Source organism: Rhodococcus sp. IEGM 1307 (assembly GCF_030056915.1).
Classification (GTDB): Bacteria; Actinomycetota; Actinomycetes; order Mycobacteriales; family Mycobacteriaceae; genus Rhodococcus_F; species Rhodococcus_F opacus_D.
On record NZ_JASHKW010000001.1, the window covers coordinates 1 to 55,349 of the forward strand.

Annotated in this window: 57 protein-coding genes (1 of these 57 running past the window's edge); 26 read left to right on the top strand and 31 right to left on the bottom strand. The window is 67.8% G+C overall.

Annotated elements, in window-relative coordinates; genetic code table 11:
- Positions 1-123 precede the first annotated feature (123 nt).
- Positions 124-1,005 (bottom strand): aldo/keto reductase, encoded by an 882-nt coding sequence (locus QM841_RS00005; RefSeq protein WP_025431798.1) that lies wholly within the window; start codon positions 1,003-1,005, stop codon positions 124-126.
- A gap of 66 nt (positions 1,006-1,071) precedes the next feature.
- Between QM841_RS00005 and QM841_RS00010 the strand changes: the two genes are divergently transcribed.
- Positions 1,072-1,884, top strand: a complete 813-nt coding sequence (locus QM841_RS00010; RefSeq protein ID WP_280778953.1) for an HAD family hydrolase — start codon at positions 1,072-1,074, stop codon at positions 1,882-1,884.
- Positions 1,885-1,935: 51 nt separating this feature from the next.
- Here the strand turns inward: QM841_RS00010 and QM841_RS00015 are convergent, their stop codons facing one another.
- From QM841_RS00015 to fadD3, 5 genes are read right to left on the bottom strand one after another with little or no spacing between them, the layout of a single operon-like run.
- Entirely contained in the window at positions 1,936-2,985 is a 1,050-nt protein-coding gene (locus QM841_RS00015) for an acyl-CoA dehydrogenase family protein (protein ID WP_283330469.1), read from the bottom strand.
- Positions 2,982-3,950 carry an acyl-CoA dehydrogenase family protein gene (locus tag QM841_RS00020; RefSeq protein ID WP_283330470.1) on the bottom strand — a complete coding sequence of 323 codons (969 nt, stop codon included), beginning with the start codon at positions 3,948-3,950 and terminating at the stop codon, positions 2,982-2,984. Before QM841_RS00020 ends, QM841_RS00015 begins: the two co-directional genes overlap by 4 nt.
- Complete coding sequence (locus tag QM841_RS00025; RefSeq protein ID WP_283330471.1) at positions 3,947-5,107, bottom strand: acyl-CoA dehydrogenase family protein; 1,161 nt, start codon at positions 5,105-5,107, stop codon at positions 3,947-3,949. Before QM841_RS00025 ends, QM841_RS00020 begins: the two co-directional genes overlap by 4 nt.
- Positions 5,108-5,980 carry an enoyl-CoA hydratase gene (locus QM841_RS00030; protein WP_283330472.1) on the bottom strand — a complete coding sequence of 291 codons (873 nt, stop codon included), beginning with the start codon at positions 5,978-5,980 and terminating at the stop codon, positions 5,108-5,110. It abuts the gene before it with no gap.
- Entirely contained in the window at positions 5,977-7,524 is a 1,548-nt protein-coding gene (fadD3, locus tag QM841_RS00035) for a 3-[(3aS,4S,7aS)-7a-methyl-1,5-dioxo-octahydro-1H-inden-4-yl]propanoyl:CoA ligase (protein WP_283330473.1), read from the bottom strand. The genes QM841_RS00030 and fadD3 overlap by 4 nt, the downstream gene beginning before the upstream one ends.
- Before the next feature lie 48 nt (positions 7,525-7,572).
- On the opposite strand from fadD3, the gene QM841_RS00040 reads away from it, so the two are divergent.
- From QM841_RS00040 to QM841_RS00055, 4 genes are all read left to right on the top strand, one after another.
- Positions 7,573-8,793: an acyl-CoA dehydrogenase family protein gene (locus QM841_RS00040; RefSeq protein ID WP_283330474.1), complete on the top strand. Its 1,221-nt coding sequence runs from the start codon at positions 7,573-7,575 to the stop codon at positions 8,791-8,793.
- Entirely contained in the window at positions 8,790-9,590 is an 801-nt protein-coding gene (locus QM841_RS00045) for an SDR family oxidoreductase (RefSeq protein ID WP_283330475.1), read from the top strand. Before QM841_RS00040 ends, QM841_RS00045 begins: the two co-directional genes overlap by 4 nt.
- Positions 9,591-9,681: 91 nt before the next feature.
- The gene (locus QM841_RS00050) at positions 9,682-10,296 is read left to right on the top strand and encodes a TetR/AcrR family transcriptional regulator (protein WP_283330476.1); all 615 of its coding nucleotides are present in this window, start codon (positions 9,682-9,684) and stop codon (positions 10,294-10,296) included.
- Positions 10,297-10,309: 13 nt separating this feature from the next.
- On the top strand, positions 10,310-11,458 hold the full coding sequence (locus tag QM841_RS00055; protein WP_280778942.1) for an acetyl-CoA C-acetyltransferase: 1,149 nt from the start codon (positions 10,310-10,312) through the stop codon (positions 11,456-11,458).
- Between the two features lie 39 nt (positions 11,459-11,497).
- On the opposite strand, the gene QM841_RS00060 is transcribed toward QM841_RS00055, so the two are convergent.
- Positions 11,498-12,760 (bottom strand): ATP-binding protein, encoded by a 1,263-nt coding sequence (locus QM841_RS00060; protein WP_283330477.1) that lies wholly within the window; start codon positions 12,758-12,760, stop codon positions 11,498-11,500.
- 140 nt (positions 12,761-12,900) lie between these two features.
- Here QM841_RS00060 and hypA point away from each other — a divergent pair, with 140 nt between their 5' ends.
- From hypA to QM841_RS00110, 11 genes are all read left to right on the top strand, one after another.
- On the top strand, positions 12,901-13,230 hold the full coding sequence (gene hypA, locus QM841_RS00065; RefSeq protein ID WP_005244680.1) for a hydrogenase maturation nickel metallochaperone HypA: 330 nt from the start codon (positions 12,901-12,903) through the stop codon (positions 13,228-13,230).
- 5 nt (positions 13,231-13,235) lie between these two features.
- On the top strand, positions 13,236-14,057 hold the full coding sequence (gene hypB / locus QM841_RS00070) for a hydrogenase nickel incorporation protein HypB (RefSeq protein WP_283330478.1): 822 nt from the start codon (positions 13,236-13,238) through the stop codon (positions 14,055-14,057).
- A gap of 160 nt (positions 14,058-14,217) precedes the next feature.
- A complete protein-coding gene (locus QM841_RS00075) occupies positions 14,218-15,273 on the top strand; it encodes an NADH-quinone oxidoreductase subunit B family protein (RefSeq protein ID WP_005244678.1) in 1,056 nt (351 codons plus the stop codon).
- Between the two features lie 57 nt (positions 15,274-15,330).
- Complete coding sequence (locus QM841_RS00080) at positions 15,331-17,124, top strand: nickel-dependent hydrogenase large subunit (protein ID WP_005258616.1); 1,794 nt, start codon at positions 15,331-15,333, stop codon at positions 17,122-17,124.
- A gap of 10 nt (positions 17,125-17,134) precedes the next feature.
- Entirely contained in the window at positions 17,135-18,091 is a 957-nt protein-coding gene (locus QM841_RS00085; protein ID WP_283330479.1) for a NifU-related iron-sulfur-binding protein, read from the top strand.
- On the top strand, positions 18,091-18,735 hold the full coding sequence (locus tag QM841_RS00090) for a DUF5947 family protein (RefSeq protein WP_283330480.1): 645 nt from the start codon (positions 18,091-18,093) through the stop codon (positions 18,733-18,735). Before QM841_RS00085 ends, QM841_RS00090 begins: the two co-directional genes overlap by 1 nt.
- Positions 18,732-19,379: a DUF6084 family protein gene (locus tag QM841_RS00095; protein ID WP_280778937.1), complete on the top strand. Its 648-nt coding sequence runs from the start codon at positions 18,732-18,734 to the stop codon at positions 19,377-19,379. Before QM841_RS00090 ends, QM841_RS00095 begins: the two co-directional genes overlap by 4 nt.
- Positions 19,376-20,818: a hypothetical protein gene (locus tag QM841_RS00100; RefSeq protein ID WP_283330481.1), complete on the top strand. Its 1,443-nt coding sequence runs from the start codon at positions 19,376-19,378 to the stop codon at positions 20,816-20,818. The genes QM841_RS00095 and QM841_RS00100 overlap by 4 nt, the downstream gene beginning before the upstream one ends.
- Positions 20,815-20,934 carry a DUF6893 family small protein gene (locus tag QM841_RS43330; RefSeq protein WP_397517833.1) on the top strand — a complete coding sequence of 40 codons (120 nt, stop codon included), beginning with the start codon at positions 20,815-20,817 and terminating at the stop codon, positions 20,932-20,934. The genes QM841_RS00100 and QM841_RS43330 overlap by 4 nt, the downstream gene beginning before the upstream one ends.
- A gap of 7 nt (positions 20,935-20,941) precedes the next feature.
- A complete protein-coding gene (locus tag QM841_RS00105; RefSeq protein WP_280778935.1) occupies positions 20,942-21,454 on the top strand; it encodes a hydrogenase maturation protease in 513 nt (170 codons plus the stop codon).
- 3 nt (positions 21,455-21,457) lie between these two features.
- A complete protein-coding gene (locus tag QM841_RS00110; RefSeq protein WP_283330482.1) occupies positions 21,458-21,712 on the top strand; it encodes a HypC/HybG/HupF family hydrogenase formation chaperone in 255 nt (84 codons plus the stop codon).
- Between the two features lie 9 nt (positions 21,713-21,721).
- On the opposite strand, the gene QM841_RS00115 is transcribed toward QM841_RS00110, so the two are convergent.
- Positions 21,722-22,513: a hypothetical protein gene (locus QM841_RS00115; protein ID WP_283330483.1), complete on the bottom strand. Its 792-nt coding sequence runs from the start codon at positions 22,511-22,513 to the stop codon at positions 21,722-21,724.
- Between the two features lie 107 nt (positions 22,514-22,620).
- Positions 22,621-23,598 (bottom strand): NAD-dependent epimerase/dehydratase family protein, encoded by a 978-nt coding sequence (locus QM841_RS00120; RefSeq protein ID WP_283330484.1) that lies wholly within the window; start codon positions 23,596-23,598, stop codon positions 22,621-22,623.
- A gap of 35 nt (positions 23,599-23,633) precedes the next feature.
- Here QM841_RS00120 and QM841_RS00125 point away from each other — a divergent pair, with 35 nt between their 5' ends.
- Positions 23,634-24,281 (top strand): ScbR family autoregulator-binding transcription factor, encoded by a 648-nt coding sequence (locus QM841_RS00125; RefSeq protein ID WP_283330485.1) that lies wholly within the window; start codon positions 23,634-23,636, stop codon positions 24,279-24,281.
- On the opposite strand, the gene QM841_RS00130 is transcribed toward QM841_RS00125, so the two are convergent.
- From QM841_RS00130 to QM841_RS00165, 8 genes are all read right to left on the bottom strand, one after another.
- On the bottom strand, positions 24,278-25,225 hold the full coding sequence (locus QM841_RS00130; RefSeq protein ID WP_283330486.1) for a ScbA/BarX family gamma-butyrolactone biosynthesis protein: 948 nt from the start codon (positions 25,223-25,225) through the stop codon (positions 24,278-24,280). The genes QM841_RS00125 and QM841_RS00130 overlap by 4 nt on opposite strands.
- A 96-nt stretch (positions 25,226-25,321) precedes the next feature.
- A complete protein-coding gene (locus QM841_RS00135) occupies positions 25,322-25,894 on the bottom strand; it encodes a hemerythrin domain-containing protein (RefSeq protein WP_283330487.1) in 573 nt (190 codons plus the stop codon).
- 121 nt (positions 25,895-26,015) lie between these two features.
- The gene (locus QM841_RS00140) at positions 26,016-26,780 is read right to left on the bottom strand and encodes an HpcH/HpaI aldolase family protein (protein WP_283330488.1); all 765 of its coding nucleotides are present in this window, start codon (positions 26,778-26,780) and stop codon (positions 26,016-26,018) included.
- A gap of 13 nt (positions 26,781-26,793) precedes the next feature.
- Positions 26,794-27,750, bottom strand: a complete 957-nt coding sequence (locus QM841_RS00145) for an aldo/keto reductase (protein ID WP_283330489.1) — start codon at positions 27,748-27,750, stop codon at positions 26,794-26,796.
- The gene (locus tag QM841_RS00150) at positions 27,750-28,607 is read right to left on the bottom strand and encodes an ATP-binding cassette domain-containing protein (RefSeq protein WP_283330490.1); all 858 of its coding nucleotides are present in this window, start codon (positions 28,605-28,607) and stop codon (positions 27,750-27,752) included. The genes QM841_RS00145 and QM841_RS00150 overlap by 1 nt, the downstream gene beginning before the upstream one ends.
- Positions 28,604-29,419 carry an ABC transporter ATP-binding protein gene (locus tag QM841_RS00155; RefSeq protein WP_283330491.1) on the bottom strand — a complete coding sequence of 272 codons (816 nt, stop codon included), beginning with the start codon at positions 29,417-29,419 and terminating at the stop codon, positions 28,604-28,606. Before QM841_RS00155 ends, QM841_RS00150 begins: the two co-directional genes overlap by 4 nt.
- A gap of 1 nt (position 29,420) precedes the next feature.
- Positions 29,421-30,368 carry an ABC transporter permease gene (locus QM841_RS00160; protein ID WP_283330492.1) on the bottom strand — a complete coding sequence of 316 codons (948 nt, stop codon included), beginning with the start codon at positions 30,366-30,368 and terminating at the stop codon, positions 29,421-29,423.
- The gene (locus QM841_RS00165) at positions 30,365-31,411 is read right to left on the bottom strand and encodes an ABC transporter permease (protein ID WP_283330493.1); all 1,047 of its coding nucleotides are present in this window, start codon (positions 31,409-31,411) and stop codon (positions 30,365-30,367) included. The genes QM841_RS00160 and QM841_RS00165 overlap by 4 nt, the downstream gene beginning before the upstream one ends.
- 289 nt (positions 31,412-31,700) lie before the next feature.
- Between QM841_RS00165 and QM841_RS00170 the strand changes: the two genes are divergently transcribed.
- The 5 genes from QM841_RS00170 (at position 31,701) to QM841_RS00190 (ending at position 38,333) form a co-directional block, all read left to right on the top strand.
- Positions 31,701-33,275, top strand: a complete 1,575-nt coding sequence (locus QM841_RS00170; RefSeq protein WP_283330494.1) for an ABC transporter substrate-binding protein — start codon at positions 31,701-31,703, stop codon at positions 33,273-33,275.
- A gap of 58 nt (positions 33,276-33,333) precedes the next feature.
- Complete coding sequence (locus QM841_RS00175; protein WP_283330495.1) at positions 33,334-34,563, top strand: sialidase family protein; 1,230 nt, start codon at positions 33,334-33,336, stop codon at positions 34,561-34,563.
- Positions 34,560-35,249: an SDR family NAD(P)-dependent oxidoreductase gene (locus QM841_RS00180; protein ID WP_283330496.1), complete on the top strand. Its 690-nt coding sequence runs from the start codon at positions 34,560-34,562 to the stop codon at positions 35,247-35,249. Before QM841_RS00175 ends, QM841_RS00180 begins: the two co-directional genes overlap by 4 nt.
- A gap of 76 nt (positions 35,250-35,325) precedes the next feature.
- Complete coding sequence (gene pdxA / locus QM841_RS00185) at positions 35,326-37,554, top strand: 4-hydroxythreonine-4-phosphate dehydrogenase PdxA (RefSeq protein WP_283330497.1); 2,229 nt, start codon at positions 35,326-35,328, stop codon at positions 37,552-37,554.
- 11 nt (positions 37,555-37,565) lie between these two features.
- Entirely contained in the window at positions 37,566-38,333 is a 768-nt protein-coding gene (locus QM841_RS00190) for a DeoR/GlpR family DNA-binding transcription regulator (RefSeq protein ID WP_283330498.1), read from the top strand.
- Between the two features lie 16 nt (positions 38,334-38,349).
- Here QM841_RS00190 and QM841_RS00195 read toward each other — a convergent pair whose 3' ends face one another.
- The 10 genes from QM841_RS00195 to QM841_RS00240 form a co-directional block, all read right to left on the bottom strand.
- The gene (locus QM841_RS00195; protein ID WP_283330499.1) at positions 38,350-38,850 is read right to left on the bottom strand and encodes a hypothetical protein; all 501 of its coding nucleotides are present in this window, start codon (positions 38,848-38,850) and stop codon (positions 38,350-38,352) included.
- Between the two features lie 36 nt (positions 38,851-38,886).
- Positions 38,887-39,678, bottom strand: a complete 792-nt coding sequence (locus QM841_RS00200) for a DUF6390 family protein (RefSeq protein ID WP_283330950.1) — start codon at positions 39,676-39,678, stop codon at positions 38,887-38,889.
- Between the two features lie 24 nt (positions 39,679-39,702).
- Positions 39,703-40,830, bottom strand: a complete 1,128-nt coding sequence (hypD, locus tag QM841_RS00205) for a hydrogenase formation protein HypD (RefSeq protein ID WP_005258643.1) — start codon at positions 40,828-40,830, stop codon at positions 39,703-39,705.
- A gap of 25 nt (positions 40,831-40,855) precedes the next feature.
- Positions 40,856-41,128, bottom strand: coding sequence for a HypC/HybG/HupF family hydrogenase formation chaperone (locus QM841_RS00210; protein ID WP_005244643.1), 273 nt, complete (start codon positions 41,126-41,128; stop codon positions 40,856-40,858).
- A 26-nt stretch (positions 41,129-41,154) separates the two neighbouring features.
- Positions 41,155-42,255, bottom strand: a complete 1,101-nt coding sequence (hypE, locus tag QM841_RS00215; RefSeq protein WP_105416728.1) for a hydrogenase expression/formation protein HypE — start codon at positions 42,253-42,255, stop codon at positions 41,155-41,157.
- Positions 42,252-42,944, bottom strand: coding sequence for a D-sedoheptulose-7-phosphate isomerase (locus QM841_RS00220; protein WP_005258645.1), 693 nt, complete (start codon positions 42,942-42,944; stop codon positions 42,252-42,254). The genes hypE and QM841_RS00220 overlap by 4 nt, the downstream gene beginning before the upstream one ends.
- On the bottom strand, positions 42,941-43,690 hold the full coding sequence (locus QM841_RS00225; protein ID WP_016884043.1) for a HypC/HybG/HupF family hydrogenase formation chaperone: 750 nt from the start codon (positions 43,688-43,690) through the stop codon (positions 42,941-42,943). Before QM841_RS00225 ends, QM841_RS00220 begins: the two co-directional genes overlap by 4 nt.
- A gap of 44 nt (positions 43,691-43,734) precedes the next feature.
- The gene (hypF, locus tag QM841_RS00230; RefSeq protein ID WP_283330500.1) at positions 43,735-46,041 is read right to left on the bottom strand and encodes a carbamoyltransferase HypF; all 2,307 of its coding nucleotides are present in this window, start codon (positions 46,039-46,041) and stop codon (positions 43,735-43,737) included.
- Positions 46,042-46,187: 146 nt separating this feature from the next.
- Complete coding sequence (locus QM841_RS00235) at positions 46,188-46,763, bottom strand: ATP-dependent Clp protease proteolytic subunit (protein ID WP_283330951.1); 576 nt, start codon at positions 46,761-46,763, stop codon at positions 46,188-46,190.
- An 80-nt stretch (positions 46,764-46,843) separates the two neighbouring features.
- Positions 46,844-47,116, bottom strand: coding sequence for a helix-turn-helix domain-containing protein (locus QM841_RS00240; RefSeq protein WP_061042299.1), 273 nt, complete (start codon positions 47,114-47,116; stop codon positions 46,844-46,846).
- A 44-nt stretch (positions 47,117-47,160) separates the two neighbouring features.
- Here QM841_RS00240 and lhgD point away from each other — a divergent pair, with 44 nt between their 5' ends.
- Complete coding sequence (lhgD, locus tag QM841_RS00245) at positions 47,161-48,363, top strand: L-2-hydroxyglutarate dehydrogenase (protein ID WP_283330501.1); 1,203 nt, start codon at positions 47,161-47,163, stop codon at positions 48,361-48,363.
- On the opposite strand, the gene QM841_RS00250 is transcribed toward lhgD, so the two are convergent.
- Entirely contained in the window at positions 48,360-49,757 is a 1,398-nt protein-coding gene (locus QM841_RS00250) for a cytochrome P450 (RefSeq protein ID WP_283330502.1), read from the bottom strand. The two genes, lhgD and QM841_RS00250, sit on opposite strands and share 4 nt — an antisense overlap.
- Before the next feature lie 97 nt (positions 49,758-49,854).
- Here QM841_RS00250 and QM841_RS00255 point away from each other — a divergent pair, with 97 nt between their 5' ends.
- A complete protein-coding gene (locus QM841_RS00255; protein ID WP_128640024.1) occupies positions 49,855-50,439 on the top strand; it encodes a TetR/AcrR family transcriptional regulator in 585 nt (194 codons plus the stop codon).
- Between the two features lie 75 nt (positions 50,440-50,514).
- Positions 50,515-51,297 (top strand): class II aldolase/adducin family protein, encoded by a 783-nt coding sequence (locus QM841_RS00260; RefSeq protein WP_283330503.1) that lies wholly within the window; start codon positions 50,515-50,517, stop codon positions 51,295-51,297.
- 28 nt (positions 51,298-51,325) lie between these two features.
- On the opposite strand, the gene QM841_RS00265 is transcribed toward QM841_RS00260, so the two are convergent.
- The 3 genes from QM841_RS00265 to QM841_RS00275 are packed head-to-tail and all read right to left on the bottom strand — an operon-like array spanning position 51,326 to position 54,435.
- The gene (locus QM841_RS00265) at positions 51,326-52,285 is read right to left on the bottom strand and encodes a C-terminal binding protein (protein WP_283330504.1); all 960 of its coding nucleotides are present in this window, start codon (positions 52,283-52,285) and stop codon (positions 51,326-51,328) included.
- On the bottom strand, positions 52,282-52,917 hold the full coding sequence (locus QM841_RS00270; RefSeq protein WP_283330505.1) for a TetR/AcrR family transcriptional regulator: 636 nt from the start codon (positions 52,915-52,917) through the stop codon (positions 52,282-52,284). Before QM841_RS00270 ends, QM841_RS00265 begins: the two co-directional genes overlap by 4 nt.
- A 42-nt stretch (positions 52,918-52,959) precedes the next feature.
- Positions 52,960-54,435 (bottom strand): sodium:solute symporter family protein, encoded by a 1,476-nt coding sequence (locus QM841_RS00275; protein ID WP_283330506.1) that lies wholly within the window; start codon positions 54,433-54,435, stop codon positions 52,960-52,962.
- Between the two features lie 205 nt (positions 54,436-54,640).
- Between QM841_RS00275 and QM841_RS00280 the strand changes: the two genes are divergently transcribed.
- On the top strand, positions 54,641-55,349 hold the 5' portion of the coding sequence (locus QM841_RS00280; protein ID WP_005244617.1) for a LysR family transcriptional regulator. It continues 182 nt past the right edge of the window; only the first 709 of its 891 coding nucleotides appear in the window; the start codon lies at positions 54,641-54,643; its stop codon lies beyond the right edge, outside the window.

Here is a 55,349-nt window from a genome sequence, read left to right on the forward strand (position 1 = left end):
GATCCTCGACTCCATCGCACACTACTGCGCCAGAATTAAAGACTCAGGACACTAGGCGCTCCGCGCCCGTGCGCCTTTTTGGTTGCTGGAACAGCCAAAAAGGCGCACGGGTGGCGGAGCCGCCTACTCCGGTGCGCCGATGTTCAACTCGTCCGGGTGGGCTCCGACGCGGACGCCGTCGTCCATCGTCTCGATCTCGCTGAGGTCCTGCTCGCTGAGCTCGAAATCGAACACGTCGATGTTCTCGCGGATCCGCGACTCGTGGACCGACTTGGGGATGACGATCAGCCCGCTCTGCAGATGCCAGCGGATCAGCACCTGGGCCGGGCTCTTGCTGTGCCGGTCGCCGATGCGGGTGATGATCGGGTCGGTGAGCAGCGTGTTCGGCTTCGAGTTGTCGCCCCACCCCGAATTGCTGGTGCCGCCGAGCGGGCTCCACGATTCGACGGCGATGCCGTGGTCGACGGCGAACGTCCGGATCTCCTGCTGCGCCAGATGCGGATGCAACTCCACCTGATCGACCGCCGGAACGACGCCGCCCCGGTCGATCAGCAACTGCAGGTGACGCGGTTCGAAATTGCACACACCGATCGCCTTCGCGCGACCCGACTCGGCGATCTTCTCCAGCGCATCCCACGTGCGGAGGATGCGGTCGTCGTCCTGCAGCGGCCAATGGATCAGGTACAGGTCGACATAGTCGACGCCGAGACGTCCGAGGCTGGCGTCGAACGCCTTCAACGCCGGCTCGTAACCCTGATCGGCGTTCCACAACTTGGTGGTGAGAAAAATGTCTTCGCGGGCGACACCCGAGTTCGCGATGCCACGGCCCACCCCTTCCTCATTGCCGTATGCGGCGGCGGTGTCGATGTGCCGGTAGCCCGCCTCGTCCAGGGCGAACCCGACGGCGTGTTCGGTCTCGTCGTTGTCCGCCTGCCAGACTCCCAGGCCGAGCTGCGGGAGGATGGTTCCGGAATTCAGCACGATGCTGGGTACTCGAGGACTCATGCTGTCCAGGCTATCGACTGTGGTGGGGTCGTGAGGGGTACATGCGCTGCCTGGCATCATGCGGAGGTGACGCAAATTCGGCTGTTGGCGACGGACCTCGACGGCACCCTGCTGCGGTCGGACCGCACGATCTCCCCTCGCACCGCGCAGGCCATGGAAGATGCGCGACTGTCGGGGGTCGAGGTGGTGTGGGCAACGGCCCGCGCCCGGCACTCGGTGCACGAGCTGGCGCAGTCGTGCGGATTCCGGGGCAAGGCGATCTGCGCGAACGGGGCGGTGGTCCTCGACCTGGCCGACGGAACCCCGGTGATCACGGCGACGACGACCATCGCGATGGCGTCGGCTGCGGCGGCGATGGACCGGGTGCGGACGTTGATGCCCGGTGTCGTGTTCGCGAACATCGGCCCGACGCGCTTCGTCGCCGAACCGGCGTACGCGGCGTTGTGCGAGTTCGCCGACCACCACCGGCACCCGCACGAGATGGCGCTGTCGGAACTGCTGCCCGACATCGACGAGCCGATGGTGAAGATCGTCGCCCGGCACCCCGAGGTTCCCAGCGCGGAGCTGTACCGGGCGGCGGTGGCGGCCGGCGTCGACGGCGTCGAACTGACGCACTCCGGCGCGCCGTACGTCGAGATGGCGGCGTCCGGCGTGTCCAAGGCGAGCGCGCTCGCCGAGCTGTGCGCGGTCGACGGGATCTCGACGGAGGAGGTCGCCGTGGCCGGGGACGCCATCAACGACGTCCCGATGCTGACATGGGCGGGCACGGCTCTCTGCCCGTCCAACGCGCTGCCGGAAGTCCTCGCCCTCGCCGACCACGTCCTGCCCAGCAACGACGAAGACGGGGTCGCCAGCTACCTGGAGGGGCTGCGCCCGTGAGCCTTTTTGGTTGTTCCAGCTACCAGAAAGGCGCACGGGCGGCGAAGCCGCCTACAGTCCCGCCGCCGAGGCGAGTTCGGGCAGGTACTCCCGCGGCTGCCCGAACAGCTGTGCACTCCCGTGTGCACGTTTGAAGTACAGCTGCGCGTCGTGTTCCCACGTGATCGCGATGCCGCCGTGCAACTGGATGGCCTCCGCCGCGACGTGCTGCAGTGCCTCCGAGCAGTACACCTTCGCGATGACGGCGTCCTCGTGCGTCCCCGACAGCGCCGCGGCGTACGACATGGAGCGGGCCGTCTCGACGAGGGCGTACATGTCGGCCATGCGGTGTTTGAGGGCCTGGAACGATCCGATCGCCCGGCCGAACTGCTTGCGTGACTTCGCGTACTCGACCGTCTGCTCCAGCGCCGCGGACGCCGCACCCACCTGTTCCGCCGACAACGCGACCAGTGCGACCGTGCGCACCTGGTCGACGAGGTCGGTGGGGGAGACGAGCCTCCGCGCCGCGACCCCGTCGAAGGTCACCTCCGACAGCGTGCGCGTCGGGTCCATCGCCGGGACGCGACGACGCGTCACGCCGTCCGCCGACGGGTCCACCTCGAACAGGCCTTCGGACGTGAGAACCAGCAGCACGTCCGCGACGTCACCGCCGAGCACGTACGACGCCGTCCCCGACAGCGTCTCGCCCGACGCGGTGACCCCGAAACCGGACCAGCCGCCCGCACCCGCCCAGCACAGCGCGGCCACCGAACCCGCCGCGATGCCGGGCAGCAGTCGGGCGCACGCATCGTCGTCCCCCGACAGCACCAGCGCCTGCGCGGCCAGCACGGCGCTGCCCAGCATCGGCGACGGCGTCAGCGTGCGGCCCAGTTCTTCTTGCACCACATGCACTTCCAGCAGCGAGGCCCCCACTCCGTCGTATTTCTCCGGAACGGCCAACGCGGCGACGCCGATCTGCTCGCACAGCTTCGACCACAGGGCGTCGTCGAAACCGTGGTCGGTGGTGATCGCCCGGCGGACGGCGGCCGAGTCGGAATGCTTACCCAGCAGATCCCGGACCGACGACCGGAGCGCCGCCCGCTCCTCGTTGTCGAAACTCATGACGCCTCCACGAGCGAGTCGACGACGCGGCCGCGGTGGAACGCCGGCGTGCCCCAGGCGGTGACCAGTGCCCGGACCTTGGTGAGCCACAGCGACAGGTCGTGTTCCTGGGTGTAGCCGATGGCGCCGTGCACCTGCAGCGCCACCCGCGCCGCCCGGTACGCGGCATCCCCGCACGCGACCTTCGCCGCCGAGACGTCCCGGGAACTGTCGACGGACCCGTCCCGCACCGACATGGCCGCACCGTGCAGCAGCGGCCGCGACATCTCCAGCCCGACCGCGACCTCGGCCAGGTGATGTTTGATGGCCTGGAACTGTCCGATCACCTTGCCGAACTGCTTGCGCTGCTTGGCGTAGTCGGTGGTCACGTCCAGCAGGGTCTGTCCGAGTCCCTGCAGTTGGGCGGCGGTGGCCAGGGCGCCGAGATCGAACGCGGGCGCGAAGTCGGCGTCGCCGAGGGCGTCGCCGGCGGTCAGTGGGAACAGCCGTCGCGACTGATCCACCGAGGTCTGCACCGCCCCGGCCTTTCCGAGGCGCACCGTGGCACCGTCGACGAGCAGGACGAGGTCGGCCGAGTCGGCATCGACGGCGAACGGGACGTGCGGCGCGGCCGCGACCGTGGCGAGTGAACCGGAAGCCAACGCCGCCAACCGGTCCGGGGTCACCTGCGCGAGCAGGGCGGGCGCGACCGCGACGGTTTCGGCCACCGGACCGGGAACGGCATGACGTCCGAGTTGTTCGACGGCCACGACGAGGTCGACGGCGTCGGCGCCCAGGCCGTCGTGCTCATCCGCGATGAGCAGTCCGTTGACGCCGGTCTCGGCGAGGCGCTGCCACACCTTCAGACCCGGACCCGTGTCGCCGGTGTTCCACGACCGGATCACCGCCGGCATGTCCGCCTTCGACAGCAGGGCGTCGATGCTGGACGCGAAGTCCTGATGGGAGGAGTCGAGTGTGAATCTCATCGATCCGCCTTCGGTAGGCCGAGCAGCCGCTCGGCGATCACGTTCTTCTGAATCTCGTTGGTGCCGGCGTAGATCGGGCCGGACAGGGAGAACAGGTAACCGTCCATCCAGTTGTCCGCGAGCTCCGCCGAGGCGCCCTGCAGTTCGAGCGCGGTCTCGTGGGTGGCGATGTCCCATTCCGACCAGAACACCTTGTTGATCGACGATTCGGCGCCCAGCTGCCCGCCATCGGCGAGCCGGGTGACGGTGCCGAACGTGTTCAGCTGGTAGGCGCGGGCGCCGATCCAGGCGTCGGCGACCTCGTTCCGCAGGGCCGCGTCGTCGGTACGTCCGCTGTCCCGGAACAGTTCGACCAGCCGATCGACCGTCGCGAGGAAACGGCCCGGGCTGCGCAGCGACAGTCCGCGTTCGTTGGACGCGGTGCTCATCGCCACGCGCCAGCCCTCGTTCACGCCGCCGATCACTCCGGACTCGCCGGGGTTCGCGGGGTCGTCCGGGACGAAGACGTCCTCGAGGAAGATTTCCGCGAAACCGGGTTCACCGTCCAGCTGATCGATCGGGCGCACGGTGACACCCTTCGAGCGCAGGTCGAACATGAAGTAGGTGATGCCCTTGTGTCGCTGGGCGTCCGGGTCGGACCGGAACAGCCCGAAACCCCAGTCCGCGAAGCTCGCCCGCGAACTCCACGTCTTCTGCCCGTTCAGCACCCAGCCGCCGTCGACGCGCCGCGCGGTGGAACGGAGCGACGCGAGGTCGCTACCCGACTCCGGCTCCGACCAGGCCTGCGCCCAGATGTCGTCGGCGCGGGCCATCCGCGGCATGATGCGGGCCAACTGCTCGGCGTTCGCGTGCTCGAACAGTGTCGGGGCGAGCAGGAAGATGCCGTTCTGGCTGACGCGTCCGGGCGCACCCGAGCGGTAGTACTCCTCCTCGAACACCACCCATTCCAGCAGCGACGCGTCCCGTCCGCCCAGTTCCTCCGGCCACGACACCACTGACAGCCGGGCGTCGGCGAGAGTCCGTTCCCACTCGCGGTGCGCTTCGAAACCCTCGGCGGTGTCCATCGACGGCAGCGGTTCGGCGGGAACGTTGTCGCGCAGGAATGTTCGCACCTCCTCGCGGAAGGCGACGGTGGCGGCGTCGAACTCGAGATCCACTTACTTCGCCCCTTCGTTCGAGTTGCGCGCACTGGCCGCCATCGACTTGGCATCCATGCCGCCGAGCGGATCGGTGTCGATCTCGGCGTTGTGCGCGTGCGCGAAGTGGTGGAGGCCGAAGACGGAGTCCATGCCGTTCCGCATGCCCATCTGGTCCTCGCACTGGTTGACGGCCTTCTTGGTGAGCGCGAGCCCGAACCGGGGCATGGCGGCGATGCGTCCGGCGATGGCGAGGGTCTCCTGCTCCAGGTCCTCGCGGGGCACGACGCGGTTGACCATGCCCACCTCGTACGCGCGCTGCGCGGTGAACCGGTCGCCGGTGAAGAGGATTTCCTTCGCGAACCGCGGTCCGAGCATCCACGGGTGCGCGAAGTACTCGACCCCCGGAATGCCCATACGTACGACCGGATCGGAGAAGAACGCGTCGTCCGAAGCCACGATGAGGTCGCACACCCACGCCAGCATCAGGCCGCCGGCGATGCACGCGCCCTGGATCATCGCGATGGTCGGCTTCGGGATCTCGCGCCAGCGACGGCACATCCCGAGGTAGACCTCCATCTCGCGGGCGAACCGCTGGTCCCCACCCGGCTTGTCGACGTGGTCCCACCACATGACGGCCTTGTTGTCGTAGTGCACGTGATGGTCCCGGCCCGGGGTCCCGATGTCGTGCCCGGCGCTGAAGTGCTTCCCGTTGCCTGCGAGGACGATCACCTTCACGTCGTCGTCCTCGACGGCCCGCTCGAACGCGGCGTCGAGGGCGTACGTCATCACCGAGTTCTGGGCGTTGCGGTAGTCGGGGCGGTTGAGCGTCACGACTGCGACACCGTCACGTACCTCGTAGGTGACGACGTCACCCTCGTCCGGAACCGTCATTTCTTCTCCTCACGCAGAACGTTTTTCATGACCTTCCCGGAGGGGTTCCGGGGGAGGGAGTCGACGAAGCGCACCGATCGGGGCACCTTGAAGTTGGCGAGTCGCTCCTTGCAGAACGCGACCACGTCGTCCTCGGCGAGCGTGACGCCCGGCTTGGCGACCACGTAGGCCCGCCCGACCTCGCCCATCCGCTGGTCGGGTACGCCGATGACGGCAGACTCCGCGACGCCGTCGAGTCGGGCAAGAGCGTTCTCCACCTCAGCGGGATACACGTTGAAACCGCCGGAAATGTACATGTCCTTGAGGCGGTCGGTGATGTCGACGTAACCGCGGTCGTCCAGGGTGCCGACGTCGCCGGTGTGCAGCCAGCCGTCCGCATCGATGGTCTTGGCGGTCGATTCGGGGTCGTCGAGGTAGCCGAGCATCACGTTCTCGCCGCGCACCAGGATCTCGCCCTGGTCGCCGATCCGGACCTCCATCCCGGGGATGGCGCGACCCGACGTCGTCGACACGGTCACCGGGTCGTCGTCGGTCCGGCACATCGTGACCACCACCGCCTCCGTCTGGCCGTAGGCGGTGAGGACGGTGTCGAAGCTCAGCTCCGACTGCATCCGTTCGACCAGTGCGACCGGAACCGCGGCCGCGCCCGTGATCGCGACCCGCAGGCTGGACAGGTCGTACTTCGGGCGGTCGGGGTGGTCGAGGATCGACTGGAAGATCGTGGGGGCGCCGGGGAGCACGGTGATCTGCTCGTCGTGCACGGTCGCCATCACCTTCGGCACGTCGAACACCGCCATCGGCACTACCGTCGCCCCGTTCAGCAGGCACACCAGGAACCCCGCCTTGTACCCGAAGGTGTGGAAGAACGGATTGATGATCAGGTAGTTGTCGTCGGAGGTCACCTCGGCGCACTCGCCCCACGCCTGCGCGATGCCCACCGACTGCCGGTGTGCACTCATCACGCCCTTGCTGCGGCCCGTCGTGCCCGACGTGAACATGACGTCGGAGACGTCGTCGGGGGAGACGGCGGCCGCGCGGGCGTCGGCCTCGGCGCGCGTGTCCTCGTCGGCGAGGGCGAGGAAGTCGTCGAAGTCGAAGACTCCGGGAACCTCGGCGTCGCCGCCGTCGACCGGAACCCGGACGACGGTCGGCAGGTCGAGGGTGCTCGACTCGTCGCGCAGCGCCGCGTACCGGTCGGCGCCGAGGAATTTGCCCGCGACCACCAGTGCGGTGGTCTTGGTGCGCTCGAGAATGTCGAGGGCCTCGGTGGCCGTGTACCGGGTGTTGATCGGGACGAGAGTCGCGCCGGCGTAGTGGATGCCGAGCGCCGCGACCACCCAGTGATACGTGTTGGGCGACCACACGGCGACGTGATCGCCGGGTCGTACGTCCTGTGAGCTGAGTGCGGCGGCGAAATCGCGGACACGGTCGTGCAGTTGTGTGAAGGTCAGACGGACGTCGCCGTCCGCCACGGCTGTGAGCTCGCCGAATTCGCGTGCGGCCCGATTCAGGGCGGACGGGGTGGTTGTCGGTTGTTCGGTCACTGGGCTCCCTACCTACCTAGCAAGTGCTTGGTAGGTTATCTTACAGACGTGGACCAGAGCGAGAGCCCGGACGGGCTGATCACCGACGACGACTTTGCGCAGACCGTCAGGACGTGGCTGAACGACAACCTCACCGGCGAGTTCGCCCGGCTGAAAGGCAAGGGCGGCCCCGGCAGCGAGCACGAGTTCTTCGAGGAACGGCTCGCGTGGGACCGTCATCTCGCCGCGGCGGGATGGACGTGCCTCGGCTGGCCGAAGGAGCAGGGCGGGCGCGGAGCCACTCTGGCGCAGCAGGTGGTGTTCCATCAGGAGTACGCGAAGTCGGGGGCGCCGGCGCGGGTCAGCCACGTCGGCGAGGAACTGCTCGGCCCGACGCTCATCGCGTTCGGCACCGAGGAACAGAAGCGTCGCTTCCTTCCCGGCATCAACACCGTGACCGAACTGTGGGCGCAGGGCTATTCCGAGCCGGGCGCAGGTTCCGACCTCGCGAACGTATCCACGACTGCGCGCCGCGACGGCGACAAGTGGGTGATCAACGGGCAGAAGGTGTGGACGTCCCTCGCGCACGTCGCCCAGTGGGCGTTCGTCGTCTGCCGTACCGAACCGGGATCCAAGCGGCACCAGGGTCTGAGCTTCCTGCTCGTCCCGCTCGACCAGCCCGGCGTCACGGTCCGGCCCATCCAGCAGTTGACCGGCACGTCCGAGTTCAACGAGGTGTTCTTCGACGACGCCGTCACCGACGCGGATCTGGTGGTCGGGGAGCCCGGCGACGGCTGGCGGGTCGCGATGGGTCTGCTCACCTTCGAGCGCGGCGTGTCCACGCTCGGGCAGCAGATCGGTTTCGCCCGCGAACTGCAGGGCGTCGTCGACCTCGCGAAAGCCAACGGCGCGGCGACCGACCCCAGCATCCGCGAGAAGATCGCCCGCGCGTGGGTCGGGCTGCGGGTGATGCGGGCACACGCCCTGCGCACCGTGGAAGCGGTCGACGCCGGGACCTCCGGCGCGGAGGCGTCCGTCGCGAAGCTGCTCTGGGCCAACTGGCACCGCGACCTCGGACAGCTGGCCATGGAAGTGCAGGGCCCGGCGTCGCTGCTCGCCCCGGCCGATCCGTCGTCCGTCGTCACGGACCCCGAACATCTGGAACTGGGCGACTGGCAGAGGCTCTTCCTCTTCACCCGCGCCGACACGATCTACGGCGGATCCAACGAGATCCAGCGCAACATCATCTCCGAGCGCGTGCTCGGACTTCCCCGAGAGGCCCGTTCATGACTACTGCTCCGCTCGCCACCGCGCCCGTCGAGACTCCGGGCCACGACCTGCTAAAAGGCAAGAAGGTCGTCGTCACCGCCGCGGCGGGCACCGGCATCGGATTCGCGTCCGCGCGACGCGCCCTGCTCGAGGGCGCCGACGTGCTGGTGTCCGACTGGCACGAGCGTCGCCTCCTCGAGACCAAGGAGAAACTCGCCGCCGAGTTCCCTGGGCAGGCGGTCGAGGCGCTGACGTGTGACGTGTCCAGTACGGAACAGGTGGACGCCTTGATCGCCGGCGCCGCCGAACGACTCGGCAGGATCGACGTGCTCGTCAACAACGCCGGACTCGGCGGCGAGACCCCGCTCGTCGACATGACGGACGAGGAGTGGGACCGCGTCCTCGACATCACGCTGAACGGAACGTTCCGGGCCACCCGCGCCGCACTGCGCTACTTCAAGGAGGCCCCGCACAACGGCGTACTGGTCAACAACGCGTCCGTCCTCGGGTGGCGGGCGCAGCACTCGCAGGCGCACTACGCGGCGGCGAAGGCCGGAGTCATGGCGCTGACCCGGTGCAGCGCGATCGAGGCCGCCGAGTACGGCGTCCGGATCAACGCCGTCGCGCCCTCCATCGCGAGGCACGCGTTTCTCGCGAAGGTGACCAGCGAGGAACTCCTCGACAAGCTGGCGTCCGACGAGGCGTTCGGCCGCGCCGCCGAGGTGTGGGAAATCGCCGCCACCATCGCCATGCTCGCCAGCGACTACACCACCTACCTCACCGGCGAGGTCGTGTCGATCTCGTCGCAGAGGGCGTAGCCGCCCTGTGCGCCTTTTTGGTAGCTCCAGCAACCAGAAAGGCGCACGGGGCCGAAGGCCCTAACAAGCGCTTGGTTGATAGGATGTGACGATGACGCCACCCCCCGCCGACGACACGTCCGGCAAGTCCGGACGCCGGACCGAACTCCTCGACATCGCGGCCACCCTGTTCGCCGAACGCGGCCTGCGGGCCACCACCGTGCGCGACATCGCCGACGCCGCGGGCATCCTGTCGGGCAGCCTGTACCACCACTTCGACTCGAAGGAGTCGATGGTCGACGAGATTCTACGGGGCTTCCTCGACGACCTGTTCGGCAAGTACCGCGAGATCGTCGCGTCCGGACTCGACAGTCGCGCGACCCTCGAAGCACTGGTCACCACGTCGTACGAGGCGATCGACGCGTCGCATTCCGCGGTCGCGATCTATCAGGACGAGGTGAAGCACCTCGTCGCCAACGAGCGTTTCGGGTACCTGTCCGAACTGAACACCGAATTCCGCGAGCTGTGGATGGGTGTGCTCGAGGCGGGTGTGAAGGACGGCAGCTTCCGGTCCGACATCGACGTAGAGCTCGCCTTCCGATTCCTCCGCGACACCGCCTGGGTCGCCGTCCGCTGGTACCGGCCCGGTGGCTCCGTCACGGTCGACACCGTGGCCAAGCAATACCTTTCGATCGTCCTCGACGGACTTGCGAGTCCCCACCACTGACTAGGAGTTTCACATGACCGAGGCCTACATCGTCGACGCCGTCCGCACACCGATCGGCAAGAAGAACGGCGGCCTGTCCGGCGTGCATCCCGCCGACCTGGGTGCGCACGTCATCAAGGCCCTCGTCGAGCGCACGGGCATCGACCCGGCCGGTGTCGACGACGTCGTCTTCGGTTGCGTCGACGCGATCGGCGGGCAGGCGGGCAACATCGCCCGCACCGCGTGGCTGGCCGCCGGTTACCCGGAAGAGGTCCCGGGCGTCACGGTGGACCGGCAGTGCGGGTCGAGTCAGCAGGCCGTGCACTTCGGTGCGCAGGCGATCCTGAGCGGCACCGCCGACCTGATCGTCGCAGGCGGTGTGCAGAACATGAGCCAGATCCCGATCGCCTCGGCGATGATGGTCGGTCAGCAGTACGGATTCGACACCCCGTTCGGCGGATCGACGGGCTGGACGGAACGCTACGGCGACCAGGAAGTGTCGCAGTTCAACGGCGCCGAACTGATCGCGGACAAGTGGGACATCAGCCGCGAGGAACTCGAGCGCTGGGCGTTGCAGAGCCACGAGCGGGCGCGGACGGCCATCGCCGAGGGTCGCTTCGACCGCGAGATCGTCCCGTTCGGTGACGTGACGACGGACGAGGGTCCCCGCGAGACCAGCCTCGAGAAGATGGCGGCGCTGAAGACCCTCACCGACGGGGGACGTCTCACGGCCGCAGTCGCGAGCCAGATCTCCGACGGTGCGAGTGCGGTGCTGCTGGCCTCACCGGAAGCGGTCGAGAGGTACGGCCTGACTCCCCGTGCCCGCATCCACCACCTCAGCGCCCGGGGCGCCGACCCGATCTTCATGCTCAGCGCCCCGATCCCCGCCACGCGTTACGCGCTGGAGAAGACGGGCCTGAGCATCGACGACATCGATTTGATCGAGATCAACGAGGCCTTCGCGCCGGTCGTCCTCGCATGGATCAAGGAGATCGGCGCCGACCCGGCGAAGGTCAACGTCAACGGCGGCGCGATCGCCCTCGGCCACCCACTCGGCGCGACCGGCACGAAGCTGATGGCCACCCTCCTCAACGAACTCGAGCGCACCGGAGGCCGCTACGGTCTGCAGACCATCTGCGAAGGCGGCGGCACTGCCAACGCCACCATCATCGAACGCCTGTGAGTACTTGTTAACCGCGGGCGGTTAACAAGTACTCACAGGTCAGGTGCGGGCGTGACCGGCGATGTCCTCCGTGAACGCCTGCATCATCTCGGCGGTGAGGGTGGGACGCACCGTGCCGATCACGTCCAGGTAGTCCTGGGTGCCGGCATGGCAGCGTCCACCCGAGTCGACGCTGCACTCGAACGTCGCCTGCGCAACGGTCCGTGCCGCGTGCGCGACGTCGGCGGGCGTGTAGCCCTCGGTCGCGGCAACGAGGGCGGACACGTCGACCTGCTCGTTGCCGAGGTAGCGCTCCCACAGGGCGTGCCGGGCCTCCGCGTCGGGCGCGCCGATCGGCAGCACGTAGTCGAAACGTCCGTGACGTAGGAACGCATCATCCAGTGCGCGAACGGAATTGGTGGCGCACACCAGCAACCGTCCGCCGCGTTCACGGAAGTGGACGATCGACTTCAGCAGTTCGTTCACCACCCCTACGGACTGCGATCCGGGCCTGCGCCGCGCCGCCACCTCCTCCACCTCGTCGATGAAGACGACGACGTGCTCGAGTTCGCCCATCGACGTGAACGCCTCCCCGAGACCGGCGGCGAGACCATTCTCGCCGGCCGCGAGCCGCGACGGGAACAGCTCGACGAACGGCCAGCCGAGCCGGCTGGCGATGGCACGCGCGAACGTCGTCTTCCCGGTTCCCGGTGGTCCGAACAGGACCACGGCGCGCGGCGGTGCCACGCCGTGGTCGGCGGCCAGCGCGGGCCGCGACAGCGGGAGCACGATCTTGCGTTCGATCAGCGATTTCTCCCGCGTCATGCCGGCGACCTGTTTCCACAGTCCGGCGGGCGGTACCGCGCCGCCGAGCGTCGCCAGGACCCCGGCCGTGCGGGGCGACACCGTCCCGAGTTTCTCGTAGTACGTGACTCCGCTGCGGGCGGTGAATCCGGAATTGCTCAGCGCGGTGGCACCGGTCTCCCCTTCGGGGAGGAGGGCGGCCACCCGTCGCACTCCTCTGGCGAGGAGCCGGTGCTCGAGCTGCGACAACAGGGCGCTGCCGAGCCCTTGCCCACGCCATTCGGGATCGAGGGAGATCCGCATGACCCAGGCGCGGTCCTCATCGACGCGAGCGACCGCCGTCCCGATGATGTGCCCGTCCCTCGTCGCGACGACCGCGGGGTGACGGTTCAACAGACTCCCCACCACGTCCGAGAGTGCGAACAGGGGCAGTTGGTCCGTGGTGGTGGAACTGCTGTCCATGCGCACGACAGCCTCGAGATCCTCCGGTTCGAAGTCTCGGATGGTCCAGGCGTCCATGCGCCCTCCCTGAAGTGGATGGCGGATCCTCAGACTACGTCTGCCGTGAGTACTTATTAACCGCGGGCGGTTAATAAGTACTCACGGGCGCGAAGCGCTACGCTCGAATCCACAGGTGACGAGTCCTGAACGGGGCCGTGATGCACGAGTTGGCAATCACCCAGAGCGTCGTCGACGCCGTCTGCGAGACCGCCGCGGGACGGACGGTCCACAGTGTGCGCGTACAGGTGGGGGCGTTGACGGCCGTGGTCGCCGATTCGATGCAGTTCTGTTTCGAACTGGTCACCGAAGGGACCGTCGCGCACGGTGCCCGTCTCGACATCGACCACACCCCGGGCGGTGCGCACTGCCGTGAGTGCGGCGAGGATTTCGCGCTCACGGACCTGGTGTTGCTGTGCCCGTGCGGAAGTGCGGACGTGGAGGTCACGTCGGGTCGGGAACTACGAATCCTCTCTATGGAAGTGAGCTGACGCAAATGTGTGCCACCTGTGGATGCGGAGACGAGACCGGAACCAGGATCACGGTGCCCCACGAGCACCCGCACGACCACGAGCACCCGCACGACCACGACCACCCGCACGACCACGACCACCCGCACGACCACCCGCATGACCACGAGCACCCGCATACTCACGAACACCCCCACGAGCAGGCGACCGAGACGGTGACCCTCGAGCAGAAGGTGCTGGCGAAGAACGACCTCACTGCGGAGCGCAACCGGGGCTGGCTGGCCGGACGTGGGGTGCTCGCGCTGAACGTGATGAGCTCGCCGGGATCGGGGAAGACGACGCTGCTCGAACGCACCATCGCCGACATCGGTGGGCAGCGACGCGTCTCGGTGGTGGAGGGCGACCAGGAGACGATGCTCGACGCCAACCGCATCAAGGCGACGGGATGTGCTGTGGTGCAGGTGAACACGGGCGCGGGATGTCACCTCGACGCGGAGATGATGCGGGACGCTCTGACCGCTCTCGACCCCGAGCCGAACTCGCTGCTGTTCGTCGAGAACGTGGGGAACCTCGTCTGTCCGGCACTGTTCGATCTCGGTGAGAAGAGCCGGGTGGTGGTGATCTCGGTGACCGAGGGGACGGACAAGCCGCTCAAGTATCCGCACATGTTCGCGGCAGCGAACCTGGTGATCGTGAACAAGGCGGACCTGTTGCCGTACGTGGACTTCGACGTCGATCTCTGCACGAAATACGCCCGGTCGGTGAACCCCGACCTGCAGGTGATCACGTTGTCGGCGACGACGGGTCAGGGCATTGCGCAGTGGTACGACTGGATTGCGAAGCAATGACGCCCCTACACGACGGGGTCGAACTGCCCGGTGCGACGCGCCGAGGACCGTTGACATCCGCTCGGCGGCGGAGCTAAATAAATATCAGCGCCACACAGGTGGGCCGACGGTCGACTCCGGTGGCGACAGGAGTTGTGTTCACTCCGGAAAGCGACCTGATATGCCGACACAGGAAGCAATCAACGCCGAGGACACCCTGATTCACGTGCTGTGGATCAATGCGGGACTCAGTTGCGACGGCGATTCGGTGGCCTTGACGGCTGCGACGCAGCCCAGTGTCGAGGAGATTGCTCTGGGAGCCCTGCCGGGCCTGCCCAAAGTGGCCGTTCACTGGCCGCTGATCGACTTCGAGAACGGCCCCGAGGGCGGCGCCGACGACTTCCTGGAGTGGTTCTGGAAGGCGGATCGCGGCGAACTCGAACCGTTCGTCCTGGTGGTGGAGGGTTCCATCCCGAACGAGCAACTTCACGACGAGGGCTACTGGTGCGGTTTCGGCAACAATCCCGAGACCGGTCAGCCGGTGACGACGAGTGAATGGCTCGATCGTCTCGCTCCGAAGGCGACGGCGATCGTCGCGGCCGGGACGTGCGCCACATACGGCGGTATCCACGCGATGGCGGGGAATCCGACCGGTGCGATGGGCGTTCCCGACTATCTCGGCTGGGATTGGAAGTCGAAGGCGGGCATCCCGATCGTCTGCGTTCCCGGCTGCCCGATCCAACCGGACAATCTGTCGGAGACGCTGACGTATCTCCTCTACATGGCCACCGAGCAGGCGCCCATGATTCCGCTCGACGACGCTCTGCGTCCGCAGTGGCTGTTCGGGGCCACGGTGCACGAGGGCTGCGACCGCGCCGGCTACTACGAGCAGGGTGATTTCGCCACCGAGTACGGCTCGCCCAAGTGCATCGTGAAGCTGGGGTGCTGGGGTCCGGTCGTCAAGTGCAACGTCCCGAAGCGGGGCTGGATCAACGGTGTCGGTGGGTGCCCGAATGTGGGCGGTATCTGCATCGGGTGCACGATGCCGGGATTCCCGGACAAGTTCATGCCGTTCATGGACGAACCGCCGGGCGGCAAGATCTCCACTGCGGCGTCCGGACTGTACGGATCCGCCATTCGGAGTCTCCGCAAGATCACCAAGACCACCTTGGACAAAGAGCCGCACTGGCGCAGTCGCGGTACGAAACTGACCACGGGCGCCACACGCACCTGGTAGTCCCGCTCGGGGTCTCGGGCGGTAGTCCGACGGCCTCGAACACTGAGAGGTACGTCGATGACAACGATCATTCCGGAACCTTCGCACAAGTCGGAATCCGACGGCCTGGTCGAGATGGCGTGGGATCCGATCACGCGCATCGTGGGCAGCCTGGGCATCTACACGAAGATCGATTTCAAGCAGAAGGAAGTCGTCGAGTGCCACAGCACCTCGTCGATCTTCCGCGGCTATTCGATCTTCATGAAGGGTAAGGATCCCCGCGACGCCCACTTCATCACCAGCCGCATCTGCGGTATCTGTGGTGACAACCATGCGACGTGTTCGTGCTACACCCAGAACATGGCCTACGGCGTGCAGCCTCCGCACATCGGCGAGTGGATCGTCAACCTCGGCGAGGCCGCGGAATACATGTTCGACCACAACATCTTCCAGGAGAACCTCGTCGGTGTGGACTTCTGCGAGAAGATGGTCTCCGAGACCAATCCGGGGGTGCTCGCACAGGCCGAGAAGACGGAGGCGCCGCACGCCGGCGAGCACGGCTACAAGACCATCGCCGACATCATGCGTTCGCTCAACCCGTTCACCGGCGAGTTCTATCGGGAGGCGTTGCAGGTCAGCCGGTGGACGCGAGAGATGTTCTGCCTCATGGAAGGTCGGCACGTCCATCCGTCCACCCTGTATCCGGGTGGCGTGGGCACGGTCGCGACGATCCAGTTGATGACCGATTACACGACGCGTCTGATGCGCTACGTGGAGTTCATGAAGAAGGTCGTCCCCATGCACGACGACCTGTTCGACTTCTTCTACGAGGCGATGCCCGGCTACGAGAAGGTCGGCCTGCGCCGGACGCTCCTCGGCTGCTGGGGGTCCTTCCAGGATCCCGCGGTGTGCAACTTCTCCTACAAGGACATGGAGAAGTGGGGACGGGCCATGTTCGTCACGCCCGGCATCGTGGTGGACGGCAAACTGATCACGACGTCCCTCGTCGACATCAATCTGGGTATCCGAATCCTGCTGGGCAGTTCGTATTACGACGACTGGACCGACCAGGAGATGTTCGTGAAGAACGATCCGCTCGGGAACCCGGTCGACCGCAGGCATCCGTGGAACCAGCACACCAACCCGCATCCGCAGAAACGCGACATGGAAGACAAGTACAGCTGGGTGATGTCGCCGCGGTGGTTCGACGGCACCGACCATCTCGCGCTGGACACCGGCGGCGGGCCGCTGGCCCGACTCTGGAGTACCGCCCTCGCGGGCCTCGTCGACATCGGGTACGTGCAGTCGACCGGTCACAGCGTGAAGATCAACCTGCCGAAGACCGCGCTGAAGGGCCCGGTCGAGTTCGAATGGAAGATCCCGCAGTACGGCAGCAACACGATCGAGCGTGACCGGGCGCGGACCTACTTCCAGGCGTACGCGGCGGCGTGTGCGCTGCACTTCGCGGAGAAGGCGCTCGCCGAGATCCGGGCCGGGCACACGAAGACGTGGGAGAAGTTCGAGGTCCCCGACGAGGGCATCGGCTGCGGCTTCACGGAGGCGGTGCGCGGAGTCCTGTCGCACCACATGGTCATTCGCGACGGCAAGATCGCGAACTACCACCCGTATCCGCCGACCCCGTGGAACGCCAATCCCCGCGACAGCTTCGGTACGCCGGGGCCGTACGAGGACGCGGTGCAGGGTCAGCCGATCTTCGAGGAGAACGATCGGGAGCACTTCAAGGGCATCGACATCATGCGGACCGTCCGCAGTTTCGATCCCTGCCTGCCCTGTGGCGTGCACATGTATCTCGGCGAGGGAAAGACGCTGGAGAAGCTGCATTCGCCCACCCAGTCCGTGACCGGCGAGTGACGAGGTACGCATGGAGAGTGGCGGATCGGAGACGTGGGGGAGTGACGAAGTAGGAGACGACCCCGATCGGTGGCGGACAGCCGGCGAGAGGATCGACAGCCTGTTGGACGCGAGTTCGACAGGCGGCTCGGTGGCACGTGAGCGCGCCGAGCAACTGGTCCGCGAGGTGGTCGAACTCTACGGCGCCGGGCTGCAGCGTGTCCTCGAGATCATCGGTGAACGCGACGACGACCTCGTCGAACGACTCGCCGCCGACGAACTCGTGGCCAGTCTGCTGCTGGTGAACGGACTCCATCCGCACGACGTCGAGACGAGGGTCGCGACAGCACTCGACAGTGTGCGCCCCTATCTGGGCTCCCACGGCGGCGACGTCGAACTGCTCGGCGTGGTGGAGGGTGTGGTGCGGCTTCGGCTGACCGGCAGTTGTCAGAGCTGTCCGTCCTCGGCGGTGACGTTGGAACTCGCCGTCAAGGACGCCGTGCTGGCCGCCGCACCGGAGACCGTGGACATCGAGGTGGTGGGTGCCACCCCCGCGGCCGGGTCCGGGCTGATTGCCGCGGAATCACTGTTCTCCCATGTTCATCCGGACGGGTCCGACGGATCGAGTGGCACCGGGACGTGGGTGTCGGTGCCCGAACTCGAGGACCTCGCGCCCGGTGAGGTGGCCGGATTCTCCGTGGCCGGGCTCCCGATTCTGGTGTGCCGGATCGGGGAGCAGTTGTTCGCCTACCGCGACCGCTGCGCCGCCTGCACCAACTCGCTGGCCGGGGCCACGCTGCAACGGAAGGCGGGCGGGCAGGTGGGGGACGCGGTGCTGCGCTGTCCGTCGTGCCGGGCGCACTTCGACCCGCGCCGGGCGGGCCTCCGCCTGGACGGTGACGCCGATGCCGAACCGCTTTCGCCGCTGCCGGTCCTCGTGCGTGACGGGGTCGTGTCCGTCGCGGTGCCTGCCGCGGAGGTGGCGTGATGAGCCCGTCGGGGAACGGGCTGCGCATCCTGCAGCGCATCGCGTCGGAGCGGCCCGCACCGGTGGTCGGGGAACGGTGCGACATGTGCGCCGTGCCGATCGCCGACGCGCATCAGCACGTCGTGAACGTTCAGGACCGGCAACTGATGTGCGTGTGCCGTGGGTGCTACCTGCTGTTCACCGACGAGAGCGCCGAACTGCGCTTCCGGGCCGTCCCGGAACGCTACCTGTCGTTCCCCGACTTCGAACTCGCACCGGGTCGCTGGGATGAACTGGAGATCCCCGTCGGGCTCGCCTTCGTGTTCCGGAACTCCTTGCTGGCCAAGACCGTCGCCTTCTATCCCGGTCCGGCAGGCGCCACCGAGTCGGAGCTGCCCCTCGACGCCTGGGACGGCGTCCTCGCGGCCAACCCGGCGCTCGGCGGGCTGTCCGCCGACACGGAGGCGTTGCTGCTGCGGGTCCCCGAACACGGTGGCGGCGACCCCGAGTGCTACCTCGTCCCCATCGACGCCTGCTACCAGCTGGTGGGCGAATTGCGGCAGGTGTGGCGGGGATTCGACGGCGGCCAGGACGCCCGCCGGGTCATCGACACGTTCTTCGAGACGGTGCGTGCGCGCAGTCGCGTCGCGAAGGAGCCGACGTGACCGAATTGTCGTTCCACGTGGAGGACGTGTTCCCGGAACCGTTCGCGGTTGCGCCGAATCTCACTGCGCGAGTAGAGGTGACGGAGTCCAGCGGTGCCGCCGTGCACGCGATGGCCGTCCGGTGCCAGGTCCGCATCGACCCGCAACGCCGCCGCTACACGGACGGTGAGGCGGAGGGCCTCCTCGATCTGTTCGGGCCCCGCGAGCGGTGGACCGCCACGCTCAAACCCTTCCAATGGATGCAGACCAGCACCGTGGCCCAGGGGTTCACCGGGTCGAGTGTGGTGGAGTTGCCGCTGCCGTGCACGTACGACTTCGAGGTGACGGCATCGAAGTATCTGCACGCCCTGGACGAGGCCGGGTCGACGGTGCCGCTGGTGTTCCTGTTCAGCGGGACGGTCTTCACCCGCGGGGTCGCCGGTTTCGGGGTGGAACGGATCCCGTGGGACCGCGAGTCGACCTACGACCTGCCGGTCGGCGTGTGGCGCGAACTGGTTCAGGCGCACTACCCGAACACGGGGTGGGTGCGCCTCGACCACGACACGCTCGCCGCGCTGGCGCGCTACAAGGCGGCGCACGGTCTGATCGGACTGGACGTCGCCATTTCGGACCTGCTGCAGGGAGCCGGGGAGGTGATCGCATGATCTCCCCGGCGTCCCTGCAGCGAGTACGTGCCGTGGCCGACGCGGTCCTGTACGAGGGCTACCTGCTGTATCCGTATCGTGCGAGTTCGTCGAAGAATCAGTCGCGGTGGCAGTTCGGCGTCCTCGGACCGTCGGGTGCGGCGGAGTCGGGGGTCGGCGAGGAACCGCGCATGTCCTGTCAGACCCTGATGCAGGCAGGCGACGGAGCGGGGGTGAACGTCACCCTCCGCTTCCTGCAACTCCAGGTGCGAAGCATCGAACGCGCGGTCGCTGACTCGGCGGAGTTCGTTCCCGTCGACGAGCTGACCGTCGCGGGCGCGAGCTGGCTCAGCTGGGACGAGGCGGTGGAGCGCGAATTCGATCTCGGCACCCTGCGCCCCGCGGAGTGGCCGGGCGAACGCAACCTCGACGTCCACATCGACGGCGGCACGGACGTGGAGGAGCTGCGGGGCGAGGACGGATCCCTCGCCGGCCGGGTGGTGCGCACCCGGTGGCCCGCACACGCCGTCGTGACGGTGGGCAGCGACGACGTCGACGGGCTGAACCGGGTGCGGGTGTCGGTCGAGAACGTGACCACCGCGCAAGACGCCGCGGGCTGGGACACCGCACCGCGGGACGCGGGAGTCTGGGGCAAGGACTGGGCGATCCGACAGTCGCTGATCGGCGCCCATCTGATCCTGGCGGCCGAGAACACCGAGTTCGTCTCACTCCTCGAACCTCCCGCGGAGGCGGAGCAACTCGCGGGCACGTGCGCGCACGAACGGTGCTACCCGGTGCTGGCCGGGCTGCCGGGGGAGACGGACCTCGTCCTGGTGTCGCCGATCATCCTGTACGACCACCCCGAGGTGGCCGAGCAGAGCGACGGGGCACTGTTCGACGCCACCGAGATCGACGAGATCCTCACTCTGCGTGTCATGACCCTCACCGAGGAGGAGAAGCGACAGGCCCGCGCCACCGACCCGCTCGCCGCCCAGATCATCGACCGGTGCGACCAGATGTCGCCGGCGACGCTCGCCCAGATGCACGGCATCCTCCGAGATCCGCACCTCCCGGACCCGCACCTCCCGGACCCGGGCCTCCCCGACATGGGTCTCGTCCCGGAACTGACCGACGACACGCCGTGGTGGGATCCGGACGCCGACACAGCCGTTCGCCCCGACGTCGACGGCGTGATCGTGAACGGCGTCCGGGTGGCGAAGGGCACTGTGGTGCGGATCCACCCGTCGCGGCGCGCCGACGCCCAGGACCTGTTCTTCGCGGGACAGCTGGCTCGCGTGGTGACCGTGCACGCCGACGTCGACGGTGGCACCCACGTCGGCGTCGTGCTGGAGGACGACCCTGCGTCGGAGTTGCACGAGTGGTACGGACGGTATCTGTACTTCGCCCCGGACGAGGTGGAGCCGGTCTCGGCAGACACCGGAAAGGATGGACAGCCATGAAGATTCTCGGAGAGATGACCACCGCGGCTCTGGCGTTGGTTGCGGTCGCGGGTGTCGCGATCGCCGTCATCGCGATACCCGACATCAGACGATATCTGCGTATCCGGAAAATGTGAGACGCGCGTGACGGTGGGCAGGCGGGTTCTGGTTGCCGGTGTGGGCAACATCTTCTTCGGCGACGACGGTTTCGGACCCGAGGTGCTGCGCGGGGTCGCGACGAGGTCGCTGCCGCCGGGCGTCCGCGCCGTCGACTTCGGCATTCGTGGAACGCATCTGGCCTACGAGTTGCTCGACGGGTGGGGCGCCCTGCTGCTGGTGGATGCGGTGCCCGGCCGCGGAGAGCCCGGTGCGCTGAGGGCGTTCGAGGTGGGACCCGATTCCGTCCCGGTTGCGCCGCTGGACGCGCACAGCATGGATCCGGGGGCGGTGTTCGGGAGCCTGCGCGCGCTCGGCGGAACCCTGCCGCGGACCGTGGTCCTCGGCTGCCAGGTGGCGAACACCGGCGAGGGAATCGGGCTCTCACCGCGGGTCGAGGCCGCCGTAGGACCGGCCGTCGGCATGGTGTTCGAGATCGTGGATCAACTGCTGGAGTCCGACTCCGCGGCAACGCTGCAACCGGACGGGACGGAGGGCTGAATCATGTGTCTCGGTATTCCCGGTCAGGTGGTGCGCATGTTGGAGGGCTACGGCAATCAACTCGCGCTCGTCGACGTCGTCGGCGAACAGCGCAAGGTGAACGTCGGCATGCTGCCCGAGGACGTCCGCCTGGAACCGGGCGACTGGATCGTCATCCACATGGGTTTCGCCATGGAGAAGGTGGACGAGGCGGGCGCCGAGAAGGCGATGGCCGGGTTGGAGATGATGGGGCGGTCGCGGACGGCCGACGACGACTGACGGCGCAGATCACCGCATCCCGGCCTCACGGACGTCCGGTGGTCCGGCGACGAAGTCGCGTGCCCGGTTCCAGCGGGCGTGGTAGCGCTCGCCGAATCGTGACCGGGCACGGGCCATCCGGCGCGGTTTGTTCGGGTAGCGGCGCATCGCCCACCAGGAGTCGGGTTTGGCGAGGCGGATGGCGCCGATGATCGCCACCGGCTGGAACACGATCCCCACGATCCCGGTGACGAACTTGCCCTTGAGCATGCAGATCACCGAGATGGCGAGAGAGATGGCCAGATAGCCGATCGACGACCACCACTCCGGGGTGCCGATCCGGCCGGTCACGAGTTCGGCGCCTCCGATCATAAGACCGGTGATCATGAGCGCGCAGAAGATCGCGTCCACCGACTTCCGGCCGGACGTGCTCCAGTACACGTCGTCGAGGTGCACCCACAGCGCGAACTCGTCGAAGGTGAGTGCGAGGCCCACTCCGAAGAGGGCGGCGAACACGTTGAGCGCAGTGCCCTCCGGGGTGGTGGCGATCAGTGCCAGCCCGGCCAGCGTCATGAACAGGATCCCGAAGACCTGGTGGTGCAGGTGCACTCCGCCGACGGTGATGTCGTTGATCAGCCCGCCCCCCGACTCCGCGCCGTCGTCCGTGGGCGCCGCTCCCGACCGCGACCGGATACGGCGGGTGATGGTCCGGGTGACGACGAACGTGACCAGGACCGCGAAGAACAACCACATCATGGGAAACAGGACCACTACCCGGCTGTCGCCTTCGGTGTCCACGACGATCTCGGCGAGAAGGGCCATCTCGACACTCCGTCAGGTGGGGGAAATCATCCTCTATCCGGGTATACACCCCGCTCGCGGACGGCGGACGAAGACTGGGTGTTCGTCCCTGGACTCGTCGACGGACGTCACGCCGGGAAGTGGTCCAAAGGACCGTGACCGACGGTCGCAGCCGTGGCGGTCCACAGGCGGGTGGGGTCGTACCAGTGGTCGCGGCCGATGAGGTCGAGATGTCGTTCGGTGAGACCGTGCCGGCCGCCGGCGGTCATCGCGTCGTCGAAGGTGAGACTCGTGGCGGGCAGTCGGAGGCGGCCCGAGTCCGCGAGTGCCTGCCCGAGTTCGCGGACGGTCACCGGGTCGGGGTGGCAGGCGTGGAACACGTCGCCGGTGCGTGCGGGGTACTGCGCGGCGAGGGCGGCGAGGAGTCGGGCGAGGTCGTTCACCGCGATGATCGAGATCCGGGCTCGTCCCTCGTCGACCCAGGCCCCCAACGCCTCGACGATCCGGATGAAGCCGGGGACGAACCAGCGGTCGCCGGGGCCGTGGATGAAGCCGGGCCGGACGACGCAACCACCCCGTTCGAAGACGCGGTGTTCGGCGGCCAGCCTGCTCGCGCTCAGCGCCGAGACGGGTGCGGGCGTGGCATCGAACTCACCGATTCCGCTGTGCGGCCCGGACCCGTACACGCCGATGGTGCTGACGTAGATCACCCGGCTGATGCCGTTCCGGGCCGCGGCGGCAAGCAGATTCTCGGTGCCCGCGACGTTGACGGCGACGCAGTGCGCCGGGTCGTTCCCGGTGTAGGAGGCGGCATGGATCACGACATCGGCGCCGGTGAGCGCTGTTTCGAGGCTCGCCGGATCGGTCAGATCCGCCCGGGCCGACACGACGCCCGGAATGTCGGTGCGTGGAGGTGTGCGCGCCACCGCGGTGCACTGGATTCCGGCCGACGCCAGTGCCGTCACGGTGGCCGATCCGACGAAGCCCGTGGCCCCCACCACCGCGACACGGACCGGCGTGGAACGTGTTCGACCGCGGGCGGTCGCGGTCGACGCTGGTACCGTCTCTCCGGGCAATGGGCGCGTAGTCCGTGCTTTCATCGTCATCGTTCTTCTCTCGTGCGGCAGGGAAAGGTGTGAACGTGGTTCAGCAGGCGCGTGCTGCGGCGACCCGACAGCAGATCGTCCGCGGGGCGGCGGAGATGTTCGAGAAGTCGGGGTTCGAAGGAGCCAGACTCGGCAACATCGTCGAGAACGCCGGAATCACGAAGGGGGCCTTGTACTTCCATTTCCGCTCGAAAGAGGACCTGGCGCGGTTCATCATCGGTGAGCAGCACCGGATCTCCATCGCGTCGGTCGAGGCGATCGGCCGCGAGCAGGTGTCGGCGATCGAGCAGATCGTGATGCTCTGCCACGAGATGGCCCGGCAGATCGTGAACGACCCGATCGTGCGGGCCGGTATCCGGATCACCCTCGAACTCAGCGCCGACGACCAAGGCCCCGCCGACCCCTATCTCGACTGGATCAACAGTTGCGAGATGCTCGCCACGCGGGCCGTCGAGCAGGGAGATCTCCTCGCGGACATCGACCCGCCGAGGTTGGCGCGGTTCGTCATCGGCGCCTTCACCGGCGTCCAGACCGTCTCCCAGGTGTTGACGCAGCGCACGGACCTCGAACAACGTGTCGACGACATGTGGGGTTTCCTGCTCCCCGGGATCATGCCCGCGACCCGGCATCAGGACATCGCCCGGATCCGCCGGGCCCGCTGGACACCCGACGACGCCGACTAGCGCGCGCATGCGCTCACCGCGGTAGGGGCCAGCGCCGCGGTGCCTCGCACGACCGCCACTCCGCCCTGTACCAACGAACCGCGGATCGACAGCGCGCCGTCGTCCACCACGTCCAGCCGGATCGTGGCCCGCTCGTCGAGTTCGGCGAAACGGTGGAACGTGGCGCCCAGCGAAACGAGGTGCGCTTCCGGCACGTCGAGCCGGGCGCAGGCGGCCTGCCGGAATACCTCGAGCATCAGCATCCCGGGAATGTGATCACACGGATGGTCGAACAGCACGGGGTGCGCGTCGTCGATCCGCAACTCCCACTCGTTCTCGGAACACCGGGGACCCAGGACGACGTGCGCGTCGTCGACGTGACCGACCAGCCCCGCCGGGGCGGGTACGGGACACCACGGCGCCCCGATCGACCGCGGTCCGTGCTCACCCCACCGGGCCCGCGAGTACGCGGCCGGCGGAAACACTGCTGCATGACCCGTCGCGGTGCCCACGTCCTGTCCGCCGAGCCGGAACCGCAGGTCCACCCGGAAGGCGGACAGCGCCCCACCGCGGTACACGTGCTCGGACACAGCGACCTCGACGATCACGTCGGCGGCCGCGGCGCCCACCTCGAGCGCGCCGGGCACCGCCTGCACCCGGAGGTGCTGCATGACGAACCGGTTCGGCAGCGGAACGGAGAAGCGGGTATGTCCCAGGTAGATCGCGGTCTGCCGGAGCGTTTCCGCCAGCAGCATGGTGTCGTAGCGCCCACCCCGGGCGCGGTAGAAGCCGTGCAGGCGGGGCCACTGCGCGGCGACCACGAACCGATCCGGTCCCGGTAGCGACACACAGTCGGTGAGGAAGACCTCGGCCACGGACTGGCGATGGACGTACCTGCGCGGCACGGTCCGCTCGAACGACATCGGGGGAAGCGCATCGGGCACCGGACGGGAAACTCGCGCCACAACCCCATCTCCCCACAGAACCGGTCGGCCCGATGCCGCGGACCCGCCGAACTATAGAACACAGACCGCGCGGTCTGTGATGTGGGGAGTGCGTCGTTACCGGCCCTTCAAGCTTCCGATCCGAAGCGACCCCGCGCTGCTGTCCTCGTCGAGTTCCTCCTCGACCTCCCGGACGTACTCCTGCGGATCTTTGTCCGAGGTGTCCACATCTTTCGTGGAACGGTGAACGAGGAAGTATTCGGCGAAGCGTCGCCCGAGCGACTCGCGAAGTTCTGCCGGGGCGGTCCGGAAATCTGCCAGCCCCTCGCGTTCCTCCTCGGCCATGTGCTCGTCGTTGGCCCGGCGCGTTCGGCCGACTTCCGCCCACCACTCCTCGGAGAGGATGGGGTATCCCGCCGCGGCTCGGACACCGTCGCGGATGTCGTTGTGGTCCCCGATCGCGTCGAGGGTTTCTTCCTCGGCGTCCTTCTCGCCGATGCGGAGAAGCTGGGGATAGAAGATTTCCTCTTCGGCTGCAGCGTGCAGATCCAAGCGTTTCGCCAACGGGGTCCACACCGCCTCGACGGCAGTGATGTCCACCCGGCGTCGAGCCTTCAGTTCGTCCAGTGCGGCGAACTGTCGTCGGAACCACTCGTGGTCGTCGAAAATCAACTCGATGATGTCAGGCATGATTCGATCCTTCGTTGCATCTCTTCCTCGGGCAAGGAATCCAGAATCAGGCGGCTTCGCCGCCCGTGCGCCTTTTTGGTAGCGCGAACAACCAAAAAGGCGCACGGGCGCGGAGCGCCTGTCATTCCCCGGTCGCGGCTTTGAGGTGCGCGGCAGAGGCGGCTTTGAGATGGGTGAGGTCGGAAGCGACCGTCGCGAACGTGTATCCCTCCGCGAGTCGCCGAGCCGCTACCGCACCGTCGGGGGTGTGGATGCCCGCCGCGATGCCTGCTGCCGCGGCAGCCTCACGGACGCGGGCCACGGCCGCCTCGAACTCGTCGTCGACGGTCGGATCGTTCGGGTGCGCACCACCCACGGCGAGGCGAAGGTCGGACGGCCCGACGTAGACCCCGTCGAGTCCGGGGACGGCGCAGATCTCTTCCACGTTCGCCAGACCCTGCGGCGTCTCGATCATCACGACGACGACTGTGTCGCGGTTGGCGTCCGCCGGGGTCGGGCCGATCCGCAGTTGTGAGCGCATCGGCCCGTACGAGCGAACGCCGGCAGGGGGGTACGTGGCGGCAGCAACGGCTCGGGCAGCTTCCTCTGCCGTGTTCACCAGTGGAACGATCACTCCCGCCGCGCCGGCGTCGAGTGCCCGGCCGATCGGCGTCGGATCGTTCGACTCGACCCGGATCATGCCGACGGTGGAACCGGATGCGTCGATGGCGGTGAGCCCCGCGACCATGCCGGAGTATCCGATCAGGCCGTGCTGGAGGTCGAGGGCGATGTAGTCCCAGCCGACGTGGGCGAGCCATTCCGTCGACACCGGGCTGTCGATCACGGACCAATAGCCGACGATCCGTTCCCGGCCGCGGAGTCGGGCGGCGAATTCCTGGGCGCTCATGAGGGCGTTTCTCCTAGCGGTTGTAGTTGGGCATGGGTCCGCGCAGGGCGCTGCCCACTTCGTCGCACGCGTCAATCAGTTCGTCGTCGAGTGTGCCCTTCGCGACAGCGGCGATATTCGACTGCAGGTGCGCGACCTTGGATCCGCCGAGAAGGATCGGGCCCGCCGCCGGCTTGGACACGAGCCAGCGCAGAGCCAGTTCGGTGAGCGGGATCCCGGCCTTGTCGGCGATCACGGACAACTGCGTGATCGCATCGAAGATCGCGGTGTTCCAGTACCGCTCCTTGTACATCTGCGCCAATCGTGAATCACCGAAGCGTCCATCGGCAGGCTGGGCGTCGAATGAGTGACGCCCGGTGAGGAGACCGCCGCCGAGTGGGTTGTAGACCATTGTGACCAGTCCGGTGACCGCGGCGAATTCGACGTACTCCTCCTCGATCCGGCGGGCCAGCAGGTTGTACAACTGCTGGGCCACGATCGGGCGGGGTGCGCCGACGGCGTCGGCGGTGTGGTTCAGTTCGGCGATCTGCCAGGCCGCGAAGTTGGAGACACCGAGGGCGCGGATCTTGCCCTCCGACACGAGATCGGCGACGGTGGAGAGAGTGTCGGCGAGGGGTGTGGCCCGGTCGGGCTGATGGAGATAGAACAGGTCGACGTAGTCGGTGTCCAGTCTCTTCAGGCTCGCCTCGACGCTCGCCCGGAGGCCCGCGGGAGACAGCGGAGAGTTGTCGCCCGCGTCGGGGTGCGGCATTCCCGCTTTGGTGGCGAGGGTTATCCGGTCGCGACGCGTGCCCAGCAGTCGGGCGAGGATGCGTTCGGACTCTCCGCCGGCGTAGCCGTTGGCGGTGTCGACATGGGTGATGCCGGCGTCGAGCGCGGCGTCGACCATTGCGGCGGCACCGTCGAAGTCGACGGTGTCGCCGAAGGTCATCGTGCCGAGAACGAGTGAGGTCAGGTCGAGTTCGGGCATCAAGCTACTCCTCGGGATACGGTTCGGGGAACCTCGGTTGCGCCGGGTGGGCGCGAGACGATGTGACGGGGTTTGATCCCGACCATGGTGGTCGGATCCAGTGCGGCGGCGCGGAGGGCCTGGGTGTACGGCTCGGCGGGTCGTTCGAGAACGTCGGTGGTGGAACCGCTTTCGACCACCTGTCCGCGGGACATGACGATCACGGTGTCGCTGATCTCGCGGACGACGCCGAGGTTGTGGGAGATGAAGACGTAGGTCAGACCGGTGTCGTGCTGGATCTCGCGGAGGAGGTCGAGCACCTGAGCCTGCACCGACACGTCGAGCGCGCTGGTGGCCTCGTCGCACACGAGGAGTTCCGGTCCGCTCGCCAGAGCCCGGGCGATACCGATGCGTTGCCGCTGACCGCCGGAGAACTCGGCGGGCCGACGGTGGAGCGCCGTGGTGGGCAGGCCGACCTGATCGATCAGCGCCGCGGCCCTGCGGGCCCGCTCGGACCTGCTCCGGACGCCCTGGAGGCGGAGCGGTTCGCCGACGATGTCGATGGCGGTCAGGTGCGGGTCGAGCGATCCGTACGGGTCCTGGAAGACCATCTGCACGCGAGACCGGAAGGGGCGCAGCGCCTTCTCCGACAGTTGTGCGATATCGACATCGTCCACGAGGATGCGGCCGGACGTGGGGGTGAGTAGCCGGACGATCGCCTTCGCGATGGTCGACTTTCCGCACCCCGACTCACCGACGACGGCGAGCGTCGCACCCTTGTCCACGGAGAAGCTGACGGTGTCGACCGCGCGGAACACACCGTCGGGGACCGGGTATTCGACGACGAGATCTTCGACGGACAGTAGCGGTGCACTCATGTCGATGCTCCTACGGTCGTGGTGTAGTCGCCGAGCCGCGGCACGGCGTCGAGCAGCTTCTTGGTGTAGGCGCTGCGAGGATGGAGAACGAGGTCTTCGGCTCCGCCGTTCTCGACGAACCGGCCGTCCTTCATGACGTAGATGCGGTCGGACATCAAGCGGGCGACGCCGAGATCGTGTGTGATGACGAGCATTCCGACGCCGGTGCGCTCTTGCAGTTCGAGCAGCAGGTCGAGGATGCTCGCTTGCACGGTCACGTCGAGGGCGCTGGTGGGTTCGTCGGCGACGATCAGTTCGGGACCCGACGCGAGCGAGCAGGCGATCAGCACGCGCTGCAGCATTCCGCCGGACAGCTGGTGCGGGTACTTCCCGAGTTGTCCCGCCGGATTCTGGATCCGCACCTGTTCGAGGAGTTCCACGGCCCGCGCGGTTTCCTTCGACTTTCCGGTGATGCCGCTGTGGCGCACCGCCTCCCGAAGCTGGGACCCGATGGTGTGCACTGGGCTCAGCGCCGTCATCGGATCCTGCGGGATCAGGGCGATGTGCCGTCCCCGGACCTTTGCGAGCGCCTTCTTCTGTCCGAGGATGTCGCAGTCCTTGAACCGCACCGCACCCGAGAGGACGGCGAGGTCGTCGGGCAGCAGACCGAGGATGCCCATCGCGGTGGTCGATTTACCCGACCCCGACTCACCGATGATGGTCACGGTTTCGCCGGCGTCGATGCAGAAGGACACGCCGTCGACTGCGCGGATGACGCCCCGGGCGGTGATGAGTTCGATCTGCAGTTCGTCGACTCTGAGGAGATTCCCCATGTCAGGCCTCTTCCTTCCGCAGCGAGATCCGGTGCAGGAGCCCGCGGCGCTTCTCCGGCGACCTCTCCGGGCGGTCGCGAAGCCCGTCGCCGAGCAGGTTCACGCCGATCACGAGCAGCACGATGACGAGGCCGGGGAGGGTCACGAGCCACCACGAGGTGGTGATGTAGTCCTGGCCGTCGGAGATGATCCGGCCCCAGGTGGCGAAGGGACGTTGCGGTCCCGCGCCGAGGTAACTCAGTGCGCTCTCGAGGAGCACGGCCTGCGCGAGCAGCAGCAGGACGACGAGGGACGCCTGCTTGATGATGTTGGGGATCACATGGCGCAACAGGATGGCGGTGCGTCCGAGTCCGAGTACCCGGGAGGCCGCCACATACGGCTTCTCGCGTTCGACGAGCACGAGTGAGCGGGTCAACCGGGCGATCTCCGGCCACTGGGCGATCGCGATGACGAACGTGATGACCGGGATCGACGGGCCGAACAGGGCGACGACGAGCAGCAGCATCATGAGGAGCGGCAGCGACAGCTGGGCCTCGATCAGCCTGCTCACGACGGTGTCCGTCCAGCCGCCGAGGTATCCGGCCAGTGCGCCGAGACACAGGCCGATCAGGCCGGACACGACGACCGCGAGAATTCCGATCGTCAACGACACTTGTCCGCCGTAGAGGACGCGGGAGAGGAGGTCGCGGCCGAGCTGGTCGGTCCCGAAGAGGTGCCCGTCCGTCAGCGGTGGCAGGCGTCGCTGGGCGAGGTCGGTCGCGTCCGGAGAGGGTAGGGGAAGCACTTGCGCCAGTGCGACGGGCGCGATGACGGCGAGCGCGCAGATGGTGCCCACCCAGATCTTCACACGGCTGTCGCGGGCGCGGCGGGTGGCACCGGCCCGTGCGATGTCCCGGGTGGTGACGGCGCTCGGCCGCTCCTGCGCCGGGGGATCGATGACGGTGGTCATTTACTCGTTCCCTTTCCGAGTCGGACGCGCGGGTCGAGAAGCGGATAGCAGAGATCGACGAGAAGCTGGACGAGGACGGCGAGCACCGCGGTCACCAGTACGGTGGCCTGGATGAGGGGGTAGTCCCTCGTCTCGAGTGCACGCACGACCAGCGATCCCACGCCGGGCCACGCGAAGACGACCTCGACCACGACGACGCCGTTGAGCATGGACGCGAACCGGGTACCGAGAGCGGTCAGCACCGGGATCGCGGAATTCCGCAGGGCGTACCGCCAGATGAGTTCCCGCTCCGGGACTCCCCGCGAGCGGGCCACGGTCATGTACGGCGAGGTGAACGCGCCGACCATCTCGCGGCGGACCATGCGGGAGATCAGGGCGATCTGCAGGACGGCCACGGTCACGGTGGGCAGCACCAGGCTGGACCAGGTCGTGAATCCGGCTGCGGGAAAAATCGGGATCAGGACCGCGAACAGAGTGATGAGCATCAATCCGGTCCAGAAGTCGGGCATGGACTGACCGGCGATCGTGACGACGTTGGCCCCGAGTTCGCGCCTCGTGTCGGCGCGGCGGGCCATCCACACGCCCAGCGGGATGGCCACCAGCGTCGTGAGCACGATCGCCGCGACGGACAGGGTGATCGTGTACGGCAGCCGGGCGAGGACGACGTCGAAGGCGGGCGCCTGGAACGAGTACGAGGTGCCGAGATCGAGGTGGATCAGGCCGCGGAGATACAGCAGGTACTGGGTGAACACGGACTGGTCGAGGCCCATGTCCGCCCTGATCCTGGCCAGATCCTCGGTGCTGGCCAGCGGTCCGGCCATCGAGTAGGCGGGGTCGCCGGGCGCCATCCGGATGAGGACGAACACGGTGGTCAGTGTCAGGAAGACGGCCAGCGCGCTCTGTGCGAGGCGTTTTGCGACGTAGCGGGGCATGGCCGCGGTCAGCACTTTCGGGACACGGGAGGTCGGGGTCCGGCGGGGAGCCGGTGATGCCGAGCCGGTGGGCTGGGCTGCAAATGCCGTGTCGGCGGCGTGCTGCGTCATGAGGTCACCGGCCGTTCGGTGTCTGCGTGAGGGGTCATCGTCGACCTTTCGATAACGCCGGCGATGGAGGTGTCGACACCGCGGCGTGTCGGGTACAGCAGCTTCGTTTGTAACTCAGCTCACAATCGCACTAATGCGCGTTGTGCGCAAGTCTTTGCCAACATCTTGCGCATCTCAAGCAACTCTGAGTAGAGTTCGGTTGTGCCGGCGATCACATCGCCTGGTGGGCAACCACCTCGCGCCGTGCCTGATCGCTGCGCCCCATACCCATAGTCCCGAGAGGTCGATGATGACCAATTCTCTATTCGAACAGCGCTTTTCGAGGAGAACGCTGCTCAGGTCGGGTCTCCTGCTCGGAGCCGGCCTCACACTCGGATCCGCAGCGGGATGCGCGACGCCGACCGGAACGCCCGGACCGAAGACCGTGAGTCTGGCCCTCAACCGCTCGCTCGTGAGCCTCGACAACAAGCTGAACCAGTTCGATGCCGCGCTGACGGTGCAGCGGGGAGTGCGGCAGGCCCTTACCGAGATCGACCGGGACCTGCGACCCCAGCTGGTGCTGGCCGACCGATTCGAACTCGTCGCACCCACCCAGTGGTTCGTGCACCTGCGTCCCGGCGTCCGCTATTCGGACGGCACCCCGGTGCAGGTGCAGGACGTCGCGACAGCCCTGCAGATGTACAGCCAGGTCGACGGCTCGTTCGTTGGCGGATTCTTCCCCGAGTGGCCCACGGTCGAGCAGATCGACGACACCAGCTTCACCCTGAACACCCAGCGACCCGTCCCGGTCCTCGATTACCTCATGTCGAACATCCTCATCACCCCGGCGGCCGCGAACGTGCCGGAGGAACTGCAGTCCGGTGTGGGGACCGGACCATACGTCGTGACGGAGAGCGACCGCGGCACCGGAAATTACACCCTGGTGCGCAGCGAGAATTACTGGGGGACACCCGCGCTGATCGAATCGGTGCGCGTCCGCTTCGTTCCGGACGAGTCGAACCGCGTCGTGACGTTGCGGAGTGGGGAGGTCGACGTGATCGACTCCATCACCCCGGACGCGGCCGACCAGCTCGCCGGGCTGTCGGGTGTCTCGATCGATCGGATCGACGGCGTCCGACTGAATCAGCTCTTCTTCAACTTCCGAAAGCCGCAGGGGCACCCGCTGGCCGACGCGCGGGTGCGCAGGGCTCTGACGTATGCGATCGACGGGCGGGCCCTCGTCGACCAGGTCCTGCAGGGCTCCGCCACCCAGTCACGCGGGGTTATTCCCCTCACCCTCGACGGTGCGGTCGAGACCGGCGAGTACAGCTACGACCCGGCCCGTGCCCTTGGCGAACTCGACGCCCTCGGTGTCCGCGATCTCGAGCTGAAGATCATCTGGGAGACAGGCGAGTTCGCGGCCGACACCGACATCATGGAGTCGGTGCTGCAGATGCTGTCCGCGGTCGGCGTGCGAACCACCCTCCAGCAGTTCGAACCCGGCGGCGACATCTCGCAGTGGCGGCAGGGCAAGGTCGGTGACTGGGACGTGCTGGGCAACGGTTTCCCGAGCCCGACCGGTCTGGCCCTGACCATCATGCAGGGCATGTACGCCGGCACGGCGGAGAAGGAAGCGACCCGGGACACCTATCACGGGTACATCTTTCCCGAGATCACCCGGACCATCACCCAGGCCTCGGAGGAGGCAGACGCCGTCCGGCGTGCCGAACTCCTCGCGGACGCGCAACGCCGGATCTGGGACACGTGCCCGTGCCTGTGGGCGTTCGTTCCGAAGGCGGTTCTCGCGCGCCGCTCACGCATCGACGGTGTCGCGTTGCGCCCCACGAACTCCTACGACCTCGGTGTTGCGGCGCTGCGTGCCTAGACGTGACGTGACCGCCACCGACAACTCGCCCGCCCCCGTTCACGCACTGGAGACGCAGATGACCACACCGAGTTCCGCAACCGATACCCGACTCCCCGACGGCGCCGTACGTGACATCGCCGAGGCGGGTCGGCGCGACGCCCTGCTTCCCGCACCGCAGGTGCAGAACCACGCGGCGAATCTCACCGTTCTGCCGGACGGATCGCTCGGGTGCGTGTGGTTCGCGGGCACCCAGGAGGGCGTTCCGGACATCAGTGTCTGGTTCTCCCGGCTCGCCCCGGATGCGGACGCATGGTCCGAGCCGGTGCAGCTGTCCGACGATCCGACGAGGTCGGAACAGAATCCCGTTCTCTACGTGACGAATACGGGAACCGTGTGGTTGCTGTGGACGTCCCAGCACGCCGGCAATCAGGACACGGCGCGCGTCATGCGACGCGTGTCCGCGGACGGCGGCCGAACGTGGGGCGAGGCGCATACACTGCTGCCGGAGACCGACGCCGGTGGTGTGTTCGTACGACAGCCCGTGGTCGCACTCCCGACCGGGCGGCTTCTGCTTCCCGTGTTCCACTGCGTCCGTATCGAGGGCCGCAAGTGGGTCGGCGATCGCGACTACAGCAGCGTGATGATCTCCGACGATCACGGCGAGTCCTGGCGCGAGGTGGTCGTGCCGGGCAGCGTCGGCTGCGTGCACATGAACATCGGCCGCCTCGCCGACGGCACCCTCGTGGCCCTCTACCGCAGCCGCTGGGCTGACTCGATCTACCGCAGCGTCTCGACGGACGACGGCGATACCTGGACCGAGCCGGAAGCCACCGAGCTCCCCAACAACAACTCGTCCATACAGTTCGTCGTGCTCCCGGACGACCGTCTCGCCCTGGTATTCAACGAATCCAGTGCAGCGAACGCCACCGCGCGGCGGACGTCCCTGTACGACGAGATCGACGACGACGGCCTCGCCGACGGAGTGCCCGAACAGGCAGCCGCGGAGCCGGAGCCGCTCGACGACGGCGACAGCCGCAGCGCGTTCTGGGGTGCACCTCGCGCCCCGATGACGCTGGCGATGTCCGAGGACGGTGGCCGAACCTGGCCGACCCGCCGCGACATCGAGATCGGCGACGGGTACTGCCTGTCCAACAATTCTCGCGACGGACTGAACCGCGAATACTCGTACCCCAGCATCGCCGCCGGACACGACGGCGTCCTGCACGTGGCGTTCACCCGATTCCGGCAGGCGATCGAGTACGTCGAGCTCGATCAGGGCTGGCTGGCCGACGGGAGCCGGTCGTGACGGACGGCGACTCGAAGAGGGCCGTCGTGACCGGGGCCAGCTCCGGCATCGGCGCTGCCACCGCCCGGCACCTTCTGCGCGACGGGTGGTCGGTCACGGGATTCAGCCGACGCGACCCCGGCATCGACGACGACCGATTCTCCTGGACGGCCGTCGACCTGGGCGACCTCGACGCACTGTCGGAGCAGGCGGCCGCCGTCGGCTCGGTGGATGCCGTCGTGCACGCCGCCGGCCTGCAATCCTCCGCGCCTCTCGGGAAGCTGCAGGTCAACGACGGCCTGAAGATGTGGCGGATTCATGTCGCAGCCGCCGAGGTTCTCGTCAACGCACTTGCTCCGTCGATGCGCGATGGCGGCCGGGTGGTCCTGGTCGGCAGTCGCACGATGTCGGGAGCGGCGGGCAAGAGTCAGTACGTCGCCACCAAGTCGGCGCTCGTGGGGATGTCGCGGTCCTGGGCCGCGGAGTTGGTGGACCGGGCGATCACGGTCAACGTGGTCGCCCCGGGCCCGACGGACACCCCGATGCTGAACGATCCGGCACGCACGTCTACGCCTCCGCGAGTTCCACCGCTGGGGCGATTCATCACCCCGGACGAGGTGGCCGGGCTGATCGGATTCCTGCTGGGCCCGCACGGCGGGAGCATCACGGGTCAGGCGATCGTGCAATGCGCGGGAGCCTCGCTGTGAACAGTCTGCGCGAAATGCGCATTACTGTTAGCATAAAATGCACGAAACGCGCATTAACTCGGGCAGAGGCGGCATCATGAGACCGAAATCGATCGGATCCCATCCGACCGTCGCGGTCTTCGCCGACGACCTGTCCGGCGCGGCCGAGGTGGCGAGTGCGTTCCTCGGGCGGAGTGCACCCGTGTCGCTGCTTCTCGGTGCCGCCGAAACGTACGAACCGGGTGCAGTCGTCATCGCGGATCTCGACACCCGATCGATGAGCCCGGACGACGCGGCCCGCACGGTGCGACACGCGATCGCTCGAGTTCCGTCCGACGCACTGGTGGTGAAGAAGATCGATTCACTTCTCCGCGGAAACATCGGGCCCGAGGTGGGAATCCTCGCTGAAACCGGCCAGGTGGTTGTGGCCGCAGGCCTGCCGGCGCTTCACCGGAGCGTCCGCCACGGCGTGGTCCACGTCGGAGCGACGCCGCTCCATCGGGCCGGGGTGTGGTCGGCGGAATTCACGCCGCCGCCGGAGTCGATCGCCGAACTGTTTCCGGACAGCCTCACGCAGTGCGTGAACCGCGGTCCCGGTGTCGAAGAGGCGCTCACCCGCGCGGCGTCAGTCGGTGCCATCGCGGTCTGCGACGTCGAGACCGACGAGGATCTCGACTCGATCGTCCGCGCCTGCCGGGCAATCAGCGGAGTGCGACTGGTCGGGACTTCCGCTCTCGCGGCGGCGGTGGCGCGGACGCTGCCACTCGGGCACGTCCCGACGACTGGGGCCGGGCAGGCGGAATCCGTCCTGATAGTCGTCGGGACTGCAGAACCCGTTGCCGTACAACAGGTTGCGTCGCTGGTCGCCGATGGCGTCCGGCACGTTCCGGTCGAGGCGACAGAACTTCTCCGCGGCGAGGTGGACACGACACGACTCCGGCTCGCTCTCGACGACGGCCACGCTGTCGTCACTGTCACCGGAGACGTGGACCCGTCGAACGCCCGCACGTTGTCGGCAGCACTCGGCCGGTTGGCCGGAGCCGTGCAGCGTGACCGCAGACCCGACCTCGTGCTCACAGGCGGTGAGACGGCGCGTGCCGTCGTCGACGCATTGGAGATCACGTCACTCCGGCCGGTCCATGAAGTGCACCACGGCGCGGTCGTCTCCCTGGCATCCGATGGAAGGCGCGTCGTCACGAGGCCCGGAAGCTTCGGCGACGAGACCAGTCTCTCCGCGATCGCGGCCTACCTGCGCGGCGATCAGCCGCCCACCCATACCCCCACACAGCGAGGACCTCACATGACAGCGTCAACTGATACCGCGAACCTTCCCGTCGTTGCCGTCACCATGGGCGACGGCGCCGGAATCGGCCCTGAGGTGATCGTCCCCGCCTTGCTGGACGAGGCCACCCTGTCCCGGTGCACGCCGATCGTCATCGGCGACGCGAAGCGGCTCCGTCTGGCGGCGGGTGTACTCGGCATCGACGTCGACATCGTGACTGTCGAGTCGGTCGCGGACGCGCAGTCGGTACCCGGGCGCGTCAACGTCATCGATCTCGACCTCCTCCCCGACGATCTGGCGTGGGGCGAACTGTCTCCGGTCGCCGGTCACGCGGCATACGAGTACATCCGGGTCGCCAGCGAGCTCGCGGTGCGGGGGGAGGTGCAGGCCATCTGCACGGCCCCGCTCAACAAGGAGGCGCTGCACGCCGCCGGACACATCTTCCCGGGGCACACGGAACTTCTCGCGCACCTCACCGGCACCGAGGAGGTGTCCATGATGCTGTCGACGCCCAAGCTGAAGGTGATCCACGTGACCACCCACATCGGCCTGCTCGACGCCGTCGCGAAGATCGAACCCGGGCTCGTCGAGCGAACGATCCGGCGTGGGCACGAGGCGCTGGTGCGCTCCGGAATCCCGGAGCCCAAGATCGGGGTGTGTGGCATCAACCCGCACGCCGGCGAGCACGGGTTGTTCGGCTACGGAGAAGAAGAGCAGAAGATCATTCCGGCGGTCGAGGTGCTGAAGGCGGACGGCATCGACGTGCACGGTCCCTTGCCTGCGGATACCGCATTCTTCCTCGCGGGACGCGGCGATTACGACCTCATCGTGGCGATGTATCACGACCAGGGGCACGGGCCGGTGAAGGTCCTCGGCATCGAGGCAGGGGTCAACATCACGGTGGGACTGCCCGTCATCCGGACCTCCGTCGACCACGGCACCGCCTTCGACATCGCGGGCAAGGGTATTGCGGAGGCCGGTAGTATGGTCGAAGCTCTTCGTCAGGCTGCCGAATTGGCAACCAGCACAGCGGTTGTGAAGTAGGGGGACGAGACATGGCGGTTCGCGAGTCGGAAGCACGCCGATCCGAGATCGTGCGACTGGCCCGGTCGAGCGGGTTGGCCAGTGTCGACGACCTGTCGGCGCAGTTCGGTGTCACCGCCTCCACTATCCGGCGGGACCTGAGCCAACTGACGTCCCAGGGTCTGATCGCCCGGACCTACGGTGGCGCGATCGCGCTCGACCCCCATCAGGAATCGTCACTCCGTCAGCGCGCTCTCGAGGGTTTCGACGCGAAGCGCGCGATCGCGGAATGGGCCGCGAGCCAGGTCCGGCCGGGCGAGACCATCCTGCTCGACGCCGGCACCACCGTGGGTGCGATGGGGGAATTTCTCCGTGAGATCGACGGCATCACCGTCATCGCGGCCGGTCTGACCGCCCTCGAATCGCTGGCCGACGCGGACTCCGTGCGGGTCGAGTGCATCGGCGGCACACTCCGCCACCTCAGTCAGGGGTTCGTCGGACCGTTGGCCGAGGCCACGCTCCAACGCGTCACGTTCGATCGCGCGTTTCTCGGCGCGGACGCCGTCACCGCGGATCTGGGGATCTGTGAGGCAGAGCTGGAGCAGACGCGCCTCAAGGAGATCATGATTGCCCGCGCCGACCAGGTGTACGTGCTCGCGCACGCCGCGAAGCTCGGGCAACGCCCGTTCCACGCGTGGGCGCCGATCCCTCCGGGAACCACGATCGTCACCGACGACTCGGCCGACACCGGGGAGACGGCGTCTTTCGAAGCCGCGGGGATGCGGGTGGTGCGCGTCTGACGCAGGACGACGGGACTTATCGCTTGTCCTTCTTCGCTTGCCGCCGTGCGCCTGCGGCGATGGTGGATGCTTCGAACTTCTTGCGGCCGGAGGATTTCCGGGTGGCGTCGACGCGCGCCTTGCCGGACGAGCCGACCTTGCCGTCGCTGTCGCCGAGCCCGCTGAAGGACGGGGCGTCGCTCCGGGCGCGGGCGAGTCGCGCGTCCTTCAGGTCGCGTGCGCTTGCACGGGCAGCCGTCGCCAACTGGCCGCTCACCCTGCTCAGCGCTGCCTCGAAGACTTCCACCTTGTCGGCATTGCGCTTGTTGGCCGCCTTACCGGCTCCGCGCGCGCCCTTGTCCGCGACCTTCGCCGCGCCTTCCTGGCGGTACAGCTTCACGTGCTTGTTGCGGGCACGGCGGACGCGGGTGTGCAATTTGATCAGCTTGTCCTCGTCCAAGTCGGCCATCTGAGCCTTCTTGGTCTCGCGGATCAGGACGAACTCTTCTTCGGACAGCGAGTTCAGAATCTTCTTCATGTCGGCTCCGATCCGGCCGCAGGCCGTGAGTTGTAGTCATGGTAGCGGGGAAACGTTCTCGCCGGTTCGTTTCCGTGAGGCCGGGGCCGCTTGCCGAAGCAGACGCTGATTGGTTTGTGCAAGTTGCCATTCCGTCTGCTCGCGCAACCGGTCCACCCGATCGGGGTCGAGACGGTCACACACGAAATCCCAGTGCACCGCCACCTGGTCGCCCACGGTGAGGTCGTGCACGAAAGCGCCCTCGGGCACGCGGTAGTCGGCCGGGTCGTCCTGCTCGGCCCCGAGCGACAACCGGGTGCCGTCCCACGACAGGCGGCGCGACCGGACGACGGCACGATCGTGATCGAGACCGACCACCTCACCCCAGCGGATGCGGCACGAGTCGAGAACCTGCAGCGGCTGAGGCATCCCGGTGTCCAGTAGTCGCGACCACGGGTACACGCCGAACACGTGAAAGTTGTGGGTGGGGGCCGCCTCCCCGAGCAGGTCCTCGGTGAGGTGCTTCCAGTAGTGGCCGGCCTGCGACGCGAGGCGGGCGAGCAGTGCCGCGCCGAACTCCGCGCGATCGATGCGGCCCGAGAGTTCGTCCGAGGTCCAGTAGGCTCGAACAACCCTCTCGTCCAAGGGGTCCGGGATTCCGGCGAGCTGGGCGATCACCTCCTGGTACGGCCAGGCGCCGCTGAACTGCTTCGCCAGCGCCACCACGTCGGTGTCCGGCGCCGCACCGCACGCGACCGCCTGTAGTCGCTCAGAGCCGGGAGGGCCGCAGTAGCCCAGGGCATTCGGGGCGTGCGCGTATTGCGCGAACACACGGTGCCCGGACGGCATCGTGTGTTCGCGCGGCATCACCGGTCAGCCTCGCTGACCCAGCAATTGCGCCGTCTCGCGGTGGAGCCGGCCGAAGTTGTAGTACGCGGCGCACGCGCCCTCGGGGGACACCATGCACGTGCCGATCGGCGTCTCCGGTGTGCACGCCGTCCCGAACACCTTGCATTCCCACGGTTTGATGACGCCCTTGAGGACCTCACCGCACTGGCACGCCTTCGGATCCGCCACCCGCACACCCGGCATCGAGAACTTCTCCTCGGCGTCGAACTCGGCGTAGTTGCGGTGGACCTTGAGCGCGCTCTGCGAAATGAAACCGAGCCCACGCCATTCGAAGTGCGGCCGCAGTTCGAACGTCTCGGCCATCAGTTTCAGTGCCTGCACGTTGCCCTCCGCGCGCACCACCCTCTTGTACTGGTTCTCGATCTCGCAGCGGCCCTCCCGGATCTGCTGGAGCAGCATGTGCACCGACGCGAGGATGTCGAGTGGCTCGAAGCCCGCGACCACCATCGGTTTGCCGTACACCTCGGACACGAACCGGTACGGCCGCAGTCCCACCACGGTGGACACGTGGCCCGGGCCGAGGAAGCCCGACAACCGCAGGTCGGGGGACTCGAGGATCGCCTTGATCGGCGGCACGATCGTGACGTGATTGCAGAACACACTGAAGTTCTTCACGCCCAGCGCCCGCGCGCGCACCAACGTCACCGCGGTGGACGGCGCCGTCGTCTCGAACCCGACGGCGAAGAACACCACCTGGTGGTCGGGATTGTCGAGCGCCACCTTCAGCGCGTCCAGCGGCGAGTACACGAAGCGGACGTCCGCGCCGCGGGCCTTGGCCTCGATGAGATTGCCCTTGGATCCGGGCACCCGCATCATGTCGCCGAACGTGGTGAAGATGACGCCGGGCTGTTCGGCCAGCCACATGGCGTCGTCGACACGGCCCATGGGGATGACGCAGACCGGACATCCCGGTCCGTGCACCAGTTCGACCGATTCCGGCAGGAGATGCTCGATGCCGTGACGGTAGATGGTGTGGGTGTGCCCGCCGCACACCTCCATGAACTTGAACTCGTCGCCACGGGCCAGTTCGGTGATGGATTTGACCAGGGCGCGAGCTGCCGCCGGGTCCCGGAATTCGTCGACGAACTTCATCCCTGTTACCTCGTTCTTGCTGTAGTCACGCGATTTCGGACGAGTTGAACGCGTCGATCTCGTTCACGTAGTCGGCGCCCATCTTCTGCACCTGATCCAGCGTCAGCTGCGCCTCGATCTCGTCGATCTTCGCCATCGCGAAACCGACGTGCACGAGCACCCAGTCACCGACGACGAGACCTTCTTCGGCGAGCAGTCGCACACTGATCGTTCTCTGGACGCCGTTCACGTCCACCTTGGCCAGATGCTGTTCGGCGTCGACGATGTCGACCACCTGACCGGGTATCCCCAGACACATCGTGGTTCTCCTTCTCGGGCTGTTCTTCAGCAGATTCGGGGGAGCGGGTCACCGACGAGCATGTCGACGATCCGGCTGCCGCCGAACGAGGTTCGCAGTGCGACGATGCCGGGCGGTTCGGCCAGGATCTCGCCGACCACGGTGGCATCGGCTCCCCGCGGGTGGGCTCGCATCGCCGCGACGGCCGCATCCGCCTCGTCCGCCGCGACGACGGCGACGAACTTCCCCTCGTTCGCGACGTACAGCGGGTCGATGCCGAGCATGTCGCAGGCGCCCAGCACCTGCGGCTCGATGGGCAGGGACTGCTCGTCCACGATCACGGCGAGCTGGCAGGCGTGAGCGAGTTCGTTGCACACGGTGCCGACGCCGCCGCGGGTGGCGTCCCGCATCCACCGCGTCGACGGGGCCGCCTTCAGAAGCGTCTCCACCAGCGCGTTCACCGGGGCGGTGTCGGAGGCGATGTCGGCCTCGATGGCGAGGTCACCGCGGGCGAGCATGACCGCCATGCCGTGGGCGCCGATGGTTCCCGACAACAGAACCTTGTCGCCGGCGCGCACGAGATCGGCCGACAGCCGCCTGCCCTCCGGGATGACACCGACACCGGCGGTGGAGATGTAGACGCCGTCGGCGGCGCCCTTGCCGACGACCTTGGTGTCGCCGGTGACGATCTGCACGCCGGACAGGACGGCCGCCTCGCTCATGTCGGCGACGATCTCCCGTAGTTCTGCGATCGGGAAACCCTCCTCGATGACGAACGCCGCGGACAACCACTGCGGGCGCGCACCGGACACGGCGAGATCGTTGACGGTCCCGTGCACCGCGAGATGCCCGATGGAACCGCCGGGAAAACGCAGTGGCTGAACCACGTACGAGTCGGTGGAGAACGCGAGCCGCTCACCTGAGGGCATGGTGAGCGCGGCCGCGTCACCGAGTTGCTCGAGTTCCTCGTTGCGGAACGCCTCGACGAACACCGCGTCGACGAGGGCCGCCGACGACTTCCCGCCCGCACCGTGAGCGAGGGTCACCACCTCGTCCAGCAGCCGCGGCCGGCGTTGCCGGAACTTGTCGATCCGCTCGAGGACCCGGTCTTCGCGTTCCGCCGAGGTGGCCGGTTCGGTGGTGCTCATGAAGCCTCCACGGAGTTGGGAGCGGGCCGCGTCATGTGTTCCTGGGCCACCGACCACAGCCGGTACCCGAGCATCGCGTGGCTCTCCTGGATCCGGTGGATGCTCTGCGAGTGGACGGTGTAGCAGAAGTCGAGTTCGCCGGCGGACGCCATCGCCGCCATCCGGCCGCCCTCGTGCCCGGCGAACCCGATGGTCAGCAGCCCCCGCTGTTTCGCCTCGGTGAGCGCGGTCATCAGGTCGTCGGAATTGCCCGACGTCGACAGTGCGATCGCGACGTCGCGGTCCCGGGCGTGCGCGATGATCTGCCGCTTGAAGATCAGATCGAAGCCGACGTCGTTGCCGAGCGCCGTCACCACCGCCTGATCGGCGGCGAGCGACCACGCCGCCACCGGGCGTCCGCGGGCGGGACGGCTGAACAGCGATGCCAGCGTGGCGGCGTCGGTAGAGCTGCCACCATTGCCGAACGTGTAGAGCCGGCCGCCGCGACGGAACCTGTCGGCCATGTCGATGCCGGCAGCGATCAGGCCGTCGCCGTACTCGTCGAGGGACTCCTTCTGCAGGCGAGCGCTCTCGGCGGCCTTCCCCCGCGCGGAGGCGGCGAGGTCGTCGAGGAGGCTCTGGGCGTCGGTTTCCTCCGAGTCGATGAACGGGTAGAGGAAGCTGGTGCTCTCCGAGTCGTGTGTCGTCATCGGTTCGCCTCCTGACCGGCGTCGTCGAGTCGCGTGATCGCGGCACCCGCGTGCACCAGGACGAGGTCGTTGGGCTGGACATCGCCGAGGACGCTGACGTCCACCCACTCCTCGCCCGCGGCGGTGCGGACCAGGGCGGGTCCGAGCGGTTCGGCCGGCTCGATCACCACCTCACCGAGACGCCCCTCGTCGCTGCACGTGACGCAGACCGTCTCGTCGCACTCCTCGGCGTCAGGCTTCAGCAATCCCGAGTGCTCGAAGCAGACGTGGGTGAGTTCCCACAGCAGGTGGTACATGAGGACGAACCGCCCGGTGGCCGGCACCATCGGATCCTCCGAGTCGACCCAGAGGATGTGGTTCGCCGCACCGGCCGGAGGTCGGGGGCCTGCCCCGATCCACAGCGTCATCGCGCCCCACGCCGGTGCGCGGCGCATCGCGTCGACGACGGCGGGTTCGTTCGCCGACGCCACGGCCAGCAGGATGTCGCCGGGCCTGCTCGCCACCCGGGCCTGCGCCACCGGATCGGGTTCGACGAGTGCCACCGACGGCAGCGCCCGTTTGCCCATGATCACGGGATGCACGAATTCGACGGCGACGTGATGGGCGTGCGGTTCCCACTGGGGTGAGATCACCCAGAGCGTCGCGCCGTCATGGAATCTGCGGGCGAGTGACAATGCTGCGGCGGCGAGATCCGCAGACAGGTCCGTGTCGACAAGGTGCCCGCCCGCCTCTGCGGTGGTGGTCATTCACTAGCTCCCGTCCCGGACCGGCCGGTCGGGGGCTGCCGACGTCACGGTCCGCGCATGGTTGCCGCGGCACCGATCACCGCCTGGCCGAGGGAGAGTCCTCCGTCGTTGGGAGGCACCCGGTGGTGGGTGAGGACTCGATAACCGCTGCTCTCCCAGTGTGCTCTCACCAGTGCGAGGAATAAACGGTTTTGAAAGACTCCTCCGGTGAGTCCGATCGTCGACGCGCCGGTCGCGGTGGCGGCCCGGTCGACGAGGCCGGCGGTGGCGGCGGCGAGGGCATGGTGGAAGCCCAGTGCGAGCGCAGCGGGCGGGGTCCCGTCGCGGAGTCCGGCGACCAGTCCGGACACCAGAAGAGGCAGCCTGAGCTGGTCGTTCTCCACGTCCATGGCCAGGGGAGCCGGGTGGAGGGCGGTCCGGGCGAGGGCCTCGAGTTCGATGGCCGCCTGCGCCTCGTAGCTGACCCGGTGCCGGACCCCGAGCAGCGACGCGACGCCGTCGAACAGGCGGCCCGCGCTGGTCGTCCTGACACAACCGAGACCCGACTGCAGTTGCGACTCCACGGCCGCGCGTTCCGCGGTGGGGATCGCCTCCACGCACGGCAACCCGTCGACGTCGGTGATCCCGCACTCGTGCAGCAGAGCCAGCGCCACCCGCACCGGATTCCGGACGGCGGCGTCACCGCCCGGCAACGAGAAGGGCTGGATGTGCCCCACCCGCCTCGTGTCGAGGATGTTCGGGCCGACGAGGAGGAGTTCGCCGCCCCACACGGTGGTGTCGCAGCCGTACCCGGTCCCGTCGAACGCGACACCGAGCACCGTCGTCCCGACCAGTCCGTGTTCGGCCATCAGCGACGCGACGTGCGCGTGATGGTGCTGCACGGTGAGCAGGGGGACGCCGGTCCTGTCGCTGTAGCGCCGGGCCCAGTGGTGCGTCGAGTAGCCGGGGTGCCGGTCGGCGACCACCGCCTCCGGGGTGATGCCGTGCAGATGCGTCAACTGCCGCACCGACGTCTCGAAGGCGCGCTGACTCTCCAGGCTGCCCATGTCGCCGAGGTGCGCCGAGCAGAACGCGTAGTCCTGCCGGGTCAGGCAGAAGGTGTTCTTGATCTCCGCGCCCACCGCGAGGATCTCCGGGCCGTGCGCGGGGAGCACGACGGGCAGCGGCGCGAATCCGCGCGAGCGGCGGATCGGCAGCACCGCCCCGGCCTCGACCGCGAGCACGGAATCCTCGCAGGGCACCGCGATGCGGCGGTCGTGCATCAGGAACACGTCGGCGATGTCCGCCAATCGAGTGCGGGCGTCGTCGTTGTCGAAACAGAGGGGCTCGCCGCTCAGGTTGCCGGACGTCATGACCAGCACCCGCGGAGGGTCGACGTCGCTGCCGGGGGTTCGGGTGAACAGGAGATGGTGCAGCGGGGTGTAGGGGAGCATCACGCCGAGGTCGTCGATCCCGGGCGCGATGTCGTCGGCAACCGACGCAGTGTTTGTCTTGCGCAGCAACAGGATCGGCCGGGCCGCGTGTCGCAGCAGCGCGCTCTCGGGCTCGGAGATCTCGCACAACTCGGCGGCGGCGGACAGGTCCGCGGTCATCACCGCGAACGGCTTGTCCGGGCGGTGCTTGCGCGCCCGCAGAGTCTCGACGGCGGTGGGGTCGGCGGCATCGCAGACGAGGTGGAATCCGCCGAGGCCCTTGACCGCCACGATCCGGCCGTCCCGCAACGCCCCCTGCACCGCGGTGAGGACGGCGTCGTCCCCGTCGATCCGGTGCCCGTCGACCTCGGCGAACAGGTGCGGACCGCAGTGGGGGCAGCACACCGGCTGGGCGTGGAACCGTCGATCCGCGGGGTCGCGGTACTCGGCGAGGCACGCCGCGCACAGCGGGAACTCGGCCATCGTGGTGTTGGGCCGGTCGTAGGGGAGGTCGGTGATCACCGTGAACCGCGGCCCGCAGTTGGTGCAGTTGACGAACGGGTGGCGATACCGCCGATCGTGCGGATCCGCCAGTTCGCGAAGACAATCCGCGCACGTCGCCACGTCCGGCGACACCAGCGTCCGCGCGCCGGGGACGTGCCGGCTGTCGATGATCCGGAACGACTCGTCGCCGCGCACCGGCACGGGCTGAGTGGTCGCGTCGACGATCACGGCCATCGGCGGCGCGTCCGTGCGCAACCGGCGCACGAACTCGGACACCGACGCCGACTTGCCCTCTATCTCGATGAACACGCTGACGTCGTCGTTGCCGCAGTGGCCGTGCAGTCCCAGGTCGTCGGCCAGTCGCGCGACGAACGGGCGGAAGCCGACCCCCTGCACGACCCCGTGGACCGTGATGCGCGATCGTTCGACCGTCATCCTCGGATGATTCCCCCGTCGAGGTGCGGGGCGCAAGAGCCTGCCCGTGCACGTCCGGCGGCACAGACGCACCCTTTCTCGGTTCGCGCACTCGAAATTGCGCCTGAATTCGTGCGCGGGAGCCGAAAGGGAGAGCGGCTGCCGGATTACTCGCCGTCGGCGGAGCGTGCGCCGGTGACGGCGTCGATCAGCCCGTAGTCGCGCGCCTCGTCGGCGGTGAGGATCCGGTGGTCCCGCATGTCGCCGATCACCGTGTCGACGGGACGCCCGCAGGAGTCGGCGATCCGCTGCTGCAGCCTCCGGAGCTGCTGCTCGTGGTGTTCGGCGGCGACGGCGACGTCCGACGCCGGACCGGTGCAGGACGTCTGCGGTTCGCGGAGGTGGAACGTGGCGTGCGACGCCGACGTCCGGCGGTCGGCGGGCGCGAGGAGGGCGATCGCCATTCCCCGGACGTCGCCGCGGCAGTGGACGTGCAGCGGGACGCCCATCAGATCGAGGGTGTCGAGGAGGACCGCGGCCGCGTCGATGTCGGCGTCGACGCCGTGCAGCCACAGCTGGACCTCCCCGTCGTCCGAGGCGTCGAGCAGTGCCAGCGACGCCGCCGCGCGGTTGGTGGCCTCGGCGTCGAGCCTGCCGGTCAGCGACACGATCCGTTTGTCGAACAGGCGCTCGGCCAGCCAGTCGGGACCGGGAGCGGGAGCGGGCACGGACGTGACGGGCATCGGGGCGGGCGGCTGCCGGGGGTCCGGCTGCCAGGGGGTGTGAAACGGCGGGACCTGTGGTGGGGTGGGTGGTGGCCAGATCATGGTGATGACTCCCGGTGCGCTGAGATCGTCCAGTCGACCGTCCGGCCCACGGCCTCCGCATACCGTTCGAGCGTCGACAGGCGGGGGTCGACGTCGCCGCGTTCGAGCCGTGCCACGGCCGATTGCGACGTGCCCATGTGGGCGGCGATCTCCGTCTGCGTCAGGCCGCGCTCGCGGCGAGTGGTGACGAGCTCGTCCAGCAGCGCTCGACGCCGATCGGACAGGTGCTCCAGTCCGGGAAAAGACGTGCGTCGAGGGGTGGTCGACATACCATCGATGGTATCTCGAAAACGGTATATACGGAGGGGTGCTCATGGCGAAGGTTCGTGCCGCCGTCATCGGCGGCGGCATCATCGGTCTGGCGGTCGCCCGGGAACTTCTGCACCGCATGGACGCCGTCGAGGTGACGCTGTTCGAAAAGGAGACCCGGGTCGCGGCCCACCAGACCGGACACAACAGCGGCGTCGTCCACGCCGGCCTGTACTACCCGCCGGGCAGCCTCAAAGCGCGCCTGTGCCGCCGTGGTGTCACCCTCCTGCAGCAGTACGCGGAGGACAAGGGTGTGGCCTACGAGGAATGCGGCAAAGTGGTGGTCGCCCACGACTCGTCCGAAGTGGCGCGGATGGACGCCATCTTCGACAGAGCGGTCGCCAACGGGGTCCCCGGCATCCGCAAGGTCGCGGGGGAGGAGATCCCCGAGATCGAACCGCACGCACGCGGAGTCGCCGCCGTGCACTCGCCGCACACCGCGATCATCGATTACGTGGCGGTCGCGGAGGCTCTCGCCGCGGACATCGCCGCCGCGGGTGGACGCGTGCTCCTCGGCCGGGAGGTCGTGGGCCTGGACAGCCGGACCGCGGAAACGGTGGTCACCACCCGGAACGGCAGCGAGGCCTTCGACCTGGTGGTCACATGCGCGGGACTGCAGTCCGACCGGGTGGCACTGATGTCGGGTGAACCGCGATCGCCTCGCGTGGTGCCCTTCTTCGGCGACTACTTCCTGCTCGAGCCCGAACGGTCCTCGCTCGTGAAGGGGCTGATCTACCCGGTTCCGGATCCGCGGTACCCGTTCCTCGGGGTCCACCTCACCAAGCGAATCGACGGGCGAATCATGCTCGGACCGAACGCCTTTCTCTCCTTCGGGCGGGAGGCATACGACCGTCGGGGGTGGTCGGCGGCGGACGTGATGTCGGCGGTCGGGTTTCCCGGGTTCTGGCGGTTCGCCGTGCACAACACCGCGGCGGCGGTCCGCGAGGCCCGCACCGTCCTCAGCACGGGCCAGTTCGTGAAGGAGGCGCAGAAGTACGTGCCCGACGTGTGCCGCTCCGACGTCACCCGCGGACCCCGGGGCATCCGCGCTCAGGCGATGAACGCCGACGGCAGCCTCGAGGACGACTTCGTCATCACCGGGTCGGAACGCGTCGTTCACGTCCGGAACGCGCCCTCACCGGGTGCGACGTCGTCCCTCGCCATCGCCGAACACGTCGTGACGGAAGTTCTGGCCCGCCGGGTCTAGCGCCTGCGGAGCTGGAGCGTGAAGCCCTCGGGCATGAGGGTGAGGCGCTCGGCGACCTTCAGTCGATAGTCCGGGTCGCCCACGATGTCGTAGCGCCGCAGGATCGTGCCGAGAACCAGGACCGCCTCGTGGAGGGCGAACTGTCGTCCGATGCAGGCGCGCTCGCCGGTCCCGAACGGCTTGTACACGTGCGCGGGCCGGGACCGGATGCGCTCGGGGAGGAAATGGTCGGGGTCGAACGCCTCGGGATCGTCACCCCACACGGGGTCGCGGTGCAGGGCGGGGATGAGGACGAGCACCCAGTCGCCGACCTTCATCGGGTACTTGCCGACGAGGGTCGTGTCGACGGTCGCCTCCCTGCCGTACGCGGGGGCCGTCGGCCACAGCCGCAACGATTCGTCGAGCACCCGGCGCACGTAGCGGAGCTTCGCGATCTGCTCGAACGCGGGCTCTTCGTCGCCCCAGACCGCATCGACCTCCGCCTGCGCCTTTGCGAGGACGTCGGGATGACGCGACAGGTAGTACAGGGCGAACGACAGTGCCCCGGAGGTGGTCTCGTGTCCCGCGACCAGGAACGTCACCACCTGGTGCCGGATGTTCAACTCGTCGATCCGATGGGGGTCGTTCTCCCGGGCGGCCCGCAGCATGAGTTCGAGCAGGTCCTCGGGGCCGTCCTCGGTGCTGTCGCGGCGGGCACGAATCACCTCGTCGACGACCTCGGCCATGTGTTCCAGGTTGGCGACGTTGCGTCGATCCGACCGTCGCGTCAGCAGGCGTCCGAGCGCGCTGGACTTCACGAACGTGGTGCGCTGCGAATGGCTCAGCGCACCGACCATCGCCTGCACGAACGGGTGCGGCCGGTCCCGTCTGAAGGAGTCGAAGGAATAGCTGAAACCGGTGCGGCCGATGGTCTCGAGCGTCAGCTTCGTCATGTCGGAGGACACGTCGACGGGGGAGCCGTCCACCCGCTCGTCCCAGTGCTCCGTCAGTTCGCCTGCGACATCCAGCATCGTGCGGTGATACGACCGCATCGCGGATTTCGTGAACGCCGGGGCGAGGAGGTTGTGCGCTTTGCTCCAGTTCGGCTCATGGTTGTAGGCGGTGAACAACCCGTCGCCGCCGACCTCGCGCAGCGACGCGACGCCGGGTGCCAGGTGTTTCGCGAACCGGGATTCGTCGGAGAGTTCCGCGACCATGTCGGCACCGGAGGCGAACACGAACCGATTGCCGAGGACGTTGCGCTCGAAGATGGGCCCGAGTTTTCTGCCGATCTCCATCGAATTCTGCACGGGAGTGCGGATGCTGATCCCGAAGACGTCGCCGACGACGGGGAGCCGCCATCGAGGATGCGGGATGGTCGCCTCCGCCGTGGTGTGCAGTGATTCGACGCTCATGTCGACCCCCGTGTCGATGTGGCCTGCGTTACTGAATTGATGTCTAGTACGCAAGGTACGCCTTACTGAACCGGTGTCAAGCAGTACGGTGACTGGCATGACCAGCGCCCGCCGACGACTCGCCCCGGAGCAGCGCCGGGCGCAGTTGCTCGACATCGGCGCGCGGCTGTTCGCGGACCGCCCCTACGAGGACGTGTGGATCGAGGAGGTAGCCGAACTCGCCGAGGTGTCGCGCGGATTGATGTACCACTACTTCCCGACGAAACGGGATTTCTTCGCCGCGATCGTCGAACGCGAATCCGAACGACTGCTCGACGTGACGGCCCCCGACTCCACCCTCCCCGTCGAGGAACAGGTCGCGGCCGGCCTCGACGCGTACTTCGAGCACGTCGCGAGCCACCGGCACGGAGTCCGGGCCATCAACCACGGCGCGCTGTCGGCCGACGCCGACATCCGGGCCATCGTCGAGCGGGAACTCGATGCCCAGCAGCGCCGCATCGTCGACGCGCTCGATCCCCCCGACAGTGAGCGGGAACTCGTCGGCGTCGCGGTGCGCGGATGGATCGCCTTCGTCCGCGCCGTCTGCATGGACTGGCTCGACCACCCGTCAATCGCCGAGGGCGAGCTACGTGAACTCTGCCTGCGCTCCCTGCGGGGCATGCTGGGTGGGCGGCTCGACTGAGCCGAGGGCTGGCACTTAAATAAATCAGTTGATATATTTAAGCCGAAATCCCTTCGGTGATCAAGGAGATCCCGCATGAGTGCACCCACCGTTACGTCGCAGGGCCGAACGAGCCCGGCGAAGACCGAGGCGGAACTGCGTCGTGAACTCGCGGCGGTGTACCGCCTGCTCGCGCATTTCAAGATGACCGACCTCATCTTCACGCACGTCTCGGTCCGGATTCCCGGGCCCGAACATCATTTCCTCATCAACCCGTACGGCCTGCTCTTCGAGGAAATCACCGCCTCCAACCTGGTGAAGATCGGACTCGACGGCGAACTCGTCGAACCGTCCGAATATCAGGTCAACCCTGCGGGATTCGTGATCCACGGCGCGATTCACGAGGCCCGGCCGGACGCGCAGTGCGTGCTGCACACCCACACGAAGGCCGGGTGCGCGGTGGCCGCGCAGGAGCACGGACTGCTGCCGCTGAACCAGATCTCGATGGAGTTCTACAACCGGGTCGGTTACCACGACTACGAGGGCATCGCCCTCAACACGGCCGAACGCGTGCGGTTGGTCGAGGACCTCCGCGACCATCCCGCGATGATCCTGCGCAATCACGGACTGCTCACCGTGGGCGAATCCGCCGCCGAGGCGTTTCTGCGAATGTTCTATCTGGAGAAGGCGTGTGACATCCAGATCGCCGCCCAGGCGTCGGGTGAACTGCGCGTTCCGTCGCCCGAGATCGCCGAGCACACCGCGCGACAGTTCGCCGGCGAGGCCACGGACGACTACACCGACGATCAGGCCTACGAGATGGCGTGGGCGGCGCTGCTGCGGATGCTGGACCGGACCGCCCCCGATTACAAGGACTGACAGCGGCCTGCCGAGACTGGCAGGGCGATCACATCCCCGGTGCGGCGACGACGCCCACCGGGGATGTGCCCGTCAGGACCGCCGCGACATTGCGGGCCGACTGCTGCGCCAGGGTGCGAGCGACCTGCGGTGAGTACCACGCGGCGTGCGGGGTGATCACGAGGTTCGGGATCTGCAGGATCGGATCGTCCTGTGCGGGAGGTTCTTTCGGAAGGACATCGACGGCCGCACCCGCGAGGTGTCCACTGCGTAGTGCTGCGCCAAGTGCGTCGTGGTCGACGAGTCCGCCGCGGGAGACGTTCACCAGATACCCGCCGCGCTTCATCGTCGACAGCGCACGCTCGTCGATCAGACCCCGCGTCTCGGAAGTCAGGGGGACGTGCAGGCTCAGCACGTCGGAGCGGCGCAGCAGTTCCTCGAACCCGACCACCTCGATGCCCGCGGCCGCCAGTTCCCCGGCGCGGTCGCCCAGCCCGCGGCCGCTGACGAGGACGGTCATCCCGAGGGCTCGGGCGCGCAGTGCGAAAGCGGCGGCGATCCGGCCGAAACCGTAGAGGCCCAGCACGGTTCCCGCGATCCGCCGCGGCGGTGCGGCGGTGACGTCCCACCCGCCCGCACGCACGGAGCGGTCGAGGGCGTGGGTGGATCGGAGCAGTCCGAGGGTGAGCGCGAGCGCGTGGTCTGCGACCTCCTCGGTGCAGTAGTCCACCGCGCGCGTGACCCAGAGGCCGCGTTCGTGGGCCGCCGACACCGGCAGGTGGTCGTACCCGGCGGACGTCGCCGACAGCAGTCGCAGGTCCGGGAGATCCGACAGGTGACGGGGCTCGAGTCCGGTGTTCTCCGGACCCACGAGCAGGGCGATGACGCCCGGGCCGGACGGGAACTCGGACTGGTGCACGACGTCCGCGGAAATACCTGCGGCGGCAAGCGAATCGGACAATTCTTCGGCCGGAATGAAGTCGTCGAGGACGACGACGCGGTCGGTCATCTGCCTACTGCTCCCGCTTCTTCGGTGGTCCGTCGTACGGCGGCGTCCACGCAGCGGGCGGCGGCGTCCTCCGCGCTGATCGCGTCCATGACAACGGGATCCAGGATGGCCTGCAATGCAAGACCGTCGGTCAGTGCCACCAGCGCGACGGTGACGGCGTCCGCGTCGAGGTCGGTGGAGACGGTGCCCTCCCGCTGTGCGGCGACGACCGACTCGCGCACGACGCCCCGCCAGCGGGCGAGGAAGGCCGCGATCTCACCGCGCGCCGTTTCCTCGGCCGCGCCCTCCGCGTAGAAGAACAGGAACACGCGGGTCATCGCCAGTCGGCGTTCGTCGAGCGGCAGGATGCTGGCGGTGATGTTCCGCAGCTTCTCGATCGGGCCTGCGCCCTCCTCGTCGAGGATCGTGCGGTACCGGTCGCCCTGGATGTCGCCGGCCCGGCGCAGCGCCGCGAGGAGCAGTTCGTGCCGGGACCCGAAGTAGTGGTTCAACACTCCGGTCGACCACCCGCTCTCCTCCGCCACCGCTCGCGTGGTGACGGCGGAGATCCCCTCCCTGGCGATCAACGCGAGAACGGCGTCGGCGAGCGCCAGTCTCCGCTCGTCGTGGTCGACGATCTTCGGCACGATCATTCCTCCCGCTCGTGCGCACTCACTTTCGTGCGCTGATGCCACTCAGGCTATCGGTGCCGGGACCGGAACCGGGTCTTCCTCGGGCTTTCCCGACACTCGCGCGTTCCACACGGACATCACGTTCGCCGGGGTGGGTTCGGTGAACAGGCTGGTGGCCACGAACACGACCAGAGCGCTGACGAGTCCGACGTACACCGGCTCGTTCGCCATGACGTCGCCGACGACGAACATCGTCGCGATGGTCGCCACGGTGCCCACCGCCATGGCCGCCATGGCCGCGGTTCCGGTGGCGCGCTTCCAGGCCAGTCCACCGAGGATCGGGACGAGGAGCCCGCCGACCAGGATGTCGTAGGCGATCGTGAGCGCGGAGACGATGTCGTTGATGAGCGCGGCGATCACGATGCTGACGAGGCCGATCACGATCACGTAGAGGCGGTTGCCGCGCACGTCGGCTTCCGGATCGGACGTGTCCAGTTCGGGTCGTGTGCGGCCGAAGATCTGGGCGACCAGCGGAAGGACGTCCTGCCGGGCGACGGTGGCGGTGGCGATCAGCGCGCCGGACGCGGTCGACATCATCGCGGCCACCGCGGCGGCGAGGACGATGCCGCTGAGACCGACGGGCAGGACGTGGACGGCGACGTCGGCGTACACGTCGTCGGACGAACCGATGTCGGGCATGAGGGCCGACGCGGCCAGACCGATCAGTGCGCCCGCGACGCCGTACAGCAGGCAGTAGACGCCGGCGGTGACGCCGCCCCACCGTGCGACCTCCGGCGACTTCGCGGTGAACACGCGCTGCCAGATGTCCTGTCCGATGAGGATGCCGAGCGTGTAGACGACGAAGAACGTGACGATGGTGCCGGTGCCGATGGTGCCGAGCCCGAGTGCCTGTTCGCCGACGCGCTCCTTGATGCCGGCGTACCCGCCCGCCTTGCTCCACGTGAACGGGAGGAGCAGGGCGAAGACGCCGATGGTCTTGATGACGAACTGGACGACGTCGGTGAGCGTGATCGACCACATGCCGCCCATCGCCGAGTAGGCCACGACGATGAGGCCGCCGAGAACCACCGACAGGGTCCGGTCGAAGCCGAACAGCACGTTGAAGATGGTGGCGTAGGCGATCGTGGAGGTGACGGTGAGCATGAGGGTGTAGGCCATCATCACGAGACCGGACGCCCCGGTGGCGTCGATGCCGTACCGGAGTTTCAGCATCCCGGAGACGGTGTAGACCTTCAGGCGCTGGATCCGCGCGGCGAAGAGCAGGCTGAGCAGGAGAACGCCGGCGGCGATCGACACGACCAGCCACATTCCGGAGATGCCGTACTTGTAGCCGAGGCCGACGCCGCCGACGGTGGAGGCGCCGCCGATGACGACCGCCGCCATCGTGCTGGTGTAGAGAAATCCGCCGAGGCGGCGGCCGGCGACGAGGTATTCGCTGGAGTTGCTCGCCCGGCGTTTGCCCCACCAGCCGAACGCGAGCATCGCGCCCAGATAGATCAGGATGATGGTGATGTCCATGGTGCGTCCTTCACGTGTCCTAGCGGATCGGTGATGACGGGCGCGGTGGTCCCGTCGGTGCCGGTCTCGTCAGACCGTTGCCCTAGACGGTAGGAGAACATTGACGTGAAATAAATCACTTGATACAAATAATCACTTCAGAAAATCGTGAAGTAATGGTGCGAGCCAGCTCACACCCTGTTTTCGACCCCGCCGGAGGAGTGCGATGCGCAGCTCGCTGCCCGATCTGAAGCTCCTCCAGATCTTCGCGGCCGTCGTCCGTCACCAGGGGTTCGCGCCCGCGCAGCAGGAACTCGGACTGTCCGCCTCCGCGATCAGCACCTACATGAGCCAGCTCGAACGGCACCTCGGCATCGTCCTGTGTCACCGCGGGCGCGGCGGATTCGGTCTCACCAGCAAGGGCGAGCTCTACCACAAGGAATGCCTGCGCATCCTCGGCGAACTCGAGGGCTTCGAACGCTACGGCGCCGCGCTGCAGGGGGAGCTCCGGGGAACCCTCACCATCGGGGTTCTCGATTCCACCGTCACCGACGCCACGCTGCCGCTCGCCGACGTGATCGGCGTGTTCAGCAAGGACCACCCCGCCGTCTACCTCGACCTGAAGATCCAGACCCCGCACGAACTGCAGGTCGGCGTGCTCGACGACCGGATCGACGTCGCGGTCGGCGCGTTCGCCTCACCGATGAACGGCCTCGTCTCCCAGGCGCTGCACCGGGAGCAGCACTGGCTGTACTGCAGCGACAAGCACCCGCTGTTCGGCAGGAAGCGGGTGCCGCCGGAGGTCATCACGCAACAGCGGATGGTGACCCGCGGCTACTGGTCCGAGCAGGAACTCGCCCGCCAGGGGTTCCCGCAACCCTCGGCGACGGTGGAGAACATGGAAGCGCAGCTCATCCTGGTGCTGTCCGGCGCGT

Excerpts from the sequence above, each read along its gene's own strand:
- QM841_RS00220 (WP_005258645.1), bottom strand. The coding sequence starts at position 42,944 with ATGACGACACACGACTCGGAGAGCACCAGCTTCCTCTACCCGTTCATC.
- QM841_RS00255 (WP_128640024.1), top strand. The coding sequence starts at position 49,855 with ATGACCAGCGCCCGCCGACGACTCGCCCCGGAGCAGCGCCGGGCGCAG.
- hypE (WP_105416728.1), bottom strand. The coding sequence starts at position 42,255 with ATGAGCACCACCGAACCGGCCACCTCGGCGGAACGCGAAGACCGGGTC.
- QM841_RS00080 (WP_005258616.1), top strand. The coding sequence starts at position 15,331 with ATGACAACGATCATTCCGGAACCTTCGCACAAGTCGGAATCCGACGGC.
- QM841_RS00005 (WP_025431798.1), bottom strand. The coding sequence starts at position 1,005 with ATGAGTCCTCGAGTACCCAGCATCGTGCTGAATTCCGGAACCATCCTC.
- QM841_RS00260 (WP_283330503.1), top strand. The coding sequence starts at position 50,515 with ATGAGTGCACCCACCGTTACGTCGCAGGGCCGAACGAGCCCGGCGAAG.
- QM841_RS00140 (WP_283330488.1), bottom strand. The coding sequence starts at position 26,780 with ATGAGCGCCCAGGAATTCGCCGCCCGACTCCGCGGCCGGGAACGGATC.
- QM841_RS00045 (WP_283330475.1), top strand. The coding sequence starts at position 8,790 with ATGACTACTGCTCCGCTCGCCACCGCGCCCGTCGAGACTCCGGGCCAC.
- QM841_RS00030 (WP_283330472.1), bottom strand. The coding sequence starts at position 5,980 with ATGACGGTTCCGGACGAGGGTGACGTCGTCACCTACGAGGTACGTGAC.
- QM841_RS00175 (WP_283330495.1), top strand. The coding sequence starts at position 33,334 with ATGACCACACCGAGTTCCGCAACCGATACCCGACTCCCCGACGGCGCC.
- QM841_RS00020 (WP_283330470.1), bottom strand. The coding sequence starts at position 3,950 with ATGAGATTCACACTCGACTCCTCCCATCAGGACTTCGCGTCCAGCATC.
- QM841_RS00110 (WP_283330482.1), top strand. The coding sequence starts at position 21,458 with ATGTGTCTCGGTATTCCCGGTCAGGTGGTGCGCATGTTGGAGGGCTAC.
- QM841_RS00150 (WP_283330490.1), bottom strand. The coding sequence starts at position 28,607 with ATGAGTGCACCGCTACTGTCCGTCGAAGATCTCGTCGTCGAATACCCG.
- QM841_RS00155 (WP_283330491.1), bottom strand. The coding sequence starts at position 29,419 with ATGGGGAATCTCCTCAGAGTCGACGAACTGCAGATCGAACTCATCACC.
- QM841_RS00190 (WP_283330498.1), top strand. The coding sequence starts at position 37,566 with ATGGCGGTTCGCGAGTCGGAAGCACGCCGATCCGAGATCGTGCGACTG.
- pdxA (WP_283330497.1), top strand. The coding sequence starts at position 35,326 with ATGAGACCGAAATCGATCGGATCCCATCCGACCGTCGCGGTCTTCGCC.
- QM841_RS00115 (WP_283330483.1), bottom strand. The coding sequence starts at position 22,513 with ATGGCCCTTCTCGCCGAGATCGTCGTGGACACCGAAGGCGACAGCCGG.
- QM841_RS00210 (WP_005244643.1), bottom strand. The coding sequence starts at position 41,128 with ATGTGTCTGGGGATACCCGGTCAGGTGGTCGACATCGTCGACGCCGAA.
- QM841_RS00085 (WP_283330479.1), top strand. The coding sequence starts at position 17,135 with ATGGAGAGTGGCGGATCGGAGACGTGGGGGAGTGACGAAGTAGGAGAC.
- QM841_RS43330 (WP_397517833.1), top strand. The coding sequence starts at position 20,815 with ATGAAGATTCTCGGAGAGATGACCACCGCGGCTCTGGCGTTGGTTGCG.
- QM841_RS00275 (WP_283330506.1), bottom strand. The coding sequence starts at position 54,435 with ATGGACATCACCATCATCCTGATCTATCTGGGCGCGATGCTCGCGTTC.
- QM841_RS00100 (WP_283330481.1), top strand. The coding sequence starts at position 19,376 with ATGATCTCCCCGGCGTCCCTGCAGCGAGTACGTGCCGTGGCCGACGCG.
- QM841_RS00160 (WP_283330492.1), bottom strand. The coding sequence starts at position 30,368 with ATGACCACCGTCATCGATCCCCCGGCGCAGGAGCGGCCGAGCGCCGTC.
- QM841_RS00265 (WP_283330504.1), bottom strand. The coding sequence starts at position 52,285 with ATGACCGACCGCGTCGTCGTCCTCGACGACTTCATTCCGGCCGAAGAA.
- QM841_RS00170 (WP_283330494.1), top strand. The coding sequence starts at position 31,701 with ATGACCAATTCTCTATTCGAACAGCGCTTTTCGAGGAGAACGCTGCTC.
- QM841_RS00270 (WP_283330505.1), bottom strand. The coding sequence starts at position 52,917 with ATGATCGTGCCGAAGATCGTCGACCACGACGAGCGGAGACTGGCGCTC.
- QM841_RS00235 (WP_283330951.1), bottom strand. The coding sequence starts at position 46,763 with ATGCCCGTCACGTCCGTGCCCGCTCCCGCTCCCGGTCCCGACTGGCTG.
- QM841_RS00200 (WP_283330950.1), bottom strand. The coding sequence starts at position 39,678 with ATGCCGTCCGGGCACCGTGTGTTCGCGCAATACGCGCACGCCCCGAAT.
- QM841_RS00195 (WP_283330499.1), bottom strand. The coding sequence starts at position 38,850 with ATGAAGAAGATTCTGAACTCGCTGTCCGAAGAAGAGTTCGTCCTGATC.
- QM841_RS00055 (WP_280778942.1), top strand. The coding sequence starts at position 10,310 with ATGACCGAGGCCTACATCGTCGACGCCGTCCGCACACCGATCGGCAAG.
- lhgD (WP_283330501.1), top strand. The coding sequence starts at position 47,161 with ATGGCGAAGGTTCGTGCCGCCGTCATCGGCGGCGGCATCATCGGTCTG.
- QM841_RS00250 (WP_283330502.1), bottom strand. The coding sequence starts at position 49,757 with ATGAGCGTCGAATCACTGCACACCACGGCGGAGGCGACCATCCCGCAT.
- QM841_RS00075 (WP_005244678.1), top strand. The coding sequence starts at position 14,218 with ATGCCGACACAGGAAGCAATCAACGCCGAGGACACCCTGATTCACGTG.
- QM841_RS00120 (WP_283330484.1), bottom strand. The coding sequence starts at position 23,598 with ATGACGATGAAAGCACGGACTACGCGCCCATTGCCCGGAGAGACGGTA.
- QM841_RS00135 (WP_283330487.1), bottom strand. The coding sequence starts at position 25,894 with ATGCCTGACATCATCGAGTTGATTTTCGACGACCACGAGTGGTTCCGA.
- QM841_RS00165 (WP_283330493.1), bottom strand. The coding sequence starts at position 31,411 with ATGACGCAGCACGCCGCCGACACGGCATTTGCAGCCCAGCCCACCGGC.
- QM841_RS00015 (WP_283330469.1), bottom strand. The coding sequence starts at position 2,985 with ATGAGTTTCGACAACGAGGAGCGGGCGGCGCTCCGGTCGTCGGTCCGG.
- QM841_RS00145 (WP_283330489.1), bottom strand. The coding sequence starts at position 27,750 with ATGCCCGAACTCGACCTGACCTCACTCGTTCTCGGCACGATGACCTTC.
- QM841_RS00060 (WP_283330477.1), bottom strand. The coding sequence starts at position 12,760 with ATGGACGCCTGGACCATCCGAGACTTCGAACCGGAGGATCTCGAGGCT.
- QM841_RS00225 (WP_016884043.1), bottom strand. The coding sequence starts at position 43,690 with ATGACCACCACCGCAGAGGCGGGCGGGCACCTTGTCGACACGGACCTG.
- QM841_RS00240 (WP_061042299.1), bottom strand. The coding sequence starts at position 47,116 with ATGTCGACCACCCCTCGACGCACGTCTTTTCCCGGACTGGAGCACCTG.
- QM841_RS00090 (WP_283330480.1), top strand. The coding sequence starts at position 18,091 with ATGAGCCCGTCGGGGAACGGGCTGCGCATCCTGCAGCGCATCGCGTCG.
- QM841_RS00050 (WP_283330476.1), top strand. The coding sequence starts at position 9,682 with ATGACGCCACCCCCCGCCGACGACACGTCCGGCAAGTCCGGACGCCGG.
- hypB (WP_283330478.1), top strand. The coding sequence starts at position 13,236 with ATGTGTGCCACCTGTGGATGCGGAGACGAGACCGGAACCAGGATCACG.
- hypF (WP_283330500.1), bottom strand. The coding sequence starts at position 46,041 with ATGACGGTCGAACGATCGCGCATCACGGTCCACGGGGTCGTGCAGGGG.
- hypA (WP_005244680.1), top strand. The coding sequence starts at position 12,901 with ATGCACGAGTTGGCAATCACCCAGAGCGTCGTCGACGCCGTCTGCGAG.
- hypD (WP_005258643.1), bottom strand. The coding sequence starts at position 40,830 with ATGAAGTTCGTCGACGAATTCCGGGACCCGGCGGCAGCTCGCGCCCTG.